This is a genomic window from Streptomyces sp. NPDC090994, from assembly GCF_044768905.1.
GTDB lineage: Bacteria > Actinomycetota > Actinomycetes > Streptomycetales > Streptomycetaceae > Streptomyces.
In genome coordinates, this window is the sequence record NZ_JBIVWS010000005.1 from 398,361 (window position 1) to 456,031 (window position 57,671).

General features: G+C 72.8%; 40 protein-coding genes, 1 other RNA gene and 2 pseudogenes (1 of these 43 only partly in view). 24 read left to right on the forward strand and 19 right to left on the reverse strand.

The features are described 5' to 3' along the window. The 6 genes from ACIQR3_RS14705 to ACIQR3_RS14730 all read right to left on the reverse strand — a co-directional run. Positions 1 to 1,562: S8 family peptidase (locus ACIQR3_RS14705; RefSeq protein ID WP_403538335.1), on the reverse strand; the 1,562-nt coding region annotated here is incomplete at its 3' end. Positions 1,563 to 1,698: 136 nt separating this feature from the next. Beyond that, positions 1,699 to 3,315, reverse strand: coding sequence for a phospholipase A2 (locus ACIQR3_RS14710; RefSeq protein WP_403538337.1), 1,617 nt, complete (start codon positions 3,313 to 3,315; stop codon positions 1,699 to 1,701). Between the two features lie 480 nt (positions 3,316 to 3,795). Beyond that, complete coding sequence (locus ACIQR3_RS14715) at positions 3,796 to 5,037, reverse strand: acyltransferase (protein ID WP_403538338.1); 1,242 nt, start codon at positions 5,035 to 5,037, stop codon at positions 3,796 to 3,798. Continuing rightward, on the reverse strand, positions 5,034 to 7,232 hold the full coding sequence (locus ACIQR3_RS14720) for a glycosyltransferase (RefSeq protein WP_403538340.1): 2,199 nt from the start codon (positions 7,230 to 7,232) through the stop codon (positions 5,034 to 5,036). Before ACIQR3_RS14720 ends, ACIQR3_RS14715 begins: the two co-directional genes overlap by 4 nt. Next, positions 7,232 to 8,809, reverse strand: coding sequence for a hypothetical protein (locus tag ACIQR3_RS14725; RefSeq protein WP_403538342.1), 1,578 nt, complete (start codon positions 8,807 to 8,809; stop codon positions 7,232 to 7,234). Before ACIQR3_RS14725 ends, ACIQR3_RS14720 begins: the two co-directional genes overlap by 1 nt. A 187-nt stretch (positions 8,810 to 8,996) precedes the next feature. After that, entirely contained in the window at positions 8,997 to 9,962 is a 966-nt protein-coding gene (locus tag ACIQR3_RS14730) for a LysR family transcriptional regulator (protein WP_403538344.1), read from the reverse strand. Positions 9,963 to 10,046: 84 nt separating this feature from the next. On the opposite strand from ACIQR3_RS14730, the gene ACIQR3_RS14735 reads away from it, so the two are divergent. Both ACIQR3_RS14735 and ACIQR3_RS14740 read left to right on the forward strand, forming a co-directional pair. Next, the gene (locus tag ACIQR3_RS14735) at positions 10,047 to 11,408 is read left to right on the forward strand and encodes an MFS transporter (RefSeq protein ID WP_403538346.1); all 1,362 of its coding nucleotides are present in this window, start codon (positions 10,047 to 10,049) and stop codon (positions 11,406 to 11,408) included. A 197-nt stretch (positions 11,409 to 11,605) separates the two neighbouring features. Beyond that, a complete protein-coding gene (locus tag ACIQR3_RS14740) occupies positions 11,606 to 12,571 on the forward strand; it encodes a LacI family DNA-binding transcriptional regulator (RefSeq protein WP_403538348.1) in 966 nt (321 codons plus the stop codon). Positions 12,572 to 12,642: 71 nt separating this feature from the next. Here ACIQR3_RS14740 and ssrA read toward each other — a convergent pair. From ssrA to ftsE, 5 genes are all read right to left on the reverse strand, one after another. Then, positions 12,643 to 13,043: a transfer-messenger RNA gene (gene ssrA, locus ACIQR3_RS14745) on the reverse strand. Between the two features lie 100 nt (positions 13,044 to 13,143). Then, positions 13,144 to 13,686, reverse strand: a complete 543-nt coding sequence (gene smpB, locus ACIQR3_RS14750; RefSeq protein WP_251074993.1) for an SsrA-binding protein SmpB — start codon at positions 13,684 to 13,686, stop codon at positions 13,144 to 13,146. An 85-nt stretch (positions 13,687 to 13,771) separates the two neighbouring features. Further along, positions 13,772 to 14,983, reverse strand: a complete 1,212-nt coding sequence (locus ACIQR3_RS14755) for a S41 family peptidase (protein WP_403538349.1) — start codon at positions 14,981 to 14,983, stop codon at positions 13,772 to 13,774. A 68-nt stretch (positions 14,984 to 15,051) separates the two neighbouring features. Next, positions 15,052 to 15,969, reverse strand: coding sequence for a permease-like cell division protein FtsX (gene ftsX / locus ACIQR3_RS14760; protein WP_215166899.1), 918 nt, complete (start codon positions 15,967 to 15,969; stop codon positions 15,052 to 15,054). 52 nt (positions 15,970 to 16,021) lie between these two features. Beyond that, positions 16,022 to 16,711 carry a cell division ATP-binding protein FtsE gene (gene ftsE, locus ACIQR3_RS14765; RefSeq protein ID WP_215166898.1) on the reverse strand — a complete coding sequence of 230 codons (690 nt, stop codon included), beginning with the start codon at positions 16,709 to 16,711 and terminating at the stop codon, positions 16,022 to 16,024. 280 nt (positions 16,712 to 16,991) lie between these two features. On the opposite strand from ftsE, the gene ACIQR3_RS14770 reads away from it, so the two are divergent. Continuing rightward, positions 16,992 to 17,183: a hypothetical protein gene (locus ACIQR3_RS14770; RefSeq protein ID WP_403538352.1), complete on the forward strand. Its 192-nt coding sequence runs from the start codon at positions 16,992 to 16,994 to the stop codon at positions 17,181 to 17,183. 107 nt (positions 17,184 to 17,290) lie between these two features. On the opposite strand, the gene ACIQR3_RS14775 is transcribed toward ACIQR3_RS14770, so the two are convergent. From ACIQR3_RS14775 to ACIQR3_RS14790, 4 genes are all read right to left on the reverse strand, one after another. Beyond that, positions 17,291 to 17,932, reverse strand: a complete 642-nt coding sequence (locus ACIQR3_RS14775) for a hypothetical protein (protein WP_403538354.1) — start codon at positions 17,930 to 17,932, stop codon at positions 17,291 to 17,293. Between the two features lie 311 nt (positions 17,933 to 18,243). Continuing rightward, positions 18,244 to 19,350, reverse strand: coding sequence for a peptide chain release factor 2 (prfB, locus tag ACIQR3_RS14780; RefSeq protein ID WP_403538355.1), 1,107 nt, complete (start codon positions 19,348 to 19,350; stop codon positions 18,244 to 18,246). Between the two features lie 57 nt (positions 19,351 to 19,407). After that, complete coding sequence (locus ACIQR3_RS14785; protein ID WP_403538357.1) at positions 19,408 to 20,667, reverse strand: serine/threonine-protein kinase; 1,260 nt, start codon at positions 20,665 to 20,667, stop codon at positions 19,408 to 19,410. A gap of 131 nt (positions 20,668 to 20,798) precedes the next feature. Then, positions 20,799 to 22,508 (reverse strand): protein kinase, encoded by a 1,710-nt coding sequence (locus tag ACIQR3_RS14790; RefSeq protein ID WP_403538359.1) that lies wholly within the window; start codon positions 22,506 to 22,508, stop codon positions 20,799 to 20,801. Positions 22,509 to 22,960: 452 nt separating this feature from the next. Between ACIQR3_RS14790 and ACIQR3_RS14795 the strand changes: the two genes are divergently transcribed. After that, positions 22,961 to 26,710: an FHA domain-containing protein gene (locus ACIQR3_RS14795; RefSeq protein ID WP_403538463.1), complete on the forward strand. Its 3,750-nt coding sequence runs from the start codon at positions 22,961 to 22,963 to the stop codon at positions 26,708 to 26,710. A 302-nt stretch (positions 26,711 to 27,012) separates the two neighbouring features. On the opposite strand, the gene ACIQR3_RS14800 is transcribed toward ACIQR3_RS14795, so the two are convergent. Continuing rightward, positions 27,013 to 27,150: a hypothetical protein gene (locus ACIQR3_RS14800; RefSeq protein ID WP_403538360.1), complete on the reverse strand. Its 138-nt coding sequence runs from the start codon at positions 27,148 to 27,150 to the stop codon at positions 27,013 to 27,015. A 22-nt stretch (positions 27,151 to 27,172) separates the two neighbouring features. Between ACIQR3_RS14800 and ACIQR3_RS14805 the strand changes: the two genes are divergently transcribed. The 4 genes from ACIQR3_RS14805 (at position 27,173) to ACIQR3_RS14820 (ending at position 32,277) form a co-directional block, all read left to right on the forward strand. Then, positions 27,173 to 27,583 (forward strand): hypothetical protein, encoded by a 411-nt coding sequence (locus tag ACIQR3_RS14805; protein ID WP_403538361.1) that lies wholly within the window; start codon positions 27,173 to 27,175, stop codon positions 27,581 to 27,583. Then, complete coding sequence (locus ACIQR3_RS14810; protein ID WP_403538363.1) at positions 27,573 to 31,571, forward strand: RICIN domain-containing protein; 3,999 nt, start codon at positions 27,573 to 27,575, stop codon at positions 31,569 to 31,571. The genes ACIQR3_RS14805 and ACIQR3_RS14810 overlap by 11 nt, the downstream gene beginning before the upstream one ends. 15 nt (positions 31,572 to 31,586) lie before the next feature. Beyond that, positions 31,587 to 31,874, forward strand: a complete 288-nt coding sequence (locus ACIQR3_RS14815) for a hypothetical protein (protein WP_403538364.1) — start codon at positions 31,587 to 31,589, stop codon at positions 31,872 to 31,874. 82 nt (positions 31,875 to 31,956) lie between these two features. Then, the gene (locus ACIQR3_RS14820; RefSeq protein ID WP_403538365.1) at positions 31,957 to 32,277 is read left to right on the forward strand and encodes a hypothetical protein; all 321 of its coding nucleotides are present in this window, start codon (positions 31,957 to 31,959) and stop codon (positions 32,275 to 32,277) included. Positions 32,278 to 32,367: 90 nt separating this feature from the next. On the opposite strand, the gene ACIQR3_RS14825 is transcribed toward ACIQR3_RS14820, so the two are convergent. Further along, complete coding sequence (locus ACIQR3_RS14825; RefSeq protein ID WP_403538367.1) at positions 32,368 to 32,520, reverse strand: hypothetical protein; 153 nt, start codon at positions 32,518 to 32,520, stop codon at positions 32,368 to 32,370. A gap of 21 nt (positions 32,521 to 32,541) precedes the next feature. Between ACIQR3_RS14825 and ACIQR3_RS14830 the strand changes: the two are divergent. From ACIQR3_RS14830 to ACIQR3_RS14870, 9 genes and pseudogenes are all read left to right on the forward strand, one after another. After that, a pseudogene (locus ACIQR3_RS14830) lies at positions 32,542 to 33,240 on the forward strand (IS5 family transposase); the annotation flags it as partial. Between the two features lie 635 nt (positions 33,241 to 33,875). Next, complete coding sequence (locus ACIQR3_RS14835) at positions 33,876 to 35,273, forward strand: ABC transporter substrate-binding protein (protein WP_403538369.1); 1,398 nt, start codon at positions 33,876 to 33,878, stop codon at positions 35,271 to 35,273. Between the two features lie 4 nt (positions 35,274 to 35,277). Then, complete coding sequence (locus ACIQR3_RS14840; protein ID WP_403538370.1) at positions 35,278 to 36,624, forward strand: carbohydrate ABC transporter permease; 1,347 nt, start codon at positions 35,278 to 35,280, stop codon at positions 36,622 to 36,624. Further along, the gene (locus tag ACIQR3_RS14845; RefSeq protein WP_403538372.1) at positions 36,621 to 37,499 is read left to right on the forward strand and encodes a carbohydrate ABC transporter permease; all 879 of its coding nucleotides are present in this window, start codon (positions 36,621 to 36,623) and stop codon (positions 37,497 to 37,499) included. Before ACIQR3_RS14840 ends, ACIQR3_RS14845 begins: the two co-directional genes overlap by 4 nt. A gap of 152 nt (positions 37,500 to 37,651) precedes the next feature. Beyond that, complete coding sequence (locus tag ACIQR3_RS14850) at positions 37,652 to 40,063, forward strand: CDP-glycerol glycerophosphotransferase family protein (protein ID WP_403538374.1); 2,412 nt, start codon at positions 37,652 to 37,654, stop codon at positions 40,061 to 40,063. A gap of 303 nt (positions 40,064 to 40,366) precedes the next feature. Further along, entirely contained in the window at positions 40,367 to 42,589 is a 2,223-nt protein-coding gene (locus ACIQR3_RS14855) for a CDP-glycerol glycerophosphotransferase family protein (protein ID WP_403538375.1), read from the forward strand. A gap of 9 nt (positions 42,590 to 42,598) precedes the next feature. Further along, a complete protein-coding gene (locus ACIQR3_RS14860) occupies positions 42,599 to 44,824 on the forward strand; it encodes a CDP-glycerol glycerophosphotransferase family protein (RefSeq protein WP_403538377.1) in 2,226 nt (741 codons plus the stop codon). Positions 44,825 to 44,850: 26 nt separating this feature from the next. Further along, on the forward strand, positions 44,851 to 46,110 hold the full coding sequence (locus ACIQR3_RS14865; protein WP_403538379.1) for a hypothetical protein: 1,260 nt from the start codon (positions 44,851 to 44,853) through the stop codon (positions 46,108 to 46,110). Positions 46,111 to 46,202: 92 nt separating this feature from the next. Continuing rightward, positions 46,203 to 47,771 (forward strand): hypothetical protein, encoded by a 1,569-nt coding sequence (locus ACIQR3_RS14870; protein ID WP_403538380.1) that lies wholly within the window; start codon positions 46,203 to 46,205, stop codon positions 47,769 to 47,771. Positions 47,772 to 47,774: 3 nt separating this feature from the next. On the opposite strand, the gene ACIQR3_RS14875 is transcribed toward ACIQR3_RS14870, so the two are convergent. Further along, entirely contained in the window at positions 47,775 to 48,188 is a 414-nt protein-coding gene (locus ACIQR3_RS14875) for an organic hydroperoxide resistance protein (RefSeq protein ID WP_403538381.1), read from the reverse strand. A 121-nt stretch (positions 48,189 to 48,309) separates the two neighbouring features. Between ACIQR3_RS14875 and ACIQR3_RS14880 the strand changes: the two genes are divergently transcribed. Genes ACIQR3_RS14880 through galE form a run of 3 tightly spaced genes read left to right on the forward strand, consistent with a single transcriptional unit; the run spans position 48,310 to position 51,555 of the window. Then, positions 48,310 to 48,774 (forward strand): MarR family winged helix-turn-helix transcriptional regulator, encoded by a 465-nt coding sequence (locus tag ACIQR3_RS14880; RefSeq protein WP_403538383.1) that lies wholly within the window; start codon positions 48,310 to 48,312, stop codon positions 48,772 to 48,774. 45 nt (positions 48,775 to 48,819) lie between these two features. Next, the gene (locus tag ACIQR3_RS14885; protein WP_403538384.1) at positions 48,820 to 50,451 is read left to right on the forward strand and encodes a glycosyltransferase family 2 protein; all 1,632 of its coding nucleotides are present in this window, start codon (positions 48,820 to 48,822) and stop codon (positions 50,449 to 50,451) included. A gap of 60 nt (positions 50,452 to 50,511) precedes the next feature. Beyond that, on the forward strand, positions 50,512 to 51,555 hold the full coding sequence (gene galE / locus ACIQR3_RS14890) for a UDP-glucose 4-epimerase GalE (RefSeq protein ID WP_403538386.1): 1,044 nt from the start codon (positions 50,512 to 50,514) through the stop codon (positions 51,553 to 51,555). Positions 51,556 to 51,690: 135 nt separating this feature from the next. Here galE and ACIQR3_RS14895 read toward each other — a convergent pair whose 3' ends face one another. Next, positions 51,691 to 52,317, reverse strand: coding sequence for a TetR/AcrR family transcriptional regulator (locus ACIQR3_RS14895; protein ID WP_403538388.1), 627 nt, complete (start codon positions 52,315 to 52,317; stop codon positions 51,691 to 51,693). 141 nt (positions 52,318 to 52,458) lie between these two features. On the opposite strand from ACIQR3_RS14895, the gene ACIQR3_RS14900 reads away from it, so the two are divergent. The 4 genes and pseudogenes from ACIQR3_RS14900 to ACIQR3_RS14915 all read left to right on the forward strand — a co-directional run. Beyond that, positions 52,459 to 53,385: an ABC transporter permease gene (locus ACIQR3_RS14900; protein ID WP_403538389.1), complete on the forward strand. Its 927-nt coding sequence runs from the start codon at positions 52,459 to 52,461 to the stop codon at positions 53,383 to 53,385. Further along, positions 53,378 to 54,226, forward strand: a pseudogene (locus tag ACIQR3_RS14905) (ABC transporter ATP-binding protein); the annotation flags it as partial. The gene ACIQR3_RS14900 and the pseudogene ACIQR3_RS14905, both read left to right, overlap by 8 nt. A gap of 281 nt (positions 54,227 to 54,507) precedes the next feature. Then, complete coding sequence (locus ACIQR3_RS14910; RefSeq protein WP_403538391.1) at positions 54,508 to 56,721, forward strand: CDP-glycerol glycerophosphotransferase family protein; 2,214 nt, start codon at positions 54,508 to 54,510, stop codon at positions 56,719 to 56,721. After that, on the forward strand, positions 56,718 to 57,671 hold the 5' portion of the coding sequence (locus ACIQR3_RS14915; RefSeq protein WP_403538392.1) for a glycosyltransferase family 2 protein. Its footprint extends 663 nt past the window's final position; only the first 954 of its 1,617 coding nucleotides appear in the window; it begins with the start codon at positions 56,718 to 56,720; its stop codon lies beyond the right edge, outside the window. The genes ACIQR3_RS14910 and ACIQR3_RS14915 overlap by 4 nt, the downstream gene beginning before the upstream one ends.

Genomic DNA, 57,671 nt, shown 5'->3' on the forward strand with positions numbered 1-57,671 from the left:
TCCGTCCCGTTCGTCGCCTTCAACGCGTACACCGTGCCCGCCGGATCCACCAGATCGACCTTCACCTCACCCAGCCACTCATGCGTGAGATCCACACCTACCCGCAACGCCTTCGGCGCCTTGCCGGAAACACCCTCGACCGTGATCGACGACTGGGCCGTTCCCGGGTCGGGTATGGCGTGGGCTCCGTCGTTGATGAGAGTCGAGCGGCGGGGCTTCGCGACCGGATCGGGCTCCGTTTCGCCGAGTGCCTCACCGATGTCGATACGCGGGGTGGTGGCACCTGTGTAGGCGACTGGCTTCCCGGTGGCTGTCAGCAGTGATTCGAGAGACGCGATGCTCTTGCCCGGATATGCCTGCCGGAGCACCGCCAAGGCACCCGTCACATGCGGAGCCGCCATCGACGTCCCGTTCTTCGAGGCGTAACCGTCACCGGGCACGGACGAGACGATGCCTGTGCCGGGGGCGAAGACGTCCAGCAGCGCACCCCGGTTGGTGAACGAGGACAGTTGGTCGTCGTCGGTCGTGGAGCCGACCGTGATGGCGGAGCCCACACAGCCCGGGGCGTTCACCGCGTCGCTGTAGCCGTTGTTGCCGGCCGCGACCACGGTGGCGACACCGTCGGCGAGCAGCGCGTCGATGGCCAGGGCACGGGGATCGCCGTCGCAGGCGGCGGTATACCGGCCGCTGCCGAGACTGAGGTTCGCGGCGACGACCGGCACTCCTGACTGCTCGATCTCCAGCACCTTCTCCAGCGCCGCGATCTGCGCACTGGTGAAGCTGAGCACGCAGGGCGCGGCGCCGGTGCCGCAGTAGGTCTCGGAGCTGAACTCGCTGAAGACCTGGATGGCGATGATGTCGGCGCCGGGGGCCACACCGGACGCGGGTGCTCCGGTGATGCCGTCGCCGTTGCCTGCGGCGATACCCGCCACATGGGTTCCGTGCTGGCATGCGGTGATGGCCGCGCACGCCCCGGTCTCGGAGTCGGCGGTGCCCGGCCCTTCCTCCTCGTCCTCGCCACCTGGGCAGAGGCTGGAGGCGGAGTAGTCGGAGTCGGCCGGGGAGAAGCACGCCTCGGTGACGACCCGGTCCCCGAGGAACGGGTGGCCGGTGGCGACGCCGGTGTCCAGGATGGCGATCGCGCTGCCGTCCCCGGTCATACCGGCCTGTGCGGCCCGGTCTCCGCCGATGAGCGGAACACTCTGGTCCAGGCTCGGCGGAACGGGCGTGTCCTCGGTGACACTCACCACGCCGGGCTGGGCCGTGAGAGCGTCCAGGCCCTCGCCGTCCACCTTGAGGGTGACGATCGGCAAGCTGTGGAACGTCTGCAGGATTTCACCGGCGGATGCCGCGCTGGACAGGTCTGTGCGGCTCCCGGTGACGACATTGACGCGGACCGTGCCGCCGTCCGCGGTGGCGTCGTACAGCGGCGGGTCGACGGGGTCGGCCGTCGCTCCGGCCGCCGCTAGGGGGGTGAGGGGCGTGGCGGCGTGAGCCGGCAACGCGCCGAGGGACACGGCGATCACCGTTGTGGCGACCGTCGCCCATATCGGTCTTTTCAATTTCTCTCCATCGAGAAGCAGAGGGCGGGCACATCGAGGCCCGAAGAAATCGCGCGTGCCGGAAGGCCGGATGGACGAGGATCACAATCCGACCTTCCTGCCTATTACGCGTGGTCTTCAGCGGTGCCGCAGACGGTCAGGTCGCATTCGCACCGTTCTTCGCCCGGCCGAACACCGTCACCGCCGCGTAGTACAGGTTCGCGGCGGAACGGCAGGGGCTCTTGATCCAGTAGCCGTTGCAGGTCTTGGTGTAGAGGGACGTCCAGAAGACGCCGTCCACGGCGAATCCCTTGTTGCGGGACAAGTACTTGTAGTAGCCCTTGTAAGAGTTGCCGATGGTGCCGTACCCGTAGTCGTGCTGGTCACAGGCGGGGCGGAAGTCGTAGCCCAAGGGCCGGTCCGGAGCGCTGGTGCAGTGATCGTGGTTGATGCCACGCACCTTGGTGCCGTTCGGCAGCTTCTTCCACGCGGGTGAGTGCCAACCGTAGTGCGCCACCTTCGTGGTGCAGCCGGACTTCGTGTAGTACATCCAGCTCGTCGCGGTGTTGCACTTCGACGGGTACGACTGCGGCCCCGACAGGTCCTCGTCCACGAACTCCGAAGCGGGCGGCGCGTCGGTAAGGGTGGCGTCGGGGTCCGAGGCGTCGCCGTCGACCGTGTCGCCCGGCGTCGGAACCGCCTCCCCGACCGGGGTGACACCCGGAAGCGCGGATCCCGCCGAGAAGTCCAGGTGCCAGTCGCCGCTGATCGGCGAGGTGATGTCGGAGAGCCGATCGATGGCGTCGTAGGAGTAGGTGGCCTGCGGCTCGCTCGACTCGGCCGGATTGGTCACGGTGCGCAGCAACCCGGACGAGTCATAGGCGTACCGGGCGAGGGTCTGCGTGGTGGCCCCTTCGGTGACGGTGATCTCCTTCACCTGTCCCACGTAGTCGCCGGCCGAGGAGGCCGTGGCCGTGGTGGCGGTGGCATAGGCGATGGTGCTGGTCGTCGCCGGCTTCTCACCGAAGGCCGGGTCCGTGATCTCGGCGACGCGCCCCTGGGCGTCGTACTCGACGTCGGTGGCGTAGATGTTGCTGCCGACGCTGGTGACCCGCCACGCGTCGGCGTCCGTGCCGGCCTGCTCCCACTCGTAGGTGGGTTTGAGGTCCGCCGCCGGGATCGGCTCACCCGACTCGTCGGTGAAGGTGTCGTCTCCTTCCTCCGTCGCGGCGAGGTCCACCCCGATGACCTCGACGATCGACGTCTCCAGAGTGCCCGTGGCGTCGTTCCACCTGGAGGTCTCGGTGATCTGGGACCCGTCGGCGGTCGCGTAGTTCTTGACGCCGCCGCCGTTCGGGAAGTCGACGCTGGAGGTGAGTCCGTACCGGAGCGTTTCCTCGGCACCCAGGTCGGTCACCAGGATGGTGTCGCCCTGCTGTTCCAGTGTCCTGTTGAGCTGGCCACCGACGAACTCCGCTTCCCAACTGGGGCCGAAGACGCCCATGTCGGTACGCGTGTCCGGAGCGTCCTCGGGCGAAGCGACACCGTCGGCCTGAGCACTCACCGAGTGTCGACGGTTGGCCACGATGCCGGCCACATCGCTCTCGGTCACCTCGAAGGTCTGGGTCTCCGAGTAGTACTGGCCGGGGCCGACATCCAGAATCGTCCCCTCCGCCAGCGGTTGGTCGATGGCCTCCGCCGCCATCGCTTGCTGCTGTGGAAGGAGCAGTGAAAGGCCGAGCACGGCGACGACGGGCAGCGCGGTTCTGCGCACAGGTCCCCCCTCATGGGATTCAGGTCGCTTGATCGCCTCGGACCTTAAAGGGCTGGTGATCTCGTCCACCAGATCATCTGAAAAGGGCGCCCGCACTCCCTCTTCGTTGCAGCAGTGAAAAGCGTCTCCCTCACTCACCGAGGTACAGCGAGTGAGGGAGAAAGTACTTTTACGCCACGCATGGCTCGAATGGCGAGGTATGAATCCGGCGAGATACCGGCAATGCCGTTTGCGACACCATCTCGCCCACTCGACAACGCGGCGATTTCGCACTGCCCGGCAGGCCGCGCGCCGACACCGAGGAGCGCGAACGGACCACACTTTGAGTAGTCGGGCATTCACGCTCGGGAAGCGGAACGTAAGACTCGACATTCCTGTGATCCGGATCACTCACACGGGGGACCGCATCCCGAGAACCATGATTTCAATCGCGATGCGCGTCACACAGCCACCGGATGCGAATCGTCAGCGGGTGACACGTCAGGCCCGGTGCGCTCCCGGCTTCCCCCGTGGCGCGGCCTGGCTCCCGTCGGGCCACATCTGCGGCCTGCGCTTGGCCGCCACGTCCTCCATCCAGCCGAAGCAGATGACGCAGGTGCAGATGAACATCCACACCAGCACCAGGACCGGCCACGGGCTCTCCAGCAGCCAGGAGAAGTGCTGCCACATCACGTCGATGTTCCACAGCTGGTCCCAGAGGGTCGCGGCGGTGAGGATGCAGATGTTGTGCCACAGGTAGATCGTGACCGCGCGTGAGTTGAGCAGGGTGATGATCCTGTCGAAGCGCCGCAGGAACCGCGGCCACTCCGTCCACGAAGGGCTGACGTGCAGGAGCAGCATCACCGTGGCGAAGGACCACAGGGACTGGGCGAACGGGATGTCGTCCAGGTCGTGACCGGCCTTGAAGCCGTGCGTCAGCGCGTACCAGAGGCCGTAGCCGGCGACGAACGGCACCAGGGAGGGGACGACGTACCGGGGCAGCTTCTTCAGGACACCCTGCTGGTGGGCCATGCCCAGGATCCAGCAGGCACCGAACGTGCTGAAGTCCGTGACGGCCGAGTCGATCCGGGTGAACGGGATGTGCACCCAGCCGAACTCCAGGGCGGCGGCCAGCGCGATGGGCGACAGGATCGTCGGCCAGGGCAGCGCCTTCAGGGCCTTGAGGATGACGGGGGACAGCAGGACGTACCAGAGGTAGGCGCGGATGTACCAGAGGGGACCGGCGAGCTCGGCGGCCCAGTCCTCGCCGATGATGTTGTGGACACCGGGCAGCCCCTCCGCGTACGGCGGGTCGCTGAGCGGCACGATCCAGTACAGCAGGTGGAACCACCACCAGCCGGGGTGGCCCTCCGCGTCCGGCCCCCAGCCCTGGAGCACCATGCCCGTGACGCCGACGGCGCCGAGCAGCCACAGCGGGGGCAACAGGCGGCGCATGCGGCTGCGGACGACCTGGACCGCAGGGCGCTTGAGCGAGCGCGCCATCAGGTTGCCCGCGAGCGCGAACATCACGCCCATGGAGGGGAACACCACCGGGAGCCAGGCCCAGCCCATCAGGTGGTAGAAGACGACCCGGAACAGGGCGACCGCGCGCAGCAGGTCGAAGTAGCGGTCACGGACGGGCTTGCGCCGCTCGGCCGTGGCCGGGGGCGCGGGCGGAGCCACGTCCCCCGTGGTGGGAGGCGGAAAGGCCGGTGCGCCCAGCGGGGGAGGCACTGTGCTCATCGGACGGGCTCCTGCTTCTCGTTCATGACGCGCTGCCGCTGCGCCGGTATCCCGCCGGGCGCCTCGACGACGCCCGTCCGCCGCAGTTTCTGCCAGCGCAGGCGGCCGCCGGTGAGGGCGGTGATCCAGGACTGGAGCAGCACGACGTACATGAGCTGTCGGTAGAGGATCTGCTGGAGGGGCAGCGAGATCAGGTGGGTCATGCGTTCGCGGTCCAGGCGGAAGGCGTACGCCGCGCAGACCGCCTGGAGCGCCAGGACGCCCAGCCAGGCGCCGATCGTCTTCTCGGTCGGGCCGAAGATGATGCCGTAGAGGAGGAAGATGTCGATCAAGGGGGCCAGCAGGGGGGCCACGACCATGAACAGGGACACGAAGGGGAGGCCCACGCGGCCGAAGCGGCCCGAGGGGCCCTTGTCGATGACGGCGCGGCGGTGCTTCCAGATGGCCTGCATCGTGCCGTAGGACCAGCGGTAGCGCTGGGACCAGAGCTGCTGGACGGTCTCGGGGGCCTCGGTCCAGGCGCGGGCGTTCTCCGCGTAGACGACCTTCCAGCCGTCGCGGTGCAGGGCCATCGTGACGTCGGTGTCCTCGGCGAGGGTGTCGTCGCTCATGCCGCCGACGCGCTCCAGGGCGGAGCGGCGGAACGCGCCCACCGCGCCGGGGATGGTCGGCATGCAGCCCAGGACGTCGTACATACGGCGGTCCAGGTTGAAGCCCATCACGTACTCGATGTGCTGCCAGGCGCCGATGAGGCTGTCCTTGTTGCCGACCTTGGCGTTGCCGGCCACCGCGCCGACCTTCGGGTCGCCGAAGGGCTGGACGAGTTCGCGGACGGTGGAGGGTTCGAAGACCGTGTCGCCGTCCATCATCACGACGATGTCGTGGGAGGCGTTGGCCAGGCCCCGGTTGAGGGCCGCCGGCTTGCCCGCGTTGAGCTGGCGGACGACGCGTACGTTCGGCAGGCCCATCGCCTCGACGATGCGGGCGGTGCCGTCCGTGGAGCCGTCGTCGACGACGACGATCTCGATGGGGTGGTCGCTCGACATCAGGGAACGGACGGTGTTCTCGATGCACTTGGCCTCGTTGTACGCCGGGACCAGCACCGACACCGGTTCGGTGACCGGCGGCCCCCAGGCGAAGTTCCGGCGGCGCACCTTGCGGGCGTGCGCGGCGGAGAGCAGGAGCATCATGCCGAACCGGCCGATGACCAGCGTGCCGATGACCGCGAGGCCGACGACCAGGGCGTCCGTGACCTTCTCCGACGCCTGGACGAGGAAGACCCATGCCTTGGCCTTCCAGAGGTCCGCGCCGGTGACCTCGGAGTGCGCGCTGGGCAGGTCCAGAGCCTCGGAGAGGTTGTCGAACTCGTACCCCTTCTCCTGGAGGCCGGGCAGGAACCTGTCCAGCGCCCGCACGGTCTGGTGGCGGTCGCCGCCGGAGTCGTGCATCAGGACGATGGCGCCCTCGCCGCCGTGCGGGGTGGCGCGGCGGATGATCTCGTCGACGCCGGGCTTCTTCCAGTCCTCGCTGTCGGTGTTGTTGACGACGGTGAGGTAGCCGCGGGAGCCGATGTACTCCGTCACCGGCCAGGACTTGTTGTCCATCGCGTCGGCGAAGGAGGAGTACGGCGGGCGGAAGAGGGAGGTGCGGATGCCGGCGGCGCCGGTGAGGGCGAGCTGGTTCTGCGACAGCTCCCAGTCGATGCGGGACTGCGACTGGTAGGAGAGGTCGGGGTGGTTGAAGGTGTGCAGGCCCACCTCGTGGCCCTCGTCGACCATCCGCTGGACCAGGTCCGGGTAGCGGGAGGCCATGGTGCCGGTGACGAAGAAGACGGCGTGCGCGTGGTGCTTCTTCAGCACGTCCAGGACCTTCGGGGTCCAGGTCGGGTCGGGTCCGTCGTCGAAGGTGAGGACCAGTTTGTGGTCCGGCACGCTCATCGACTCGGTGCGGCCGGCCCGGGTGTCGATGACCGGGCCGCCCTCCAGGATCTTCTCCGGCACCTTGTCGGTGGCGGCGGGCGGCTGGACGCGGTGGTCGGCGAGGATCTCGCTGTGCACGTAGCCGCGCAGCATGAGCATCGCCATCAGGGCGACGAGGACGAGCACCGGCAGCAGCAGGCGCAGCGGCAGACGGCGCCGCCGGGAGCCGCCACGGGCTCGGGGTGCGGCGCCGTGACGACGGGTGGGGGCGGCCATCAGTAGGTGTACTCCACGAGCGGTGAGCGGGGGGACGAGGTGCCCGGGGCCTGGGCGAGGGTGCCGGAGCCGAGACCGGTGCCCGCGCTGTCGCCGCCGGTGGTCGCGGTCGGGTCGGGCGTGGTGCCGCCGGTGTCCGTCGGGGTCGGGTCGGGCGAGCCGGCGGCCGGTTCCGTGGCCGTGTCGGTCGGGTCGGGCTCGGTCTCGTCACCGTCCTGGGCGGGCGCGGTGTCGGTGACGGTCGGCCCGGGGTCGGTCTCGGTCTCCGTCGGTCCGGTCGCGGGCGCGGTGTCGGTCGCGGAGGCGTCGGCGGACGGCGACTGCTCCTCCGCGCCGGTGGCGGAGGGCGTGGGCTGCGGGGAGGGGCTGCCCGTCAGGGAGGGGTCCACCGATCCGGTGGGCAGCGGGGTGGTGTCGACCTTGCCGGCCGGTGCGCCGTCCTCCTGGCCCGGTACGGGAAGCCAGGGCGCGTCGGAGTTGCCCGACAGGAGGGTGACGACCATGACGACGGCGTAGACGGCGCAGGCGAGGCCGACGGCTATGCCTATCCGGCGGTAGAGGCGGCTGCGGCGGCCCGACTCGTCGACGAAGACCGGCCGGTCGGCCGCGTCGGCGGACACCGGCCCGCCCGCCGCCCTGCGCAGCACCCCGTCCCCGAGCTGCACGGCGTCGAGCTGGACGGTCACCTCGTGCGGGTCGTGCTGCTCCGGCTCGTCCGCGGCGAGGGCGCCGCCGACCGGTCCGACCGCACCGCGGCCCGCGCCGGGAGCGGTGGCGGCCGTACCGAAGGCGCCGTCGCCCTCCTGCCAGGGGTCGCGTACGGAGGCGGGGGCGGGGGCGCTGGGCAGTACGTCCGTGACGGCGGTGGGAGCGGGGACGGCGGCGGTGGCGGTGGCCGGCCTGGGGAGCTTGGGCCAGCCGCTCGTCGTGGCGGCGGGGGCGGCGGGCCGGCCGGTCTCGACGCCGGTCCCGACGCTGGTCCCGGACGGGGACGGGGACGGGGGCGCGGGCGCGGGCGCGGGTGCCGTGGACGGCGGTACGGCCCCGGGGGCGCCGGCGGCCGGTCCGGAGCCCTTGCGCGGCACGTCCGCCGGACCACCGGAATCGGACAGCGCGGGCAGCACGGCGGTCGGGTCGGCCGGTGCGGGCACGGACGGCAGCACAGCGGTCGGGTCGGCCGGTGCGGGCACGGACGGCAGCACGGCGGTCGGGTCGGCCGGTGCGGGCACGGACGGCAGCACGGCGGTCGGGTCGGCCGGTGCGGGCACGGACGGCAGGACCGCGGTGGGGTCGGCGGGGCCGCCGACGGCCGGCAGCAGGTCCGTGGCGTCGGCCGGTCCGCTCACCGTCGGCAGCACGTCCGTGGCGTCGCCCTCGGGCACACGTACCGGAGGCGGTACGTCCGTGACGTCGGCGGAATCGGCGGAATCACCCCGGGCGTCACCGTCGGCGGCGCCCCTGCCGAACCAGGAGATCTCGCTCCCCGCGTGCGCCCCCGGCTCCGTCTTCGGGAACTCCCGGGTCCCCGACGCGGCCTCGGGCCACTCCGGTTGGGCGTCTTTCTGCCAGTTTTCCACGCGCCGCACTTCCCCCCAACGAGCAGGTACAGGGCGCGCTTCGACTCCGAGCACCCGTCGAGCGAACCCGGCCCCCACCAGGTTCGAGCGCCCCCATTACCACACAGTGCTCGGGGAACGAATGTAGCGCACCGACAGACGGTGTGTCGGCCAGGTGCCCATCTGTTAAGACGGGATCACACGCCCGTCAAGGCGTCATCACGTCCGCGTCATCGGCTGGAATCCATCCCTCGCGGGGCCGCCGCAGCCACCCCTCCTCCGCCGCGACCCGGCCCGCGGCCCGGCGCAGCGCCTCCAGCGCCGGGTGGACCAGCCCCTTTCGCCACACCAGGGAGACCGGCGACAGCGGCACCGGATCGACCAGGGGCCGCACCACCGTCGCGGGCATGGCCGGAAACCCCGTCACGGCGAGGACCGGATGCCGCGTCTTCGCCATCAGCCGCTCGAACTCCTCCTCCCCCACCGCCAGCGGAGCCGGCGGCGCCACCGCGATGCCGCGCCCCTCGAAGAGCCGGCGCGCGAGGTCGGTCCACTCCGGCGTACGGTCGTTGCCGGCGCCGGCGTACACGGTCTCCCCCGCCAGCGCGGCCAGCGGCACCTCGGGCAGCGGGGCCAGCGGGTGGTCCTCAGGGAGGATCACCGCCATCGGCTCGTACCGCACCGGCTGTTGCTCCAGGCCCGCCCGCAGCGCCGGTGCCAGACCGGCGAACCGTCCGAAGGAGGCGTCCAGGCGCCCGGCCGCCATCTCGGCGGCGGCCCAGGTCAGCCCGCTCTCGTAGCGGGCCATCAGCTCCAGTTCGGGGACGAGCGTCCGGGCCCGGTGCAGCACCCGGCGTCCGGTGCCGAGCCCCGGCGAGTTGAGGTCCACCAGCAGCGGGCGGACCTGTCCGAAGGCGGTCAGCAACTCGTCCTGCGCCTGGAGCACCCGGCGCGCGTACGGCAGCAGCCGCGCGCCGTCGGCCGTCAGCGTCACCTGCCGGGTGGAGCGGACGAACAGCTCGGCGCCCAGCTCCCGTTCGAGGCGCCGCACATCGCGGCTGAGCGCCTGCTGGGCGACGTACAGCCGGTGCGCGGCACGCGTGAAGTGCAGTTCCTCGGCGACGGCGACGAAGGCGCGCAGGAGGCGGGGGTCGAGGTGGCTCGGCACGGGCATCCGGAGAATTTACAACGGGAGTGCGTGAATCGGGACCCGGCAGGTGTTGGACCCCGCGTCCGGCCACGGGCGACGGTAAGGCCCATGCCGCACCACGCCTCTCCCCGCCCCCGCCCCCGCGCCTGCGACCGTCCCGCGGTGACCATGGCGGTCACCGCCGACAGCCTGGTCACCGCCGACTTCCGCCCCCGCGAACGGCGCCGCGCCTCCCGGGGCCGCCCGCCCGGCCCCTACCGCCGGCTCCTCTCCGTACCCGGCGCGCGGGCGTTCACGGCCGGCAATCTCGTCGCCCGCCTGCCGCAGGGCATGTTCAGCGTGAGCGCGGTCGTCATGATCTCCGGGACCCGTGGTTCGTACGCCCTGGCCGGCGCGGTCGTCGCGTCCGGGCTGGCCGTGACCACGGTGGTCGCCCCGCTGCTCGCCCGCCTCGTCGACCGGCACGGCCAGGCCCGGGTGGCCGTGCCCGCCACCCTGATCACCGTCCTGGGCGCCCTCGCCCTGGTGCTCTGCGTCCGTCAGGGCGCCCCGGACTGGACCCTGTTCGCCGCGCAGATCGCCACCGCCGCCACCCCCAACACGGGCGGCATGGCCCGCGCCCGCTGGAACCACCTGCTGCGCGGCGACCCCGCCGCCCTGCACACCGCCAACTCCTTCGAGCAGGCCGCCGACGAGCTGTGCTACATGCTCGGCCCGGTGGTGGCGGCCTTCCTGTGCACGGCGTTCTTCCCGGAGGCGGGCACGCTGGTCGCCGCGGCGCTGCTGATGACCGGCATCCTGCTGTTCACCGCCCAGCGCGCCACCGAGCCGCCCGCCCGTCCCGGCGCGTCCGCCGGGAAGGCCCCGCTGCGCGCCCCCGGCATCCCCCCGCTGCTGGCGGTGTGCCTGGCGACGGGCGCGGTGTTCGGCGCGCTGGAGGTGGTCACGATCGCGTTCGCGGACGCGCGGGGGCACCGTGCGGCGGCCGGGGCGGTGCTGGCGCTGCAGGCGGGCGGGTCGTGCGTGGCCGGGCTGCTGTTCGGGGCGCTGAAGCCGGCCGGCCCCGCCGCGTCCCGGCTGGCCTGGTGCGTCGCGGCGATGACCGCCCTGATGGCGCTGCCCCTGCTCGCGGCGGCCGGCACGGGTTCGCTGCCGCTGCTGGCCGGTGCCCTGCTGCTGGCCGGCATGGCGACCGCCCCGACGATGGTCACCACGATGACGCTGGTCCAGCAGCGCACCCCCGAGGGCCGCCTCAACGAGGGCATGACCCTGGCGGTGACCGGCCTGCTCGGCGGCATCGCCTGCGGCAGCGCGGCCGGCGGCTGGACGGTGGAGCACGTCTCACCCACGGCCGGGTACGGCATCCCGGTCACCGCGGCGGCGGTGGCCCTGCTGCTGGCACTGGCGGCAGCCGCCCGGTCCCGTACACCCAGGCCCAGCGCGCCCGGGTCCAGCGCACCAGCCCCGTGAGCCCCGCCCCACTCCCGAACACCCCCCGCGTCGCGCCCGCCCCACCCCCGAACACCCCCCGCGTCGCGTCCGGCCCATTGACGCCTTCGCCCACCGCGCCTACCTTCCTCCGTCCAAGCCGCTCCGACGGCGCTCCGACCGGCTCCCCGGAGGAACCCGACCATGCCGATCACGCCGCCCGCGCCGGGCACCGGCTGATGGCCAGGATCACCGACGTGGCGCGCCGCGCCGGCGTCTCCCCCAGCACCGTCTCCTACGCCCTCAGCGGCAAGCGCCCGATCTCCGCGGAGACCCGGCGGCGCGTCGAGGCGGCCGTCCGCGAGCTGGGCTACCGTCCGCACGCCGGTTCCCCGACCGGCGTGCTGGGGCTGCTGCTCCCGCTGCGCGGCGGGACGTGGGAGCCGGCGACGGCGGGCTGCGCGATGTCGGTGGTCACCGCCGCCCGCGCGCACGGTCACGACGTCCTGCTGATGACCGGGGAGGAGGGCGAGCGCTCCCCGCACCGCGCGGTGGACGCGCTGATCGTGACGGAGGTGGGCCTGCGCGATCCCCGGCTGCCGTCGTTGCGCGGCCGGTCCGCCGTGCTGATCGGGGTGCCCGCCGAGCCCGAGGGGCTGACCTGCGTCGACCTCGACTTCCGGGCAGCCGGTGAACGGTGCGTCGCCCGGCTGGCGGAGCTGGGGCACCGGGTGGTGGCGCTGGTCGGCGGGCCGCCTCAGGTGTACGCCCGGCACACCGCGTCCGCCCACCGGGTGGTGCGGGGCTTCACGGCCGCCGCCCGCCGTGCCGGGCTGGTCGCGTCCGTGCACCCGAGCGCAGCCGCGCCGGACACCGCCCGGGACACGGCCGAACGGCTGCTGCGCCTGCGCCCGGCGCCCACCGCCGTCGTCGTCCACAACGATCCGCTGCTGGCACCCCTGCTCGACGCCTTCGAAGGCCTCGGCCGACGGGTCCCCGGTGACCTGTCCGTCGTGGCGGTCTGTCCGGACGACGTGGCCCTCGCGGCCCGGCCCCCGGTCACCTCGGTCACCGTCCCGTCCGCCGTACTGGGCACCCGGGCCGTGGAGCTGGCGGTACGGGCCCTCACCGGTCCCGCCGCTCCCGGCGTGCACCTGCTGCCGCCCCGCCTGACCGACCGCGCGAGCACGGCTCCCCCGGCATGACGGTCGCCGGCGTGGCCGCATGACAAAGGCCCCGCCGCTCGGGAGCGACGGGGCCTCGGCCCACATGGGAACTGTGGAGATGGCGGGAATCGAACCCGCGTCCAACGGTGCGGAACCAGGGCTTCTCCGTGTGCAGTCCGCTTCGATTTTCTCGGCCCCGGAGATCACGCGGACAAGTCTCCGACGGGCCCAGTCACTGTTTGGTTTCCCTCTTCACCCCGTGACCGGGATCAAGGTTTAGTCCCCTAGCTGATGCCAGGATCCGGGTCGGGAACAGCCCCGGGCTGACACTCCCTTTAGTAGGAGGCTCGCTTCGCTACCTGAGATCAGGCAGCGAGGGCGAAGGCCTGCTGGGAGGAATCGCGCTTGGTGTTGGCGATTATTTTTTTCGGCCTGTGGTTTACGAGATCATGGCCGCTTCCTCGACACGCTTCCCCTGCTTCGACAGCCGCTGTCGAAACCGATCATCCCCATGTTGATTTTTCAAACCACTGCACCGGCGAGCGATGCGAGTGCCATCGTACGTGACCAACGCACGACCGTGCCAGCTTATTCCTGACGTCCCGGAGGGCTCAGCCCCGCTCCCGGCGCTTGATCGCCGAGATCGTCCGCTCCGCCTCCCGCCGGTCCTGCTTCTCCCGCAGCGTCTGGCGCTTGTCGTACTCCTTCTTGCCGCGCGCGAGCGCGATCTCGGCCTTGGCCCGGCCGTCCTTGAAGTACAGGGCGAGGGGGACGATCGTGTGCCCGGTCTCCTGGGACTTGGCCTCCAGCTTGTCGATCTCCTCCCGGTGCAGCAGCAGCTTGCGCTTGCGGCGCGCGGAGTGGTTGGTCCAGCTGCCCTGGTGGTACTCGGGGATGTGGGCGTTGTGCAGCCACGCCTCGCCCCCGTCGATCTGGACGAACCCGTCGGCCAGCGAGGTCCGTCCCTCGCGCAGCGACTTGACCTCGGTGCCGGTGAGCACCATTCCGGCCTCGTAGGTGTCGATGATCGCGTAGTCGTGCCGGGCCTTCTTGTTCTGGGCGACGATCTTGCGCTTGCCGCCCTTCTCGCCGTCCCGGGCCTTGCCGCCGCCCCCGCCGCCCTGCTTGGGCTGGGACTCCTTCGGTACGTACATTCCCTTGCTCATAGTGCGCCCATTTTCGCACTACGGAGGGGGTCCGCGGGAAGCCGATTACGTGACCGGGCAGCCTGCGGACGCGCTACCGCCCCAGTCCGCCCAGCAGCGTCGCCGCCCGGTCCACGGCGGTGGGCCGGGCCGGGTCGATGTCCAGGTCGGGGGTGATGCCGGTGCCGTCGACGCCGCGGCCGGAGGGGGTGCGGTAGTGGCCGACGGTCAGTTCGGCCACCGAGCCGTCGGGGAGCCGGCTCGGCATCTGGACCGAGCCCTTGCCGAAGGTGCGGGAGCCCACGACGACCGCCCGGCCGCGGTCCTGGAGGGCCCCGGCGAGGAGTTCGGCCGCGCTCATCGTGCCACCGTCGACGAGCGCGACCAGGGGTCTGGAGGTGTCGCCGCCGTCCTCGGCGTGCAGGGCGCGCTGGTCGCCGTCGACGTCGTACGTGGCGACCAGGCCGCCGTCGAGGAAGGCGGAGGCCGCGGTGACCGCCTCGGCGACCAGCCCGCCGGAGTTGCCGCGCAGGTCGAGGACGACGCCGGTGCCGGCCGGGGTGTCGCGGACGGCGGCGCGGACCTGGTCGCCGGCGCCCTTGGTGAAGGAGGTGATCCGCACGACGCTCGCGCCGCTCGCGAGCCGGCGCACGGTCACCGGCTGGGTGCTCAGCCTGGCCCGGCGTACCGTCTCGGTCCACGCGCGCGTGCCGCGCTCCAGGCCGAGCCGCACGGTGGTGCCGGCGGGCGCGTCGGTGGCGTCGCCGCGCAGCAGGGAGACGACCTCGGTGACGGGACGCCCGTCGACCTCCTCGCCGTCGACGCTGCGCAGCCGGTCGCCCACGCGGACGCCGGCGCGGGCCGCGGGCGACCCGGACCGCACCTTCGTCACCTCGACGGCACCGTCGCGCCCGCGCCGCGCGGAGATCCCGACGCCGGTGTACCGGCCGTCCAGGGCCTCCGCCAACTCCTCGTACTCGCCCCGGGAGTAGACCGCGCCCCAGCGGTCGCCGCTGCGGCTGACCGCGCGCTCGGCGGCCTCCACCGGGGACTTGCCGTCGGCCATCGCCTCGGCCGCCGCCCGCGCCACCTCCCGGCGCGAAACGGCGGAAGCGGCGGAAGCGGCCGAAGCGGCGGACCCGCCGGACCCCGCGGACGTACGGGCCGCCTCGGCCGCCGCGTTCGGGTCGGCCTCGGGCAGCGAGCCGGTGGCCGCACCGGCCGCCAGGACACCGGCGAACACCAACGTCAGGGTGGCCCCGCGGCGGAGGCGGCGGGGCGGGCAGAACCGGTCACGACCTGACATGCCGGTGAGTGTAGGACACGGCAAGAGGGCCGCACGGGAGCTTGCCCGTACGGCCCTCTTGGCATGTGTCACACCTTCAGATACTTGCGCAGCGCGAAGAACGCGGCCAACGCCGGCATCAGCACACTGGCCGCGATGATGAGCGGCAGCTTGGTCAGTACGGCGTCCCAGCCCACGAAGTTGATGAGGGTCAGCTTGTTGGACAGGGCCATGCCGTGGTCGATCGTGAAGTACCGGCCCACGACGAGGAACACGCACGCCAGGGCGCCGCCGATGGCGCCGGCGACGGCGGCCTCCATGATGAACGGGGCCTGGATGTAGAAGCCGGAGGCGCCGACCAGCCGCATGATGCCGGTCTCGCGGCGGCGGCTGAAGGCGGAGACGCGCACCGTGTTGACGATCAGCAGCAGGGCCACGACCAGCATGAGCACCATGACGCCGAGCGCCGCCCGGTTCATCAGGTTCAGCAGTTCGAAGAGGTTGTCCAGGATGCCCTTCTGGTCCTGCACGGACTGCACGCCGTCCCGCCCGTCGAAGGCGGTGGCGATCACCTGGTACTTCTCCGGGTCCTTCAGCTTGATGCGGTACGACTCCTGCATCTGGTCCGGCGTCAGGGAGCTGGCCAGCGGGGAGTCGCCGAACTGCTCCTTGTAGTGCTTGTACGCCTCGTCCTGCGACTCGTACGTCACGTCCTGGACGACCGACATCTCGTCGAGGTCGGCGAGGATCTGCTTCTTCTGGTCTTCGGTCACCGCGCCCTTGGCGCAGTTGGGGTCGGACTCGGCGTCGCTCTTGTTGCAGAGGAAGACGGAGACGTTGACCTTGTCGTACCAGTAGCCCTTCATGGTGTTGACCTGGTCGCTCATCAGCAGCGAACCGCCGAACAGGGCCAGTGAGAGGGCGACGGAGACGATGACCGCGAAGGTCATCGTCAGGTTGCGGCGGAGACCTACACCGATCTCCGAGAGGACGAACTGGGCGCGCATGGCGTCTGGTTAAGCCTTTCCGTGGATGCCGGGCGTGCTGCGTGTCTGCGTGCTAGTGCTGGTAGCCGTAGACACCGCGCGCCTGGTCGCGGACGAGGCGCCCCTTCTCCAGCTCGATGACGCGCTTGCGCATCTGGTCCACGATGTTCTGGTCGTGCGTCGCCATGATCACGGTGGTGCCCGTCCGGTTGATGCGGTCGAGCAGCTTCATGATGCCGACGGAGGTCTGCGGGTCGAGGTTGCCGGTCGGCTCGTCGGCGATGAGCAGCTTGGGCCGGTTGACGAACGCCCGCGCGATGGCCACGCGCTGCTGCTCACCACCGGACAGCTCGCCCGGCATGCGGTCCTCCTTGCCGCCGAGCCCGACGAGGTCGAGCACCTGGGGCACGGACTTGCGGATCTCGCCGCGGGACTTGCCGATGACCTCCTGCGCGAAGGCCACGTTCTCGCCGACCGTCTTGTTGGGGAGCAGGCGGAAGTCCTGGAAGACCGTCCCCAGCTGGCGGCGCATGTGCGGCACCTTCCAGTTGGACAGGCGGGCCAGGTCCTTGCCCAGGACGTGTACCTGGCCGTGGCTCGCCCGCTCCTCGCGCAGGACCAGCCGCAGGAAGGTGGACTTACCGGAGCCGGAGGACCCCACCAGGAAGACGAACTCGCCCTTCTCCACTTCCAGGGAGACGTCCCTGAGGGCGGGGCGGTTCTGTTTGGGGTAGGCCTTGGAGACGTTGTCGAATCGGATCACGGATGCACCACGGGTCGCCGGGGGTAGATGAGCGTGACCATACGCGAAGTGGGTATGGGACCGCAGTCACCGGTCGGGGTTGCGTCATGCTTGCGCGTTATGTCCGCGTTACCCGCGCGCGCCGCGGGCGTGATCCGGGCGGGCGTCCGCGCCGGGTCCGTACACCGTCCCCGGCGGGACCGCGCGCAGCGACGCGCGGAACCTGGCACAGTGGAAGGGAACGTCCGCGGTGGCGCGAGCGTTGTGTACAGGTGGACACCGGTGCGAGGAGGGCGAGCGCATGACGTACGACCGGTTGGTGTGCGCGAACTGCGCGGCGCCCGTGAGCGAGGGCCGCTGCCCGGTGTGCCGGGCGAACCGTGAGCGGCTGCAGCAGGAGAGCTTCTTCGGGAACCTGACCCCGATGACGCTGATCGCGCTGGCCGTGGTGCTGGTGGCGGCGGTGGCCCTGCTGGCCCACCAGACCGCCTGACAGAGGCTTCGGCAACGGCCGAGGGGCCCGGAGCGCCGTACGTACGCTCCGGGCCCCTCGGCCGTTGTGCTGCGCGCGTACGGCGTCCCGTACGCAGGCGGTCACCGTCAGGCAGCGGCGCCCCGGCCGGCCGCCAGGCGCGGCAGGAAGCGGAAGCCGATGCCTCCGGCGATCATCGTGGCGGCACCGATGATCAGGAAGGTGGTCTCGGCGGCACCGGTCTCGGCGAGCTCCTCGCCGTTGCCCTGGGCCGAGGTCTGGGCGGTGGTGTCCGTGCCGGTGTCGGTCAGGGACGAGGTACCGGCGCCCTGGGCGGCGTTGTCGTTGCTGCCGCCGTCGGTGTCGGTGTTGTCGGTACCGGTGTTGCCGTTGCCGGCGTTGCCGTTCCCGTTCCCGTTCCCGTTGCCGCCGCCGTTGCCCGTGCCCTCGCTCGGGTCGTCACTGGGCTCGACCGGGTCGGTGGTGCCCGGGTCGGTCGGGTCCTCGGTGGGGTCCTCGGTGGGCGGCTCCTCGGTCGGAGGCTCCGACGTGGGCGGCTGCTCCGTCGTGGGGTCCTCGCTGGGGATCTCGGTCGGAGGCGTGTCGCTCGGGGTCGGAGTCGGATCCGGCGTCTCTTCCGTGACGCCCAGGCCGATCTCGACACCGATACCGGTCGCCGAGGCGGCACCCGCCGCGGTCAGCGAGGCGCCGGCGGCGATGATGGCGCCGGCCGCGAGCCGCGCGACACGAATCCGTGTCTTCTTCGTCATATGGTTGCTACCCCCAGTAGCTGAATCGTCAGTGTGGCGGCGTCTCGGGGCCGTGATCGACGGGAGTAGCTGCTCTGTGAAGCCCCCCGGTTCACATGCGCCCCAGAAACACGCATGCCGCGCATCACCTTTCCCATTTTTAAAGGCAACGTCAAGGCCGTTGCGTACACGATGTCCCTGTACGGGGCCTATGCCGGATACAAAGACTGTGAGTGTGATGTAAAACCCGGACATCGGCCACGAAGAAAAGGCAACTGCCACCACGAGGGCGGCAGTTGCCTTGTCGACAAAGCGGCGTACGTGCGACGCCGTTACTTCTCCTGCTGCTTGCGCCAGCGAATTCCGGCCTCCAGGAAGCCCTGGATCTCCCCGTTGAACACGGCCTCGGGGTTGCCCACCTCGTACTCGGTGCGCAGGTCCTTGACCATCTGGTAGGGGTGCAGCACGTACGAACGCATCTGGTTGCCCCAGGAGTTGCCGCCGTCGCCCTTGAGGGCGTCCATCTTGGCCTGCTCCTCCTGGCGGCGCCGCTCCAGGAGCTTGGCCTGGAGGACGTTCATCGCGGTCGCCTTGTTCTGGATCTGCGACCGCTCGTTCTGGCAGGAGACCACGATGCCGGTGGGGAGGTGGGTGAGGCGCACCGCCGAGTCGGTGGTGTTGACGCCCTGGCCGCCGGGGCCGGAGGAACGGTAGACGTCCACCCGCAGTTCGGACTCGTCGATCTCGATGTGGTCGGTCTGCTCGACCACCGGCAGGATCTCGACGCCCGCGAACGAGGTCTGGCGGCGGCCCTGGTTGTCGAAGGGCGAGATCCGCACCAGCCGGTGCGTGCCCTGCTCCACGGAGAGCGTCCCGTAGGCGTACGGCACCTGCACGGCGAAGGTGGTCGACTTGATGCCGGCCTCCTCCGCGTACGACGTCTCGTAGATCTCGGTCTTGTAGCCGTGCTGCTCGGCCCAGCGCAGGTACATGCGCTGGAGCTTCTCGGCGAAGTCCGCGGCGTCCACGCCGCCCGCCTCGGCGCGGATGTTGACCAGCGCCTCACGGGAGTCGTACTCGCCGGAGAGCAGCGTGCGGACCTCCATCTCGTCGAGGGCCTTGCGGACGGAGGCCAGCTCCGTCTCGGCCTCGGCGCGGGTGTCCGGGTCGTCCTCCTCCTCGGCCATCTCGAAGAGGACCGCGAGGTCGTCGATCCGGCCGCGCAGCGCCTCCGCCTTCCTGACCTCGGCCTGGAGGTGGGAGAGCTTGCTGGTGATCTTCTGCGCCGCCTCCGGGTCGTCCCACAGGGAGGGCGCTGCCGCCTGCTCCTCGAGCACGGCGATGTCTGCCCTCAGCTTGTCGAGGTCCAGGACGGCCTCGATCGACTCCATGGTCGAGGAGAGGGACTTCAGCTCTTCGGATACATCGACGACTGCCACGCCTCCAGCGTAACGGCTCCGCCGGGCGGCCCACGCCGGGCCGTACGGACGCCGCCGCTACGGGGTCTCCGGGGCAGAGTTCCGCGTGTCCTGGGGGCCCGCGTCGGAATCGTCACCGCTGGTGGCCAGCCAGGTGCCGACGCCGATGGCCGCCAGCAGCGCCACGGCGCCCGCGCCGACCGCGGCCCGGCGGCGGCGGGCGGCGGCCCGGTTGCGCGCCGAGCCGGGCCGGCGGGCGCCCGGCGTGCGCGGGGCGCGGGCGGTGCCGTGGGCCGGGCCGGCCAGCTCGTCGGGGGCGGGGACGCGCATGGACGTGTGGGTGTCCCGGTTGGAGTCGGCGGGCTTGGCGCCGGGCACCAGCGAGACCGCGCCGCGCCGCCGGACCTCGTCGCCGTCCCGTCCCGCCCCGGTCCCGGCGGACGGCTCCCGGTCGGCGTCGGCGGCGTCCTCCGGCTGCTCCCCGCCGGAGTCGTCCACGTCGAGCGGGGGCATGCCGGCCAGCATCGGCAGCAGCTCGCGCAGCCGGGCGCCCAGTTCGGAGGCGCGCAGCCGGGAGGCCGGTGCCTTGGCCAGGCACTGCACCAGCAGCTGCCACAGCTCGTCGGGGATGCCGGGCAGCGGGACGACGGTCTCGGTGACGTGGCGGCGCAGTACGGCGCCGGGGTGGCCGCCGCCGAACGGCGTGAACCCGGCCAGCAACTCGTACAGGACCGTGGCCAGGGCGTAGATGTCGACCGAGGCGCGCGGCGGGAGGCCCTCGACGATCTCCGGGGCGAGGTAGTCGGGGGTGCCGATGATCTTCGTGGCGCGGGTGCGGCGCGGGGTGTCGATGAGCTTGGCCACACCGAAGTCGGTGAGCAGCGCGCGGTGCGAGCCGCCGGGGCCGAGCGGGCCCTGCATGTCGAGGAGGACGTTCTCCGGTTTCACGTCGCGGTGCACGACCCCGGCGGCGTGCGCGGCGGCCAGCCCGTCGGCGACGTCTGCGGTGATCGCCACCGCGGCCTCGGGGGGCAGCCGCCGCTCGCGGTCGAGCCGGGTGCGCAGGTCGGTGCCGCGGACCAGGTCCATGACGAGGGCGAGGTCGTTGCCGTCGACGACCAGGTCGCGCACGGAGACGACGTGCGGGTGCTCCAGGCCGAGCAGGGCGGTGCGCTCCTGCACGAAGCGGCCGACCAGCTCCTGGTCGGACGCGAGGTCCTCGCGCAGCAGCTTGATCGCGACGGGTCCCTCGGGGCCCTCGCCCAGCCACACCGTGCCGGCGCTGCCCCGACCGAGGATCTGGTGGGCGGTGTACCGGCTGCCGATCTTCCGTGCCAAGACTGCTCCTACCGACGCGTGTTGCCGACAAAGCTACGCGTCCGTGGAGCCGGCCTTCACCTCCGAGGCGGAAAACACCCGTGGGATGTCGACAAATCGCCGAACCCGCCGTACAGCGGGCGGAACGGCGGTCAGCCGGTGCCGCCGGAGTCGCCGGAGCCGCTGCCCAGGTCCCCGATCCAGTCGGTGGCGGTGCCGACCCAGTCGGTGAGCTGCTCCCAGTAGCCCTTGCCCGTGCCGATCCAGTCCTGGAGCGGGCTCAGCTCCCAGATCAGCCAGCCGGCCACGAACAGCACGACGATCGTGACCAGGCAGCCCTTGAGGCAGCCGAGGCCGGGGATGCGCATCGGGTTGGCGCTGCGCTGCCGGGGCTCGCGCCGGGGGCGCTGCGGCTCGGGCGCGGGCGGCGGGGCGTACCGCTGCGGCGCGGGCTGCGGGGGCGGCGCGGGCTGCTGCGGCTGGGGGGTGGCGTACCGCCGCTGCGGCTGCTGCGGCTGCTGCTGGCGGCCGTAACCCTGCGGGGGCTGCGGGGGCTGGCGCCGGGGTTCTTGCGGGGGGCGGGCGACCTGGCGCTGGGGGCGGCGGCGCAGCGGGTCCTCGTTCGGGTCGAGGTACTGCACCTGCGTCTGCTCGTTGCGGTCGCGGGCGGCGCGCAGCTGGTTCTGCCAGGGGTGCGGGTCGTCCGGGTTCTGTCCCTGGGGGGACTGGCCGGGCGGGCCCGGCGGTACGGGCGGCATGACGGCCGTCGGATCCGCCGCGCCGGCGGGGCCGCCGGTGTGCGGGAGCACGGCGGTGGGGTCGGCGGCGCCGGCCGGGCCGGTGTGCGGCAGGACGCTGGTGGCGCCGTTGGGGTCGTACACGCCGCCCGGGTTCTGCGGGAGCACCTGCGTCGGGTCGGCGGCGCCGGGGGTGTCCGGGACGGACGCGGGCGCCGGGTCGGGGACGAGGAGCGCGCCGACGTTCTCGGCGGCGCCGATCTGCGCGGAGTTGGCGTGCACGCCGATGCCCTCGGCGACGACGCGCAGGCCGCGCGCCAGGTTCTCGGCGCTGGGGCGTTCGTCGGGGTTCTTGCGCAGGCAGCGCTCGATGACCGTCCACAGGGGGTCGGGGACGGTGGACGGGCGGCGGGGCTCGGCGCTCAGGTGCTGGTGCAGTACTTCGAGCGCGGAGCCGCCGGAGAACGGCGGGCGGCCGGTGACCAGCTCGTACAGCAGGATGCCGGCGCCGTAGATGTCGACGGCGGAGGTCTGCGGGCGGCCCTCGGCGGACTCCGGCGCGATGTACGCGGGCGTGCCGACGAACTCGTGGGTACGGGTGAGGCCGGGCGAGTCCGCGAGGCGGGCGATGCCGAAGTCGGTCAGCATCGGGTGCAGCCGGCCGTCGTCCTGCTTGAGCAGCACGTTGGCCGGTTTCAGGTCGCGGTGGACCACGCCGTCGGCGTGGCTGGCGGCGAGCGCGTCGGCGATCTGGGCGGTGAGCAGGGCCGCGGCGACGGGGCTGAAGGGGCCGTTCTCCCGCAGGTAGCGGTGCAGGTCGGGGCCGTCGACGAGGTCCATGACCAGGGCGAGGAGATCGCCCTCGACGACCAGGTCGCGGACCCGGACGATGTTGGGGTGGGTGAGCCGGAGCAGGACGGAGCGCTCCCGCAGGAAGCGCATCACGACGTCGGCGTCGTTCGCGAGCTCCTCCTTGAGGACCTTGATCGCGACGGTCTCGCCGGGCTGTCCGGGCACGGCCGCCTCGGCGCCCGCGGTCTCCCGCTGGCGGGCTCGCCAGACGGTGCCGGTGGCACCGCGTCCGAGCGGCTCCTCCAGGAGGTACTTGCTGCCTACCGGCCGCACGTCATGCGCTCCCTGTTGCTTGCTGGCTGTTCCGACCCACTGTCCGGACCACTGTAGTGCCGAGGAGTACAGCACCGGGCTGTCGTTCGGCTGTGCTGCTTCCGGAAGCCGCGGCCGTCCCGGAACGTGCCGGAAGATGTTCGAAGGAAAGACGCGGGATCCGCTCCCCCGGTTGCCGGACGCGAACGTGACCGATCTCAAGCGGTATTCAAACGATCATCTTGAGATCACTGGTCAGGCATTTTTAAGGGCAGAGCCGACCAATCAAGATCATTTGACAGCCGGGGCCGGGCGCGTTGTCAGTGGCAGGTGCGAGGATGCGTGCAGTACTGGCCGACGTGCGCGTGCGGCGGGTGGGGGAAGTCCGTGGTGACATCCGTGGTGGGGGACCGCGGGGCGGCTTCGTCCCCCCGGCTGCGCGGGCGCCCGCGCAGAAGGGACCGCTGACGGCGATGCAGATCCGGCTGACCGTCGTAGACCCGCTGGGCCCGTCCTCCCCCACGGCGCCCGGCCTCCCCGCGCGCTGCGACGTGCTGGTCACGGCACCCGCCGGCACCGCCCTCGCCACGGTGGCGCCGGCGCTGGCCTCGGCGGTCCCGGGCGGGGACGGCACCGGTGCGTCCGGTGCGGGCTCAGGTTCCGGTTCCGGGCCCGTGGTGCTGTACGCCGGTGAGCGCCGCCTGGACGCCCAGCGCTGCACCCTGGGCGAGCCGCCGCTGGTCGACGGCGCGGTGCTGTTCCTCGGCGCCCCCGGCGACCCCGAGCCGCATCCCGAGTCGGCCGACGCCCCGGCCCAGCTCCACGTGGTCGCGGGCCCCGACGCGGGCGGCGTCCACCTGCTGCACGGCGGACAGATCCGCATCGGACGCTCCGCCGACGCCGACGTGGCGCTCGACGACCCGGACGTCTCCCGGACCCACTGCGCGGTGACCGTCGCGGCCGACGGCCGGGTCGCGGTCGCCGACCTCGGCTCCACCAACGGCACCACCCTGGACGGCACGCGCGTGGGCGACCGCGCGGTGCGCTTCCCGGCGGGGGCGCTGCTGCGGATCGGCGAGTCGGCCCTGCGGCTGGCGCCCGCGCCGGTGGCGGCGGCACGGGTGGAGACGGCACCCGACGGGGAGGGGTGCGTGCGGGTTCGGGTACGGGCCGGACGGGCCGGCGGGGGCGGTGAGGCGGGCGGGGGTGCTGGTACTCCTGGGGCTCCTGGGGCTTCCGGCGGTGTTCGGCCGGCTCCTGGCGGTACGTACGCGACGGGCGGCGGCACGGGCGCGGGCGGTGGGGACACGGCGGCGGGCGGCGGTGCGGCGGGCGGTGGTGCGGCGGGCGGCAGGCGCGCGACCGGAGGCGGCGCGACCGGAGGCGGCGTGGCTGGTAGTGGCGTGGCCGGCGGTGGCTCGGCAGGTGGTGCCGCGACCGGAGGCGGCGCGGCCGGCGGTGACGTGACCGGGAGCGGGGTGGCCGGCAGCGGCGTGACCGGCAGCGGGGTGGCCGACGAGCACCTCGCGGCGCACGCGCGCGTGGCCGACGCGGCGGACGCGGTGGACACGCGCGGGAGCGACGGTACGGCGGGCGGGCCGGCCGGGCCGGGCCGGGCCACCGGGTACACCCACGGCACGCACGGCACGATGAGCGTCGACGGACCCGGACGCCGGGGACCGGGACGAGGACAGGGACCGAACCACCGTGCCGCCGAACCCCTGGTCCCGGAGCAGGGCGGCGCCCCGCGCGCCGAGAGCCACGGCGGCGACGCCCCGGCCCCCGCGGCGGTACGGGCCGACACCTCCGGCGCCGCCCACGGGGGACGGCCGGGCACCGGCCCCCATGACGCCGCCGCCTTCGGGGGCGAGGCCGGCAGCGGCCGCAAGGGAACGCCGCTGCGCGGCACCGACGTACCGCCGGGCATGCGGCGGCGCGGCGGGCTCACGGCCTGGGCCCGGCGGCTGGCCGGCGGACGCGGCGAGCCGCCGGCGGCCGGGACCGAACCGTACGACGCACCGCCGGCCGGCCTGCCCGCCGTACCGTCCCCCGCTCCCGCCCCCGCGCCGGAGACGTGGCCGGACCCCGCCGCCCTGCTGCTGACGGCGCTGGGGCCGGGCCCCCGGCTGTGGGAGCGCGGGCCGGGGCACCCGGAGGCGCTCACCGTGCGGCTCGGCACGGCCGACCGGGTGGCCCCGGGCGGCGCGGCCCCGCTGCCCGCGGTGCCGGTGACCGCCGGGCTGCGCGAGGCCGGGGCGCTCGGGCTGGCCGGACCGCGCGAGCGGCTGGCCGGACTCGCCCGCGCGGTGCTGGCCCAGCTCGCCGCGCTGCACTCCCCCGACACGCTGGAAATCGTGCTGATCAGCGCGGACCGCGGGCGTCCGCTGCCGCGGCGCACCGCGGAGTGGGCCTGGCTGGGCTGGCTGCCGCATCTGCGTCCGGGGCACGGACAGGACTGCCGCCTGCTGCTCGCCCTCGACCACGACCAGGCCGCGGCCCGCGCCCAGGAGCTGGTGCGCCGCCTGGAGGACCACCTGACGGACACCCGGACGGCCACCGGCCCCGTACGGGCGGCGGCGGCCCCGGACCGGCGCCCCGCCTGGGCCCACCCGGACGACACGGGCGAGGCCCCGGCCGCCCCCGGCCCGTTCACCGTGGTCGTCGTGGACGGCGGCCTGCCGAGCGCGGACGTGCACGAGGCGGTGGAGCGGCTCGCCCTGGAGGGACCGCGGGCCGGCATCCATGTGGTGTGCCTGGCGGAGACACCCGCCGCGTCCCCCGCCTCCCCGGTGACGCGGACGTACGAGGCGGCCTGCGCGGTGGCGCCGGTGTTCCGGCGCTGCGGGGCCGTCGCGCTGCTCAGCGGGGACGTGGCGACGACCCTGCGGCTGCTGCGCGTCGCCCCCGAGGGCGCGGCCCCGGCCGGCCCGGTCGGCCACGGCACCCTCGCCACGGTGGACGCGGTCTCCCTGCCGTGGGCGGAGCGGTTCGCGCGGGCCCTGGCCCCGCTCCGCCCCGAGGGCGGCTCGGGCGAGCGGCACGCGCGCGTGTCGGCACCGCTCCCCCAGGCCGCCCGCCTCCTCGACGAACTGGGCCTGGCCCGCGCCACCCCGGCGTCCCTGATGGCCCGCTGGGCGGACGCGGCCGACGACCCCCAGTCCCTCGGCGGCCGGGCGCACGGCGTGCTGGGCGCCGGACCGCGCGGCCCGGTCGGCGTGGACCTCGCGGCCGACGGACCGCACCTGCTGATCGAGGGCCCGCCCGGCAGCGGCCGTACGGAGCTGCTGCGGGCGCTGGTCGCCTCGCTGGCCTCCGCCGAGCGCCCCGACCGCCTCGGCGTCGTGCTGATGGACGGCCGGGACGGTACCAGCGCGGAGCAGGGCCCCGGCGAGGGCCTGCGGGTCTGCACGGACGTGCCCCACGTGACCACCCACCTCACGGCCAACGACCCCATACGGATGCGGGAGTTCGCCCAGTCGTTGAGCGCGGAGCTGAAGCGGCGCGCCGAGCTGCTCGGCCGGTCCCACTTCACGGAGTGGCACACCGGCCGTGAGGTGTCCGGCCGGATGGTCGCCCAGCGGACGGCGGGAACGGCGGTGTCCCGGAGCACGGGTACGTCCGGCGCGGGCGCCGCCGACCTGGACACCCCGCCCAGCACGACGATCCGGCTCCGCCCGGCCGCGTCCCGCCGGCAGGCGGAACCGGCGCCGCCGCTGCCCCGCCTGGTCGTGGTCGTCGACGACCTGGACGCGCTGGTCACGCCCCCGCTGGGGTCGCCCGGCCGGCCCGCGGCGGGGTCGGTGATGCGGGCACTGGAGGCGGTCGCACGGGACGGCGAGCGGCTCGGCGTCCACCTGGTGGCCGCGACCGGCCCCGGCGGCCGTACGGCCCAGACGGAACCGGCCCTGCGGGCCACGCTCCGCGTGACCCTCGACGCCCCCGTCCCCGGCCCGGACGAACCGGCGCCCGGACGCGGCCACTTGACGGGCCCGGACGGCCGTACCGTCGCCTTCCAGGGCGGCCGGGTCACCGGCCGCATCCCCCGCACGGCGACCCTGCGCCCCACGGTCGTCCCCCTGGACTGGCACCGCATGGGCGACCCCCCGGCCCGCCGCCCCGTCCGCGAACTGGGCAACGGCCCCACCGACCTGGCCCTGCTCGCCAGCGCGCTGGAACGGGCGGCCCGGGAGGTGTCGGCGGCGGAGGTGCCGTCGTTGCTGTAGACGGGACGTCACCACAGGTGACTCACGGGTTACTCACATCTTCCGCGTTGTTGGCCGGCGGCTTCGTTTTCAGTCAAGCCGCGTCGCGGATCTTGTGGGCCGATCTTGGGCCGTGCGTGAATGGGCCGCCGCGCCCGGCCGGGCCGACCACCGGGCCGGTGCGCGACTGAAGGGCGGCAGGGGGGGCGCCGACACGAAAGTGGGGGCTTCGTCGCGCCGGGGGACACGCCGTCAGGGCGCGCCTCGACGGGCACCGACGGACGGCTTTCCGTATCCGAGCGGGGCCTTCCCGGCCGCTTCCATCAGCGACGGAAGGACTCATCCGTGCGTTTCAGACGCTCCACCAGATCGCCCGACAGATCGCCCGACAGATCGCCCGGCGGTCCGTCCGGCAGAGGCAGGTCCACCCGTTCCCGGCGGTTCCTGTCGGGTTCGCTCATCCCCCTGCTGGCCGTCGGCGCGGTGCTCGCGGGACTGCTCGGCCCCGAGTCCCCGGCCGCGGGCCGACTGCCCGACAGCGGCCTGGTCGCCGACAGTTACGACGGTTTCGACGCCGAGGCCGCCGAGCAGTTGCGGCAGGACCAGTGCTTGATGGCCGACGCGCTGCGGGTCGGCGGTTCCGAGATGAGCGCTCTCGCGCAGGCCGGCCTGAACCAGAGCCCCGAGCAGCTCCGTGTCACGGCGAACCGCGAGTACTGGACCGACACGCCGCTGGCTGCCGCGTACGTCAAGGACCGGGAGCTGATCGACCAGGAGATGGCGACGCTGGATCCGCGGCTGGAGGCCTGGGAGGACGTGCTGTCCCCCCCTGTCCTTCCCCGGCGGATTCAAGAGCTACGTCGACTTCTACTGGCCGCCCGGTGTGTCCGATGACGGCCCGACGTACTTCGGGCAGGTCGGATACTCGAAGTGGCTGGGCGAGCAGTGGTGGAGGTCGGAATCCGACCTCTATGAAGATCCTTCCGCCCAGGCTGACGAGGCCACCATCAAGGCGGTCACGGACCTGGGCACCCCGCTGTACGGGGACGCCGTGTACGACCCGTCGATGTCGAACGACGAGTGGGAACTGGCCATCGAGCAGGAGCATGCCTTCGACGCCCTGATCGCCGGCGTCTTCGGAGGAGACATGCGCGCGGACGACGCCCGCATGTTCCTGTCCGCCGGCGGCTTCCCGAGCACCGCTCCGGACCCGGACAGCCCCGAGTTCCGCATCGCGGTCGAGGATCTGAAGACCCGGTTCGCGGCCTGCACCTGGACCAATCCCATCGATCCGGCCAAGGTGCTGGGCCAGGAGGTGGCAACCGCCTCCGCGGAGTGGCAGCAGGAGATCACCGCGCAGGCCGGTCAGCGCAACGAGATCATCGACGCCAACCGGGACGCCACCAAGGCGCTGGCCGCGGGCGCGAAAGCGCTGGGGGAGATGCTGGGCCAGTCCTGGGTCGCCGACCACCTCACCCGCTGGCAGGACTACTGGTCGGCCGGTGGGCCCGGCTGGATCGGTGACAGTCCGCTGATCGTGCACATCCACGCGGCGTCCGACAAGTGCCTGGAAGTGGGCGGCAACTCCAAGGCCGACGGCGCGGTCGTGCAGATGTACACCTGCAACGGCGGTGCCAACCAGGACTGGCGGATCGACGGCAACGCCCTGGTCAACGTCAACTCCGACAAGTGCCTGGACGTCAAGAGCTCCGGCACCGCCAACGGCACCGTCGTCCAGCAGTGGACGTGCAACCAGAGTGGCGCCCAGCAGTGGGAGTACACCGCCCACGCCACGACCACGCTGAAGAACAAGGGCACCGGCAAGTGCCTGGACATGCACACGTACGCCAACAGCCAGGACGCCTGGATGTGGACGTGCAACGACACCGATCCTCAGAAGTTCGACCTGGTGCCCGACGGTCACAACGGCACGGACGACTTGGACTATCCGACGTCGGACCAGTTCAGCAAGGCGGCCACGGGCATGGCGCAGGCCAGGGCCATGGCGGCGGTTCAGCTCTCCGTGATTCAGAGGCAGGCGCAGGCGGCGAGTGTCGCGGCCACCGAGACCGACCAGTCCTTGCAGGCGGCGTACGACATCGCCGACCGTGACGGTGTCCCGCGGGGCCGGGCGCTGCTCGTCGGGCAGCAGAAAGCGCAGGTGACCAAAGCCTCGGCCGCCGCGCTGAACGCGATGGTCAAGGCCGGTGAGACCGCGTTGGCGGCCACCAAGGCCGCCGCCGCGGACAGCGCGACCATCACGGCCCGCGCGGTGACCCAGGCCGCCGAGTCGCAGGCGGCGTTCCGCACCGCCGCCGCCGAGGCCGCCAAGGAACAGGCCAAGGCCGCCGCCGAGGGAGCCGCCGCGCAGGCGGAGACCGCCCGCAAGGCCCGGGACACGGCCAAGGCCAAGCTGGCCGAGACCCAGGAAGCCGAGGCCGACGCGAAGGCCGCCGCGGCCGATGCGCACGCCAAGCGGCTGGACGCGGAGAAGGAGGAGGCCACCGCCAAGGCGGAGAAGGAGACAGCCGCGCAGAAGCAGGCCGAGGCCGCCGAACACCGGGCCAACGCCGAGGAGTACAACTCACAGGCACAGGACGCCAAGCAGCGGGCCGAGGCCGCCGACGCCACCGCGTCGGAGAAACGCAAGGGCGCCGAGACCGCGCGCGACAGGGCCAAGGAACTGCGCGACGACGCCTGGGACGCCGAGCAGAAGGCCGACGCGGCCCGCGCCAAGGCCGACGCCAAGGAGGCCTACGCGCAGGCCTCGGAATCGGAGGACAACGCCCAGGAGGCGCGGCAGGCGGCCGACACCGCCGACGCCGCGGCCGACGACGCGGAAGCGGCGGCCGCCTCCGCCCGCTCCGAGGCGGACAAGGCGACCCAGGCGGCGGCCGACGCCGACGCCGCGGCCACCCGCGCCGAAGCCGCCGCCACCCGGGCCCGCGCCGACGCCGACGCGGCTCAGGCCGCGAAACTGAGGGCCGACGCGGCGGTGCGTACCGCGACCAGCGCCGCGGCGGACGCCATTGCGGCGTCCAAGGTGGCGGCCACGGCCGCCCGCACGGCGGTCGAGCTCGCCGACGAGGCCGAGCGGCACGCCGCCGACGCCAAGGCGCAGGCGGACGCCGCCAAGGCCGAGGCGGCCACGGCGATCAAGGGGTCCAACGAGGCCGCCGGACACGCCTACACCACCGCGCAGGCAGCCGCCGACGCCGGCAACGCGGCGGCCCAGGTCGCAGACCCGGCCAATGACGCCATCCAGCTCGGTTCGCCGTACATCACCACCGACTCGGCCGCCGGACTGGCCGTCCTGACCGGACAGTCCTCCAAGACGATCGCCGAACAGCAACTGGCCGTCGCCGAGGCCCACGCCAAGAACGCCGCGGAGGAAGCGGCCCAGGCGCAGAGCGTGGCCAACGCGGCCACCGGCGACGCGAAGGCGGCCTACACCCTGGCCGCCGAGGCCGCCGGTTACGCGGCCGACGCCCGCAAGTCTGCTCAGCAGGCGCTCGGTTACGCCGCCGAGGCGGCCTCGTACGCCTCCCAGGCGGCACAATCCCTCGCCCGCACCATCGAGTACGACCGACAGGCCACCGAGGACGCGACGGCGGCCGACGCGGCGGCCGGACGCGCCGAGGGATACGCGGCCGACGCCCGGGACTCCGCCGACGCGGCTGCCCTCGACGCGGAGGCCGCCCGTGCCGCGGCGGCCGAGGCGGAAGAAGCCGCCGAGGACGCCCGGGAGGCAGCCGACCACGCCGCCGCCGAAGCCGCGGCGGCCGAGGAAGCGGCCAAGGACGCCCAGGCGTACGCCGACTCCGCCCAGCAGGCGGCCGACGCGGCCGAAAAGGCTGAGAAGGCCCAGCAGATCGACACCGGCACAGTCGTTGACGGGTCCGGTGCACCCATCGGCGGCATGTTCTACGTCGTCGACCACATCGAGAAGACCGGCGATCCGCAGGTCATCAAGAAGACGGAAGGCTGCGACGGCTGGATCGACCAGCTCTTCTACACCGGTAACTGCACCATCACAGCGAAGATCACGTTCAAGGCAGCCATCGATCTGTACATGTGCACCACTCAGATCCTGGATGCCTCACTGTCCACATGTCCCTCCAGCGCAACGACATACCTGGGGGAATACCCGACCGAGGAACTCTCCACCGAGGTCGAGCACACCATCACGATCGCCGAGTACCAGGAGGGCGTCGATCCGATCGACATCCTCTTCGGCAGCTGGATCAAGTGCGCTCAGAAAGTCACTCCGGGGGGTGCGAGCGGTAGCTGGAGCGGATGCGCCTGGGCAGCCGTGGACGTCGCGACTCTGTTCGCGGGCAAGATCCTCCGACCCATCGCGGATGCCATCACAGCGGTGGACGCCTCCGCACGAACCGGTATCGGCTTCGTCGATGCGTGGAAGGGGCTGAAGGCTCTGCCGCTCGGCGAAGGCGTCGTCTCCGGCATCGCGAGCAAGATCAGGGAAGGGCTGCGGAAGAGCTGCACAGTTTCCACCAAGGCAGCGTCTGCACGGAGCGCGGTGAGCGCCGACGACGCGGACATGTGCATGCCTCCGCTGCTTGACGATGTCGGGGAGGACTACGTCCGCAGCAAGCATGTGGAAGGCGGCTCACTGGTCACATGGCAGAAAGGCGTGTTCGACGCGGACGTGGATCTCGACGAACTGGTCTACATGTCCGAGAGCGTCAAACCCGTCGGTCCCAACGCCGACGGTCACTACGAGCGGGTCGTCGATGCCGGACGGCTGATCGGCCTCACCTCTGAGCAGACTGGCAAGAAACCCACCTCATGGTTCCTGCTGTCGCAAGACAAGTGGGGAAGTGTCCGCACCATGTACCCGGTCGAAAAGCCGATTGGATGACTGAAAGGGAGTTCTTTGGAGATCCACCTGCAGAACAGTCAACACGAACGCGTGTCAGAAAAGGTGGGAGACGACCCCACGGGGAGTTTCCTCCTGCTATGCCGCGAGGCACCCGAGAACAGTGTCCTGCACGGAGTGCAGGCGATCGGTGACACGATGTTCAACGAACTGCAGTGCCAACGCCTCGTGGCCGAGCTGAGCGCCCTTCCTGAGACGCGTCTGACACAGGTGGTCCGCCGCGTCATGGAGATGGCGCGGCAGGCGGCTTCATGCCACGGATACCTGTACTTCACAGGAGACTGACACACCTCCTCGGGCAGGGGCAGGGCAGCGCACCGCCCCGCTCTTGCCCGACACTGGACAGTGCTAGAAAGGTGAGAGCCGTATGCCCCTTGTCATTTACGTGGAGGACCAGGTCCACGCGCGCATGGCCAAAACCCATGAGGACAGGAAGGAGACCTTCCTGTCCCTGTGCGAAGCGTCGCCCGAAGACAGCATGATGCGTTCGGTGAGCCGGTACGGCGACACGATGTTCAATGAGGCCCAGCTCGTGCGGTTCGTGGCCGAACTGAACGAGCTGCCCCCTGAGAAGCAGAACAGCACAGTGCGGAAGCTGGCAGCGGCGGCCGGGTTCGCGATCGCCTCACACGGCTACCTCTTCTTCGAAGGAACGGAACGCCAAAAAATGACGAGCCCAGCGAACTGACACTGCCATCAGGACGATCGGTTTCGCGATGCCGGACAGCGGGCCCAACTGCCCCAGATCCTTTGAGAAGTGATCCCGCGTCCGGGTTCGTCAGGTCAGTCCGAGGACGGTGAGGGGCCGCTGGTGGTCGCGGACGGTGCGGCGGGGGGCTGCGGCGATGTCGGTGTGGCCGTCCCGACGGTGGATATCGATGGCGAGGTCGCGCAGGCCGGCCATGACGCGGGGCAGGTTGCGGGTGCCCACCACGGCACTTCTCAGTGGTCGTTGATCGAGCCGGTGATCACCGCGTGGAAGGACCGGCACCGCTCGGTCAGCGGCCACCAGGGCGCCTACGACATGCGGGAGATCGTGAACGCGATCCTCTACCAGGGGCGGACCGGCCGCCGGTGGGCCTATCTCCCGCACGACCTGCCCCAGAAGAGCGCGACCTACTGCTGCTTCGCCGCCTGGCGGGACGACGGCACTGATCAGGTCATCCATGAACTCCTGCGTTGTCAGGTCCGTGAACGCGCCGCCGATGAGAGAACCCGACCCTGGTGGTCCTGGACACCCAGAGTGTCCACGTGGCCGCCGGGGTCCCCGCCACCACGAGTGGCCATGATCCGGTCAAGCGGGTGCCCGGCCGCAACGCGGCCTGGCCGTGGACGTCCTCGGCCAGGTCATCGCGGTCGTCGTCCTCGCCGCGAACACCCACGACAACGCCGTGGGCGTCGCCCTGCTGGACCAGGTCGCCGAGCACGCCGGCGGAAGCGTCCGCAAAGCCCTGGTCGACCAGGGCTTCAAGAACCAGGTCGTCACGCACGGCGCCGGCCTGGGCATCGACGTCGAGATCGTCCAACGCAACCCACAGGTCAAGGGTTCGTGCCGCAGCCGAAGCGGTGGAGGGTCGAGCAGACCTACGGGATCCTGATACTCCACCGGCGCCTGGTCCGCGACCACGAGCACCGCCCCTCCATGCCCGCTCTCGAAGCGATCTGTTCAGTCTTCGACGTGCGTGGTTATCCGTGAGGGCGCGCTCCGTAAGTTCTGGAATCCGTTCCGCCCGGGCCGGCAGATCCATGTGCCACAGATGTTTGCCGTGCATGTCCGGATCGTCGGAGAAGCACTCGGCATGGGCGCTTACCAGTGTGATCGCCATGTCCCGTTGTTGAAGCCGTTCCGCCGCACGAGCTTGCTCCACCCAGTCCACAGGACGAGTATCGCCTGTCGCCCCACAGGACAGCGCATTCGAAGTAACCGCTGATGGGCGCCTTACAAGGCATGTCACGGCCAAAAGCTTGCGAACCACCCACTCGAAAACCCTGCCAGCCGCCCCGCCTCGGACGCGAGTCGCGCGGCCCAGCAGCCGTCCCGGCCCCCAATCGGAGCACCAGAATGTCCTCCATCCGCCGCCAGCGGGTCGAGGGCACCTCAGAAAACCTCACCGACGGCCGTCCGTCCACTCCGGGCACTTCGGGTGCTCCAGACAGTCACGACGCGGTCACGATCCCCCGCCCCGCGCGGGACGCGCTCTTGCCGCCCTCACCCCCCTGGCGTACACCAGAGCGCACGGGACAGCGCACGACGTTCGACGAACGAGGTCGAAGGACGGGGCAGGGATGCGCACGAGCAGCACCACCGGCACCAACCGGGCACGGACACGGACCCGCAGAACCGCACGAGCCGCACGAGCCGCCGCGGCCGTCGTCGCGGGAGCCCTCGCCTTCTCGCTCACCGCGTGCGGGGGCGACGACGACAACGACGAGGGCGGCGCGGACAAGAACCCCGAGGAGACGGCGGCCACCGTCACCCTCCCGAAGCTGGACGGCGAGACCCTGGAGGTCGCCGCGGTCTGGACCGGGGACGAGCAGAAGAACTTCAAGCAGGTCCTGGCGGAGTTCGAGAAGCGCACCGGCGCCAAGGTGACCTTCGTGCCCGCCCAGGACCCGATCATCAACTTCCTCGGGTCGAAGATCGCGGGCGGCGCTCCGCCGGACATCGCGATGCTCCCGCAGCCCGGCGCCATCAAGCAGGCCGTCGACAAGGGCTGGGCCAAGCCGCTGGGCGCCGAGGCGCTCAAGGAGCTGGCGGAGAACTACTCCCAGGGCTGGCAGGACATCGGCAAGGTCGGCGACAAGCAGTACGGCGTCTACTACAAGGCCGCCAACAAGTCGCTGATCTGGTACAACGCGCAGGTCTTCGAGAACGCGGGCGCGGCCGAGCCCAAGACCTGGGACGAACTCCTCGACACCGCGCAGATGGTCTACGACTCCGGGGTCACCCCGTTCTCCGTCGGCGGCGCCGAAGGCTGGACCCTCACCGACTGGTTCGAGAACGTCTACCTCTCGCAGGCGGGTCCGGAGAAGTACGACCAGCTGGCGCAGCACGAGATCAAGTGGACGGACCCGTCGGTGAAGGAGGCGCTGACCACCCTCGCCGAGATCTGGGGGAAGAAGGACTACGTCGCGAGCGGCGCCCTCCAGACGGACTTCCCCGCCTCCGTGACGCAGACCTTCACCGGCGGCGACCAGCCCAAGGCCGGCATGGTCTACGAGGGCGACTTCGCGCAGGTCAACATCACGCAGACCAAGGCGGAGGTCGGCACCGACGCCAAGGTGTTCCCGTTCCCGGCCGTGGGCGACAGCGCGCCCGTGGTCTCCGGCGGCGACGCGGCCGTGATCCTGGAGGACTCGGAGGCGGCGCAGGCCCTGGCCACCTTCCTGGCCTCGCCGGACGCGGCGACGGTGCAGGCGAAACTGGGCGGGTACCTCTCGCCGAACAAGAACGTGGACGCGTCGGCGTACCCCAACGACGTGCAGCGCAAGATGGCCGAGGCGCTGATCGCGGCCGGTGACGACTTCCGCTTCGACATGTCCGACCAGGCGCCGCAGGCGTTCGGCGGCACGCCCGGCAAGGGCGAGTGGAAGGCGCTCCAGGACTTCCTGAGCGATCCGAAGGACGTCGCCGGCACCCAGCGGAAGCTGGAGGCGGACGCGGCGGCCGCCTACGGGGACTGACGCGATGGCGTCGACCGCGGCGGCGGGGGCCCCACCGGGCCCCTCCGCTCCCACCTCGCGCAAGAGCGTGACCGGTACGCGCAGGGCCGTGGCGGTGCTGTTCCTGCTGCCCGCCCTGGTGCTGCTCGGCGCGCTCGTGGTCTACCCGATCGGGTACTCGGTCATCCGCTCCTTCTACGACCAGTCCGGCGACGGCTTCGCCGGATTCGACAACTACCAGGCCCTGTTCACCGACGACGGCATCCGCACGGCGCTGAAGAACAACATCATCTGGGTCGTGTTCGCGCCCACGGTCGCCACCGCGCTCGGGCTGGTCTTCGCCGTACTGACCGAACGGGTGCGCTGGGGCACGGCATTCAAGCTGGTCGTCTTCATGCCGATGGCCATCTCGATGCTCGCCGCGGGCATCATCTTCCGCCTGGTGTACGACCAGGACCCGGAGAAGGGCGTCGCCAACGCGGTGTGGGTCGGGGTGCACGACACCTTCGCGCAGGCGTCGGCGTTCCCGAAGGCGCACCCGGGCCGCGAGTCGCCGCTGGAGGCGGCGGGCGGCGGCGCGTTCGTCACCAAGGAGGCCGTCGAGGCCGGTACGCCGGTCGCGCTGCCGCTCGTCGGGGTCGCGCCCGACCAGATGCCGGACGGCGCCGGGACGGCCGCGGCGCCGAGGACCGACCCGGCGAAGGTCACCGGCACCACCTGGCAGGACTTCACCCGCGGCAAGGGCGTCGGCACCCTCAACGAGGTCGACGGCGGCGAACTCGGGTACGCCGGGATGAAGATCGAGGCCGTGAAGGACGGGAAGGTCGTGGCGTCCACGACCGCCGCCGACGACGGCACCTTCACGCTGCCCGCCGCCGCCGACGGGGCTCAACTGCGGCTGCCCGCCGACAACTTCAAGGAGCCGTACAACGGCCTGGACTGGCTCGGCCCGTCCCTGGTCACCCCGGCCATCATCGGCTCGTACGTGTGGATGTGGGCCGGGTTCGCGATGGTGCTGATCGCGGCGGGGCTCGCGGGGGTGCCGCGGGAGCTGCTGGAGGCGGCGCGGGTGGACGGCGCCAACGAGTGGCAGGTGTTCCGCCGGATCACCGTGCCGATGCTGGCGCCGGTCCTCGCCGTCGTCACCGTCACCCTGATGATCAACGTGCTGAAGATCTTCGACCTGGTCTTCATCATCGCGCCCGGGTCCTCGCAGGACGACGCCAACGTCCTCGCACTGGAGCTGTACCGCAAGGGCTTCTCCGAGGACCAGCCGGGCATCGCGAGCGCGATCTCGGTGTTCCTGCTGCTGCTCGTCATCCCGGTGATGTGGTTCAACGTACGGCGGCTGCGGCGGGAGGTGCGGCGATGAGCGCGGAGTCGTTCACGAAACCCCGGCGGTCGCTGGGCTCCCGGCTCGCCGGAGGCGTCAGCGGCGGTCTGGTGCGGGTGGCCCTGATCGTCGTAGGACTGTTCTGGCTGGTCCCGACCATCGGGCTGCTGCTGTCCTCGCTGCGCAGTCCGGAGGACATGGCGGCCGAGGGCTGGTGGAAGGTGTTCAGCGAGCCGTCGCGGCTCACCTTCTCCGCCTACTCCGACCTGCTGGCCAACGGCGACATCACCGACTCGCTCGTCAACACCGTGCTGATCACGGTGCCGGCGACGGTCCTGGTGGTCGTCATCGGCTCGCTGGCGGGCTACGCGTTCGCGTGGATGGAGTTCCCGGGGCGCGACTGGTGGTTCCTCGGGGTGGTCGGGCTGCTGGTGGTGCCGGTGCAGGTGGCGCTGATCCCGATCGCCGAACTCTTCGGCTCCATCGGCCTGTTCGGGTCGCTGCTCGGTGTGATCCTGTTCCACGTCGGGTTCGGGCTGCCGTTCGCGGTGTTCCTGCTGCGGAACTTCTTCGCCGAGATCCCCCGGGAGCTGCTGGAGGCGGCCCGGCTCGACGGGGCCGGTGAACTGCGGCTGTTCACCCGGGTGGTGATGCCGCTGGGCGGGCCGGCCATCGCGAGCCTGGGCATCTTCCAGTTCCTGTGGGTGTGGAACGACATGCTGGTCGCGCTGATCTTCACCGACTCGGGGAACCAGCCGATCACGGTCGCGTTGCAGACGCAGGTACGGCAGTTCGGCAACAACGTCGACGTGCTGGCGCCCGGCGCGTTCATCTCGATGGTGGTCCCGCTGGTCGTGTTCTTCGCGTTCCAGCGGCAGTTCGTGTCCGGGGTGATGGCGGGCGCGGTCAAGTAGTCGACGTGTGTGCGGTGTTGGGGGCGGGCCGGGTGCGGTCCGCCCCCGGTCGTGGGTGCGGCCGTGGTCCCCCGAATGCCGCAGGCGGCGTAACCAAGTCACTCCATCGGCCGTTCCCGGGCCGAACGCCCGCGCCGACCCATGGATGTCCCGTGCCCAGGTTCAGTGTCATCGTCCCCGCCCACCAGGTCCAGGCGTACCTGCACGCGTGCCTGGAGTCGGTGCTCTCCCAGTCGTTCCCGGACCTCGAACTGATCGCGGTCGACGACGCCTCGCCGGACGCCTGCGGCGACATCATCGACGAGTTCGCCGCCCGCGACCCGCGCGTCAGACCCGTCCACCTGCCCGCCAACCAGGGCCTGGGCCCGGCCCGCAACGCCGGGATGTCCCAGGCCACCGGCGACTACCTGGTCTTCCTCGACGGCGACGACACCCTCACCCCGGGCGCGCTGCGGGCGATCGCCGACCGGCTGAAGGAGACCGGCGACCCGGACGTCCTCGTCTACGACTACGCGCGCACGTACTGGACCGGCGAGACCGTCCGCAACCAGGCCGCCGCCCGCCTCACCGAGGACGGCCCGGCCCCGTTCCGGCTGACCGACCGCCCCGGCCTGCTGAACCTGCTGATGGTGGCCTGGAACAAGACCTGCCGCCGGGAGTTCGTGGAACGCGCCGGCCTCTCCTTCCCGCCGGGCCTGTACGAGGACACCCCGTGGACGTACCCGGTGCTGATGCGGGCGGAGACGATCGCGACCCTGGACCTGGTCTGCGTGCACTACCGGCAGCGCCGCCGGGGCTCCATCCTGGGCACGCCCAGCGAACGCCACCTCGACGTCTTCGCCCAGTACGACCGGGTCTTCGCGTTCCTGGAGAGCGATCCGGAGCTGGCGCGCTGGCGGCCGGTGCTGTTCCGCCGGATGGCCGACCATCTGGCGGTGGTGTTCTCCCGGCGCGACCGCCTGCCGCGCGGCGTGCGCGCCGAGTTCCTGCGCCGGGCCCGCGCCCAGCTGCGCCGCTACCGCGTCCCCGGCGCCCCCGCCCCGTTGCCCGTCCGGCTGCGGCACGGCCTGCTCCGGCTGGGCCTGCACCGCACCTACCGGGCGCTGCGGCAGGCCTCGGCCGGATGCCGGCGGGTCCTCCGGATCGGCGCCAAGGCGTTGCGCGCCGTGCGCTCCGGAGTACTGCGCCTGCACTACCGGACGCAGCGGCTGCTCCCGCTGCGCGCCGACCGCGCGCTCTTCGCCGCGCACGCCGGGTACGTCGCGCAGGCCGGGTACGCCGGGCAGGCGAATGGCGGTCACGGCGGTCACGGCGACTACAGCGGTTGCGACGGCTACGGCGGGTACGGCGGCTACGGCTGCAACCCGGGCGCGCTGGAGGAGGCGTTCCGGTCCGTCGTGCCGCGGATCCGCACCGCCTGGGTGGCCGCCCCCGCGCTCCACCACACGGTGCCGCCCGGCCCGCGCCGCGTCTCCCCCGGCTCCGCCCGCCACCTCACCGAGCTGGCCCGCGCCAAGTACCTGGTGGACAACGCCCCCTTCGACCCGCGACTGGTCAAACGCCGGGGCCAGGTGCTGGTCCAGACGCAGGCCGGCACGCCGCTGGGCCACGAGGGACTGGACCGCCAGGAGCGCCCGGCCGCCGCCCGCTCCACCGACTTCGCGGCACTGCTGCGCGACGTCGACCGCTGGGACCACGTGCTCTCCGCCAACCGCCACTCCACCCTGACCTGGCAGCGCGTCCACCCCGGCGGCTACACGGTCGTGGAGTGCGGCCAGCCCCGTACCGACGTCTTCCACCGGGCGACGGCGGCGGACGTGGCCCGGCTGCGGGACGGGCTCGGCATCCCCGAGGACACGGTCGCCATCCTGTACGCGCCGGCCCGCCGCGACCACCGGCGCACCCAGCGCTTCCCCCTCGACCTGGAGCGCGTCGTGCGCCGCCTCGGCCCGCGCTTCGTGGTGCTGGCCCGGGGCGAGGCCGGACCGGGCCCCGGGGACGCCCCGCCCCCGGTCCCGCGCGCCGCCCGGGTCATCGACGTCACCGCTCATCCCCGGTTGCCGTCGCTCTGCCTGGCCTCGGACGTCCTGGTCACCGACTACGCGCCGCTGATGGTCGACTACGCGGTCCTGGACCGGCCGATCGTGCTGCACACCGAGGACCACCAGGCGTACGAGGCGGCCCGCGGCCTCTACATCGACCTGCGCGCCGTCCCGCCGGGCGTCAGCGCCCGCGACGAGGACGAGCTGATCGACGTCTTCGCCACCGGGCACTGGTGCGGATCGCGCGCCGCCCAGCTGCGGTCGGCGTTCCGCGAGCGGTTCTGCCCCTGGGACGACGGCCGGGCCGCCGAACGCGCCGTGCGCCGGATCGTGCTGGGGGAGCGCGCGCCGCTGCCGGTGGTACCCCTCGGCGCCCGCCGCCCCGTGCCCGCCCCGCCCCCGCGCACGCCCCTGGTCACCCTGCCGGGGCCGGCCGGTCCCGGCGACGCCGCCTCCACCTCCGCCCCCACCCCCACCTCCGGCGTCTTCCGGCCACGCCCGCCCCTCTCCGACCACCGCTGACCACTTCCGACCACCGCTGGCCCCCAGCACGACAGGCCACCCCCGAGCACCACTGGCCACCCCGAGCACCGCTGGCCACCCCCGACCACCGCCGACCGTCCCCGACCGTCCCCGATCGCTTTCCCCGGGAGTCCGTATGCCCCCCAGCCCGTCCCGGCCCGCTCCGACCCGCCCGCCCGGGCGGCGGCCGACGGGACGGCCCGGCCGCCGCGGCAGGGGCGGCGGCGCCTGAGACCGGGCGGCGGCGACCGCGTGACCGACGAAGCCAGAACAGCAGCACAGCACGACGACGGAGAGAGCAGCATGCCGCGCTTCAGCATCATCGTCCCGTCCCACGGGGTCGCGGGACGGTTGTCCCAGGCCCTGGACTCGGTGCTCGCCCAGTCCTTCGGCGACTTCGAGCTGATCCCGGTGTGCCGCACACCGGACTGCTCCGCGGCCGACGTGGCCGCCGCCCTCGCCGGGCGGGACTCCCGGGTGGCGCCCGTGCACTCCCCGCCGGCCGACGGCCTGGCCGGGGCGCGCAACACCGGCGCGCGGGCGGCGACCGGCGCGTACCTGCTGTTCCTCGACGGCGACGACGTCCTCGTCCCCGGCGCGCTCGCGGCGCTCGACGCCCGGCTGGCCCGGACCGGCGACGTCGACGTCCTCTACTTCGAGCACGAGCGCACCCCCTGGTGGGAGGGCGAACCGGCCAACCCGGCCGCCCCGCTCCTGACCGGCACGCCCGACGGTGCCTTCGCCCCCGACGCCGCGCCCCGGCTGACCGGCGTCCAGCTCCCGGCGTGGAGCGCCGCCTACCGCCGCGCCTTCCTCACCGAGCATCGGATCACCTTCCCCGACGGGCACTTCACGGACGTCGGCTTCGGCGGCCTGGTCGCCGCGGAGGCCGAGCGGATGGCGGTGCTGCGCTCCGTCGTCGTACGGCATCTGGTGCGGCGCCAGGGCAGCCGGCTCAACCGGCCCGGCGACCACCACGCCGAGCTGCTCGACCAGGTGGAACGGGTGCTGACCCGGGCCGCCGGGCCGGCCCTGTCCGACGTACGGCGCGCGGCGCTGTTCGAGCAGCTGTTCGCGGCGGTCCTGAAGACGGCCGCCCATCCGCGCCGGCTGCCGACCGGCCGGGCCGCGTTCTTCCGCCGGGCGAGCACGCTGTACGCCGCCCACCGCCCGGCCGGTTTCCAGGTGCCCGGCGGTAGCCTCGGGGTGCAGCACCGGCTGCTGGCCCGGGGGGCGTACGCGGCGTTCCGCGCGCTGCGGGGCGCCAACCGGACGCTGACGGCGGCGCGGGGCGCGCTGCCGTACCCGCGCGGCCTGCGCACCCGCCTGCTGTACCGCGCGCACCTGCTCCGCCCGCTCGACCCGAACCTCGCCGTCTACTGCGCGTACTGGGGCCGCGGCTACGCCTGCAATCCGGCCGCGATCCACGCCAAGGCCCGCGAACTCGCCCCGCACATCCGCTCGGTGTTCCTGGTGGAGGCCGGCCAGGAGCACACGCTGCCGCCGGACGTCGACCACGCGGTGATCGGCAGCCGCCGGTACTGGGAGGTGCTGGCCCGGGCGACGTACCTGGTCAACAACGCCAACTTCGCGGAGGGCGTGGTCAAGCGCCCCGGCAGCGTCCACCTCCAGACCCAGCACGGCACCCCGCTGAAGAAGATGGGCGTCGACCAGTCGACGTACCCGGTGGTGGCCGCGGCCACCGGCAGCTTCGGCAAGCTGCTGGGCCGGGTGGACCGCTGGGACTTCAATCTCTCCTCGAACCGGCACTCCACCCAGATGTGGGAGCGCGCCTTCCCCGGCTCCTACGAGCACCTGGAGTACGGCTATCCGCGCAACGACGCCTACTACACGGCGACCGCCGACGACGTGGCGCGCGTCCGCGCGGAGCTGGGCGTCCCCGAGGGGGCGACGGCCGTGCTGTACGCGCCCACCCACCGCGACTGGGAGACCGGGTTCGGCGCCGGCGGCCTGGACCTGGCGGCGTTCTGCGAGGCGGCCGGCGAGAACGTGGTGGTGCTGCTGCGCGCCCACTACTTCTACGACCGGGGGGAGGCGCTGAGCAGCGGCGGCCGGATCATCGACGTGACCGCGCACCGCAGCGCCGAGGACGTCTGCCTGGCCGCCGACGCGCTGGTCACCGACTACTCGTCGATCATGTTCGACTACGCCAACCTGGACCGGCCCATCGTCATCCACGCCGACGACTGGGAGGTCTACCGGGAGACCCGCGGCGTCTACTTCGACCTGCTGGCCGAGCCGCCGGGGCCGGTCGCCCGCACCCCGGAGGAACTGGCCCGGATCTTCCGCGACGGCACCTGGGCGGACGCCGGGTCGGCCGCGCTGCGGGCCGCCTTCCGGGAGCGGTTCTGCGAGTTCGACGACGGGCGGGCCGCCGAGCGCGTGGTGCGCCGGGTGTTCCTGGGTGAGCCGCCGGAGGCGATCCCGCCGGTCGTCCCGCTCGCGGAGCGTACGCCGGCGCCCGCCGCCCCCGCCCCTTCGGTCTCCCTCACGCCCCTCTCGTAAGGAGCTGACGTGCCCCGCTTCAGCGTCATCATCCCCTGCTTCAAGGTGCAGGGCTTCCTGCGCGAGTGCCTCGACTCGGTCCTGGAGCAGTCGTACCGGGACATCGAGGTCATCGCCGTGGACGACTGCTCACCGGACGGCTCCGGCGCGATCCTGGACGCGTACGCGGCCCGCGACGACCGGGTGCGGGTGCTGCACCTGCCGGAGAACGTGGGGCTCGGCCCGGCCCGCAACGCCGGGCTGCCGCACGCCGCCGGCGACTACCTCCTCTTCCTCGACAGCGACGACACCCTCACGCCGGGCGCGCTGCGGGCGCTGGCCGACCGGCTGGCCGAGACCGACGACCCGGACGTGCTGGTCTTCGACTACGCCCGCACGTACTGGTGGGGCGGCACGCGCCGCAACGTCCTCGCCCACGTCCTCGCGGAGTCCGCCGACGGCACCTTCACCGCCGCCGAACGCCCGGAGATCCTCGACCTGCTGATGGTGGTGTGGAACAAGGTCTACCGGCGTTCCTTCGTCGAACACGAGGGCTTCGCCTTCCCGCCCGGCTACTACGAGGACACGCCCTGGACCTTCCCGGTGCTGCTGAGCGCCGGGCGGATCGCGACGCTGGACCGGATCTGCCTGAACTACCGGCAGCGCCGCCAGGGCAGCATCCTGTCCACCACCAGCCGCAAGCACTTCGACGTCCACGCCCAGTACGAGCGGGTGTTCGCGTTCGTCGACGCCCGCCCGGAGCTGGCCCGGTGGCGGCCGTTCCTGCACACCAAGATGGGCGAGCACTGTCTGGACATCCTGGCCAAGCCGGACCGGCTGCCCCCGGCCGACCGCGCCGAGTTCTTCCACCGCACGGCCGAACTGTTCCGCGCCCACCGGCCCGAGGGGGCGCGCACCCCGGCGGACCTGCGCGTACTGGAGGGCGGCTACCCGGCGTACGTGGCGCGCAGCCAGGGCGCGCGGGCCGGGCGGGCGCTGGCGCGACGCGCCGTGCGGGTCCGTACGGCGGCGGCCGGGCGCCTGCACCGCGCCGGGTCGGCGCTCCGCACCCGCCGCCCCCTCGACCCGGACCTCGCCGTGTACTCGGCCTTCTCGCACCGGGGCGTCCTCGGCGACCCCGCGGCGGTCTACCACGAGGCCCGCCGCATCGCCCCGCACCTGCGCGGGGTGTGGGTGCTGCGCGACGAGGAGCTGGTGCCGTCGCTGCCGCCCGGCACCGAGCACGTGATCCTCGGCAGCGCGGCCTGGCGCCGGGTGACCGAGCGGGCCACGTTCTTCGTCAACAACGTCAACTGGCCGGGCACCGTGCCCAAGCGCCCCGGCGCCGTCCACATCCACACCCACCAGGGCACCCCGCTGAAGTACATGGGCGCCGACCTGCTCGGCAAGCCCGGCGCCCGGCACGGGACCGACGTGCCGCAGATGCTGCGCCGCGCCGACCGCTGGGACCACAGCCTGGTCGCCAACCTGCACTCGGAGCTGGTCTGGGAGCGGGCCTACCCCTGCCACTTCGCCTCGGCCCGCACCGGCAGCCCCCGCAACGACGTGCTGGTCCGGGCACGGAACGACAAGGCGGCCGGCGCCGGGTTCCGGCTGCGGCACGGCATTCCCGCCGGGCACACGGTCGTGCTGTACGCGCCGACCCGCCGCGACTACCGGCGCGGCGGGCACGTCGACCGGATCGACCTGGCCCGGTTCGCCGCGGACCTCGGCGCGGGGCACACCCTCGTGGTCCGGCTGCACCCGTCCCTCGCCACCGGCCCCGCGCGCGGCCTGGGCCTGGCCGACCTGCACCGGCGGGGCGTGCTGGTCGACGCCACCGACGAACCGCACGTCGAGGACGTCCTGCTCGCCGCCGACCTCCTGGTCACCGACTACTCCGCCCTGATGTTCGACTACGCCGTCCTGGACCGGCCGGTCGTCGTCCACGCCGACGACCTGGAGGCGTACGCGGCCAGTCGCGGCCTGTACTTCGACATCACCGCCGAGCCGCCGGGCCACGTCTCCCGCTCCTACCGGGAGCTGGCGTGGCTGCTGGCGTCGGGGACCTGGCGGGACGGGGAGGCGGCGCGGCTGAGGGCGGCGTTCCGGGCGCGGTTCTGCGCGTTCGACGACGGGCGGGCCGCCGAGCGGGTGGTGCGCACGCTGATGCTGGGCGAGACGATGCCGGGGCCGGTCACCGTGCCCGGGGCCCGCGCGGTGCCGTCCGGCCGCGACCTGCTGACCCCGTCGTGAGGCCGCGTGGCGGGGTACGTACGCGAGTGCTGCTGCTGGCGCTGCTCTTCGCCCTCCTCCAGCTGGCCGACGTCACCGGCCGGGACACCCCCGACACCAAGAACTACCTCTCCTACGCCCTGAGCCTGTCCGGCGAGGACAAGCGGGGCGCGGCGGCGGGCGCCATCGAGCATTACTGCGCCAGCCGGGCGTCGAGCGCGAAACGGGCGCAGAGCGTGCACGTGGTCCGCTTCCACCGGGCCGACCCCACCGCCCGGGTGACGGCCGAGTGCCGGGCGCGGGAGTGGCGGAACGTGGAGCGGCGGCTGCGGGCCGGGCAGACCGGCGGGCACACGGTGCCGTTCATGCCGGAGCGGTTCATGCGGATCTTCGAGGCGCGGCCCGGCTATCCGGCGTTCCTGGTGCCGTTCGTGACCGTGCTCGGCGTGACCTGGGGCGTGTGGACGGCGAGCGTGCTGGTCGCGGCGGCCGGCGGGGTGCTGGTCTTCCTGATCCTGCGCACCCTCACCCTCCCGGTACCGCTCGCGCTGACCGGTCAGGCGCTGTACTACGTGCTGCCGTGCGGGGCGGTGGCGATGCGGCCGATGACCGAGGGGCTGCTGATGGCGCTGACGCTGGCGGCGGTGTGGGGCTGCGCGCTGGTGTCGCGTGCGGTGCCGGAGCGGCGGGGGTACTGGCTGGTCGGCGGGTCCCTGGCGCTGCTGTTCACCGTGAAGCACTCGCAGGCGCTGTTCCTCGGCGGGTGCCTGGCGGTGGCGGGCGCGGCGGTCGCGCTCCGGCGGGTGCGCCGGGGCGAGGCGCCCGGCCGGGGCGTACTGCGGCTGGCGGGCGTGGGGCTGTGCGCCGCCCTCGCCACCGTCGTCCTGGCCCGCCTCCTGCACTACCCCTCCGAGTCGGAGAGCCTCCAGGACCTGCTGGCCGACCACTTCGCCCGGCCCGACCGGGAGCGTCCGTGGCCGGAGTTCTTCCAGTTGCAGGGCAACTTCTGGACCGAGTGGTCGCGCCGGCAGCTGCGGGAGCCGTTGTTCGTCGCCGCCCTGGCGGCGGGTGCGTGGGGCGCGCTGCGGCGGCCCGCGTCCGGCGCGTTCCTGATCGCGGCGGCGGCCACCGGCATCCTCACCCAGGCCGGGCACCCGGACATCAACATCTGGGGCGGCCGGCTGATCGTGCTGGCCTGGCTGCTGCCGGTGGTGGGGCTGCCGCTGCTGTTGGAGCCGGTGGTGCGGGGCCGGGCAGCGGTCCCCGCGCAGGGCCAGGTCGGCCGGGCGGCCCCGGCGGCCAACTGACCGTCACTCGATGCGGTGACGACGGGTCATGCCGTTGACCCGACCGGGAACATACGGCAAATGCCCCAGACGCTCCCCACCCCGTTCCTCCGGTGAGCGCCGGAGTCCTCGTCCGGCGGGCCGCGCACGGTGCCTCGGCGCTGCGCGGCGGCCGCGTCTGGCGCCCCACCCCCTACCAGGCGGCCGGTTTCCTGTTCTGGCTGGTGGTGTCGCTGGCGTACTGGCGGGTGCCGCTGTGCTGCGACGCCGGCCAGCACGCGGCGGTGGTCGAACGCCTCAAGGCCGACCTGCTCCACCCCCGCCACCCGATGGCCGACCTGCCCGGCGCGGGCAGCGCGTACTACTCGCCGTACGCCCTGGCGCAGGGCGTGTCCGCCCGGCTGACCGGGCTGGGCGGCTGGGAGGTGGTGCGGCTGGCCGGCCCGCTGAACCTGCTGGTGCTGCTGACCGGCGTCAACCGCTTCGTCCGGACGCTGACCCCCCGCCCCTGGGCGCCGGTGCTGGCCCTGGTGGCGATGACCCTGCTGTGGGGCACCGAGCGGGCCTGGTGGAGCGGCTACCTCGGGCTGATGTCCATGACGGGCAACCTCGGCTACCCCTCCACGTTCGCCATCGGGCTCACCTTCTGGGCCTGGGCCCTGACCGGGGCGCGGGCCCGGGACACCCGCCGGGTGCGCTGGGTGGGCCCCGGCGGCCTGCGCGGCCTGCCCGGGTACGCGGCCCTCGGCGTGCTGTACGGGCTGGTCCTGCTGATCCACCCGATCACGTCGGTCGCGGCGGTGCTGGGCGCGGTCGCCCTGGTCGCGGGGTGGCAGCGGCGCTGGTCGGGGCCGGTGCTGGGCCGCTGGGCGCTGACCGGCGCGACGGCCGCGCTGACCGGCGCGGCGTGGCCGTACTTCGACGTGTTCGCACTGGCCGGGAACGACAGCGTGGACGCGGTGCACCGCACGCTGTACGCGCACCTCGCCGGGGAGTTCTGGCTGGCCGTGGTGGTGGGGCTGCCCGCACTGTGGCGGCGCGGGCGCCGTTCGCCCCGGGACCCGCTGGTCCTGATGTTCGCCCTGGACTGCCTGGTGGTGGCGTACGGCCGGCTCAGCGGCCACTACACCTACGGCCGCGTCCTGGGCCTGACCCTCGTGCCGCTCCAGTTCGCGCTCGCGGTGGAGCTGGCGGCGCCCCGGCCGTGGAGCGCGGCGCGGCGCGTCCTGGGGTGGGCGGCGGCGGCCGGTACCGCCCTCGGCTTCCTCACCGTCCACGCGGGGGCGCTGATCCCGGCCGGCTTCCCGCAGCCGCCGAGCTGGCCGGCGTACGGCTGGGCGGCCCGGCACATCGGCCCCGGCGAGGTGGTGATCACCGACGGGTACTACGCCGGCCACGCCATCGCCGGGTACGGGCCGAACCTCGCCGCGCCCGCCTGGCCTGACCCCTCCCTGGACGAACGGGAGCGCGAGCGGCGCGAGGCGGACGTGGCGAGGTATCTGGACCGGGACGCGACCCGCGCCGAGCGCGCCGCCGTCGTCCGCCGCTACCGCGTGCGCTGGCTGCTGCTGACCCGCTGGCGGCCGGTGCCCGAGGAGGCGGTGGTGGTGGCGTGGAGCGAGCGGACGGGGGAGGTGCTGGCGCGGGTCGGGTCCCCGGGGCCGGGGCCGGGGGCCCGGTAGGCGTTACTCGATGACCAGCTCGACCGGGATGTTGCCGCGGGTGGCGTTGGAGTAGGGGCAGACCTGGTGGGCCTGCTCGACCAGCTTGCGGCCGGTCTCCTGGTCGACGGTGTCGGGCAGCTCCACGCGCAGGGTGACGGCCAGCGCGAAGCCCTCGCCCTCCTTGCCGATGCCGACCTCGGCGGTCACCGCGGCGTCGGTGACGTCGACCTTGGCGGCGCGGCCCACGGCACCGAGAGCGCTGCCGAAACAGGCGGCGTATCCGGCGGCGAAGAGCTGCTCCGGGTTGGTGCCCGTGCCGTCGCCGCCCATCTCGACCGGGAAGCCGAGCGCCAGGTCCAGCTTGCCGTCGGAGCTGACGGCGCGGCCGTCACGACCGTGGGTGGCGGTGGCCACGGCGGTGTAGAGCGGGTTCATGGAGAACATCCCTCCAGAGAGTCCGGGTCGGGTCCGGGTCTTGTGATCTCGTACGACGAACAGTGAAGCACACAATTAAGTTGGGCACAACCAAATCACGCCTCATGGTTACCCTGGAGACATGACCACGCCCGCACCCCCGGCCGACTGGCTCCGCCTCGACCAGCAGATCTGCTTCTCCCTGAACGCCGCCTCGCGCGCCTTCGGCGGCGTCTACCGGGTGATCCTCAAGGACCTCGGGCTCACCTATCCGCAGTACCTGGTGATGCTGGTGCTGTGGGAGCACGGCGAGCTGCCGGTGAAGCGGCTGGGCGAGCACCTGAGGCTCGACTCGGGCACCCTGTCGCCGCTGCTCAAGCGGCTGGAGGCGGCCGGTCTGGTCCGGCGCGAACGCAGCGCCCACGACGAACGGTCGGTCCAGGTGCGGCCCACCGGGGAGGGCCTGGCGCTGCGCGAGCGGGCGCTGGAGGTGCCCCGCCGGATCGCCGCGGCCACCGGCTTCGACCTGGCCGAGATCCAGGACCTGCGGTCCCGTCTGGACCGCCTGACGACCGCCCTGGACCGGGCGACGGCCGACGGCGCGTGATCCGGAGCGGCGAGCGGAAAGGCACAGCGGGCGTTTTACTGTGCTATGCCCGCATGCTCCCCTCCTCCGTCCCGGCAGGTCGGCGTCGTCGTCATCGGGTACCAGGACGCGGCCCATGTGACCGACGCCGTGCGCTCCGCGCTGGCGCAGGGCGCCGCGGTCCGCGAGGTCGTCGCGGTGGACGACTGCTCGGCCGACGGCAGCGCGGAACTGCTCGGCCGGCTGGCCGCGACGGAGCCCCGGCTCCGGGTGCTGCGCCGGCCGGCCAACAGCGGCGGCTGCGGCACCCCGCGCAACACCGGGCTGGCCGCGGTGACCGCGCCGTACGTGATGTTCCTGGACAGCGACGACGTACTGCCGCCGGGCGCGGTGGACGCGCTGCTCGCGGCGGCCGTCGAGGAGCGCGCGGAGGTGGTGAGCGGACTGTGCGTGCGCCGGGAGCTGCCCTCGGGGCGCGAGGTGCCATGGCAGGCGCCGCTGTACGCGACGCGCACCGTGGTCGCGCACCCCGCCCGGCACCCCCGCCTGGTCCACGACACCCTCTGCGTCAACAAGCTCTACCGCACCGCCTTCCTCCACCGGCACGGCATCCGCTTCCCCGACGGCCGCTTCCCCTACGAGGACTTCGTCTTCACCGCGCGCGTCCTCGCCGCCGGCCCCCGCGTCGCGCTCGTCCCCGACCCGGTCTACGTCTGGCACGTACGCCGGTCCGCCGAGCGCCTGTCGATCTCCCTGGACCGCGCCGACGTGAGCAACTGGCGGGCCCGCACGCACGCCTGCCGGACGGCGTACGACATCCTGCTCGCCGCCGGGCAGAAGCGGCTGGCACGGGCGGCCCGCGCCAAGTTCCTCGACCACGAGCTGCGGATGTACGTCCGCGAGCTGGAGGTACGGGACGTGCGCTACCGGCGTGCGTGGTGGGCGCACACGCGGGCGTACCTCGCGGAGTACGACGCGGCCGACTGGACCCGCTCCCCCACCGCGCCGGGCCGCCTGATCGGCCGGGTGATCCTGGCCTCCCCCGAGCCGCGCGACCTGCCCCGCCTGCGGGAACTGGCGGCCCGCCCGGCCCGGCTGCTCCCGCCGTACCCGACGGGGTCCGACGGCCTCCCCGTCTGGTCGCAGGACCTCCCCCAGGTCACGCTGGAGCCCTTCCTCACCCGCCCGGTCCGGCTGCTGCCCCTGGCGGTGGACGCGGAACTGCGCCCGTCCGCGCGGGGCACGCGGCTGTCGCTGCGGCTGCACGAGCTGTACGGCCGGGTGGAGCGGGCCGGCGGTCCGGTGGCCGTCGAGGCGGAGTGGCGGCGACGGGAGGACGGGCGGTGCGGGGGACGGCGTACGGCGGTCTCCGGACCACCGGAACGGTCCGCACCACGGGCCGGCGGTGCGGTCTGGCCGGTCCGCGTCACGGTCGACCCCGCCGCCCTCGGCGCCGGCACCTGGGAGCTGCGGCTGCGCCTGCGCTTCCGGGACGGCACGGCGCGCGAGGTGACGGCGCACGCCCGCACGGACCTGCCCGGCCGCCTGCGCCGCCGCGCCCTGCCCAGCACCCGGCACGGCATCGTGCTCGTCCAGCCGTACGCCACGCACTCCGGCGCACTGGCGCTGCGGGTGGCGCCCGGGGCGCGGGGTGTGGCGACGGTGGTACGCGGCAGGCTCCGGCGCCTGCTTCACTGAGAGGCGACCACTGGAGAGGCGACCACTGCCACTCAGGCAACGGACGAGGGGACGGCCACCATGACCTGGCTGATCACCGGCGGCGCCGGCTACATCGGGGCGCACGTCGTACGGGCGATGACCGAGGCGGGCGAGCGGACCGTGGTGTACGACGACCTGTCCTCCGGCGTCGCCGCCCGGCTGCCCGCCGGCGTGCCCCTCGTCGAGGGCTCGGTCCTGGACGCCGGCCGGGTCCGCCGCACCCTGGCCGACCACGGCGTCACCGGCGTGGTCCATCTGGCGGCGAAGAAGCAGGTCGGCGAGTCGGTGGAGCGTCCGCTGCACTACTACCGGGAGAACGTCGAAGGCCTGCGCGTCCTGCTGGAGGCGGTGACGGAGGCGGGCGTGTCCTCGTTCGTCTTCTCGTCCTCGGCGGCGGTGTACGGGATGCCGGACGTGGACCTGGTCACCGAGCAGACCCCCTGCGTGCCCATGTCGCCGTACGGCGAGACCAAACTCGCGGGCGAGTGGCTGGTCCGGGCGACCGGGCGGGCGACGGGGCTGTCGACGGCGTCACTGCGCTACTTCAACGTCGCGGGCGCCGGCGCCCCCGAGCTGGCGGACACCGGCGTGCACAACCTCGTCCCCATGGTCTTCGAGAAGCTGACGGAGAACGCGCCCCCGCGCATCTTCGGCGACGACTACGCCACCCCGGACGGCACCTGCGTCCGGGACTACATCCACGTGGTGGACGTCGCCGAGGCCCACGTGGCGGCGGCCCGCGCGCTCCAGGCGTCCTCCGGCCGCGACCTCACCCTGAACATCGGCCGGGGCGAGGGCGTCTCCGTCCGCGAGATGATCGACCGGATCAACACCGTCACCGGCTACGGCCTCTCCCCCACGGTCGACCCGCGCCGCCCCGGCGACCCGGCCAGCGTCGTCGCCTCCGCCGACCGCGCCGCCGCCGAACTGGGCTGGAAGGCCAAGTACGACGTGCAGGACATGATCACCTCGGCGTGGGCGGGCTGGGTGGCCCTGCGCCCGGAGGCGGCTCGGGGGGACGGGGCGAGCGGAGCGAGCGGGACGAGCGGGACGAGCGGGACGAGCGGGACGACCGGAGCCTGAGAGTCCCCGCCCACGGCACGTCCGCACGACGATCCGCGCCCGCTCCAGCCGGGGCGTTCACCCGCCCCGCCCGCTCCAGCCGGGGCGCGCACGCCCCTTCACCCCGCCCCCGCCCCGCCCCCGCCCCCGCCCCGCTCACAACGCCTTCAGCGCCGCCGCCGTAGCCCGGGTCAGCGCCCCCAGATACCCCTTCGGCGGCTTCGGCCCCCTGATCACCACCGACCGCCAGTACAGCGGCCCGGAGATCAGGTCCAGCGCCAGGTCGTGGTCGAAGCCCGCGCGGATCTCGCCGCGCCGCCGCGCCGCCGCCAGAATCGAGCTGGCGACCCCGTCCTGGCCTTCCCGCAGCGCCTTCTGCATGGCCTCGGCGATGTCCGGGTTGCGGGCCGCCTCCGCCTGGAGGTCCGGGATGACCTGCGAGGCGACCGGGTGCCGCAGCGCCCTGGACGTCACCTCGTAGAGCAGCCGCAGATCGCCCTCCAGCGTGCCCGTGTCCGGCGCGGGCAGCCCCTGCACGGCCAGCGCCGAGACGATGTCGAGCACCAGGTGCAGCTTGGAGCGCCAGCGCCGGTACACCGCCGTCTTGCCCACCCCCGCGCGGCGCGCGATCCCCTCGATGGACATCCGCGCGTACCCGACGGCCGCGAGTTCCTCGAAGACGGCCGCCCGGATGGCCTCCGTCACGTCCGCCCGCAGTACGGCGGCCCCGGCGGGGGCCCTGCGGCGCGGACGTGGCTGAGGCTCGTCGGCGTTGGTCGTCATACGCCCCAAGCATAGGGGCGTGAGGACGAAACGGTTGCGTTCCGACGTCAATTCGGCCTAGTCTCCCGTTGCGACGATACGGTCCCGTCCCGACGTAGCACCGCGACTACTCACCCCTCCCCCCGAGTGAAAGCAGCGGATGTGAGCCAGGTCCTCCACACACCGCCCCCGCCGACCGCCCCGGCACCGGCCGGCACCGAAGACCTCGCGGCCCTCGCCGCCCGGCACGGCCTCGCGGTCAGCGGCGCCCGTCCTTCCCTGCCCGACTACGTGCGCCAGCTGTGGGCCCGCCGGCACTTCATCGGCGCCTTCTCCACCGCCAAGCTCACCGCCCAGTACAGCCAGGCCAAACTGGGCCAGGTCTGGCAGGTCATGACGCCGCTGCTGAACGCGGCGGTGTACTTCCTGATCTTCGGCGTGCTGCTGCAGACCAAAAAGGGCGTGCCGGACTACGTCCCGTTCCTGGTCACGGGCGTGTTCATCTGGACCTTCACGCAGAGTTCGATCATGTCGGGCACCAAGGCGATCTCCGGCAACCTGGGCCTGGTGCGGGCCCTGCACTTCCCGCGCGCCGCGCTGCCGGTCTCGTTCTGCCTCCAGCAGCTCAAGCAGCTGATGTACTCGATGGCCGCCCTGGTCGTCATCCTGCTGGCCTTCGGCGTGCCGCCGGCCCCCTCCTGGGTGCTGGCGGTCCCGGCCCTGGTGCTCCAGTTCACCTTCAACGCCGGCGTGGCGATGATCATGGCCCGGCTGGGCTCCAAGATCCCCGACATCGCCCAGCTGATGCCGTTCGCGCTGCGCACCTGGATGTACGTCTCCGGCGTGATGTGGAGCATCGACCAGCTCATCGACAAGCACGGCGACCTGCCGTCCTGGGTCGGCCCGGTCCTCCAGGCCAACCCCGCCGCCGTCTACATCGACCTGATGCGCTTCGCCCTGATCGACACCTTCCACGCGAGCCAGCTCCCCTCCCACGTGTGGGCGCTCGCCCTGGGCTGGGCCCTGCTCGCCGGGATCGGCGGCTTCATCTACTTCTGGAAGGCTGAGGAGACCTACGGCCGTGGCTGAGCACACTGACGAACGCGTCCCCACCGTCGTCGCCGACGGCGTCGACATCGTCTACCGGGTCAACGGCACCGGCGCGGGACGGGGCAGCGCCACCGCCGCCCTCAACCGGATCGTCCGCCGCAAGCAGACCGAGAAGGCGTCCGGCGTCCGCAAGGTGCACGCCGTGCGGAACGTGTCCTTCGCCGCGTACCGGGGCGAGGCCATCGGCCTGATCGGCACCAACGGCTCCGGCAAGTCGACGCTGCTCAAGGCCGTAGCCGGCCTGCTGCCGGTGGAGAACGGCAAGATCTACACCGACGGCCAGCCGTCCCTCCTCGGCGTCAACGCCGCCCTGATGAACGACCTCACCGGCGAGCGCAACGTGTACCTCGGCGGCCTCGCGATGGGCATGTCCCGCGAGCAGATCAGGGAGCGCTACCAGGAGATCGTCGACTTCTCCGGCATCAACGAGAAGGGCGACTTCATCACCCTCCCCATGCGCACGTACTCCTCCGGCATGGCCGCCCGCCTGCGCTTCTCCATCGCCGCCGCCAAGGACCACGACGTCCTTCTCATCGACGAGGCCCTCGCCACCGGCGACCGCTCCTTCCAGAAGCGCTCCGAGGCCCGCATCCGCGAGCTGCGCAAGCACGCGGGCACGGTGTTCCTGGTGAGCCACAGCAACAAGTCCATCCGCGACACCTGCGACCGGGTGCTGTGGCTGGAGCGCGGCGAGCTGCGCATGGACGGCCCGACGGACGAGGTGCTCAAGGAGTACGAGGCGTTCACCGGCGGCCCGGACAAGGCGCGGCCCAAGCCGAAGCCCAAGCCGAAGCCGAAGGCCGCCCCGAAGCCGGCCCCCGAGACCGACACGACCGCCCCGGAGCGGGCCCCCGAGACCGGCACGACCGCCCCGGAGCGGGCCCCCGAGACCGGCACGACCGCCCAGAAGCCGGCCCCCGCCTCCGCCCCGAAGCCGGACCCCACCCCCGACCCCACCGACCCCACCGACCCCACCGACCCCAAGGCGGCCCCCTAGGTTCCCTCGTGAGGCGCAGCCCGGCTTAACCCTTCCGTCCGTTCGATGCCACTATGTCCGGACAGGTGTGCCGGGGAGCGTCGCTGACGAAGGAGACCACCGAGATGCCCGAACTCAGTGTCGTCGTCCACGGGCCCGACACCCGGGACCACCTGACCGGGCTCCTCGCCTCCCTGGCCGCCCACCCGCACCCGGACACCGAGGTCGTCGTCGCCGCCGTCGGCGACTGGGCGCGGGAGGCGGCCGAGCGGCACATCCCCGCCGTCGAGGTGGTGCCGCTGCCGGACGGGACGGACCCGGCCGCGGCCCGGGCTGCGGGGGCGGCCCGGGCGACGGGCCGCTGGCTGCACTTCGTCCGCGCCGAGGACGGACTCCCCGCCGGCGCCCCGCGCACCGTCGCCGAGCGCGCCGCCGCCCTGCCCGGCCAGGTCGACGTCCTCCTCCTCGACCACGTCCGCTCCACCTGGCGGACCTCCGGCCTCCCCTCCGCCGACGGCCCCCTGCTGGCCCGCGCGGGCCGCACGGACCGCACGGACCGCGCCCCACTCGCCCTCGACGACCACGCCCCCCTGCTCAGGACGGCCCCGCTGCTCGGCACCCGGGTGGTCCGGGCGGCGTTCTGGCGGGCGCACGAGCGGTTCCTGACGTCGGGCCGCGACGAACCGTTCACCGCCCGCGCCGCGCTGCTCCTCGCCGACCGGGTCGCCGCCCTGCCGCACCCCGCGTACGAGCACCGCCCGCCGCGCCCCGAGAGCCTCCCGCCGGTCACCGCCGAGCAGCACCACGCCCTGGTCGACCGCTACGAGGCGCTGCTCGATCTCGCCCGCGGCCGCCCGGCCCCGTACGCCGTCCTCTACGACCTGATGGTCCGCGACTGCCTGCGCGCCTTCGTCCGCGCCGGGATGCCGGAGCCCGTCGCCCGCGAGTTCTTCCGCCGCGCCTCGCTGGCCGCCCTGCGCCGCCGCCCCGAGGGCTACTCGCGCCCGCCCGGCCCGGAGGGGCTGCGCCGCTCACTGCTCGAAGAGGGCGCGTACACCAAGTACCGCGCCTTCCAGACCGCCAACAAGGCCCGCCGCGCCGTCCGCGGAACCGTCCGCACCCGCCGCCGCCAGGCCGCCGCCCTGCTCCGCGACCACCAGTACCGCCGCGCGCTCACCGCCCCGGCCGACCCCCGCCTCGCGGTCTTCTCCGCCTACTGGAACCGCGGCGTGGCCTGCAACCCGGCCGCGATCGCCGCCAAGCTCGGCGAACTCGCCCCGTGGATCCGCCCGGTGTGGGTGGTGAACGCCGCCGACGCCGCCCTGCTGCCGCCCGGCACCGACCACGTCGTCCCCGGCACCCGCCGCTGCGCAGAGGCGCTGGCGAGCGCCACGTACCTGGTCAACAACGTCAACTTCCCCAATTCCGTGGTCAAACGCCCGGACGCGGTCCACCTCCAGACCCACCACGGCACACCGCTCAAGCGCATGGGCCTGGACCAGCTCCCCTACCCGGCCGCCGCCCGGGGCCTCGACTTCCAGGCCCTCCTGGAACGCGTCGACAAATGGGACTTCAGCGTCAGCGCCAACAGCCACTCCACCCGCATGTGGCGGCGGGCGTACCCGTCCCGCTGGGTCTCCCTGGACCACGGCTATCCGCGCAACGACGTCTACTACACCGCCCGCGCCGCCGACATCCGCGCGATCCGCGCCCGCCTGGGCATCGCCCCCGGCCGCCGCGCCGTCCTGTACGCCCCCACCCACCGCGACTACGAGGCCGGCTGGACCCCGCGCCTGGACCTCGCCGCCCTCGCCGCTCACCTCGGCGAGGAAACGGTTCTCCTGGTCCGCGCCCACTACTTCTACGGCTCCGCCCCCTCCCCCCTCACCGGTCTGCGCCGCACCGGCCGCGTCATCGACGTCTCCCCCTACGAGCCCGTCGAGGACCTCTGCCTGGCCGCCGACGCGCTGGTCACCGACTACTCGTCGATCATGTTCGACTACGCCAACCTGGACCGGCCCATCGTCATCCACGCCGACGACTGGGAGATCTACCGGGAGACCCGCGGCGTCTACTTCGACCTGCTGGCCGAGCCGCCAGGACCGGTCGCCCGCACCCAGGCCGAGCTGACGGAGATCCTCACCACCGACGCCTGGCGCGACGCGGACGCGACGAAGGCGCGGGCCGCCTTCCGCCGCCGCTTCTGCGAGTACGACGACGGACGCGCCGCCGAACGCGTCGTACGCCGCGTCTTCCTCGGCCAGGACGAGAACGCGCTGCCCCCGGTGCCGCCCCTGGCCGAGCGCACCCCGGCGCCGACCCCCGAGGAGGCCGCGTGACCCGCCCCGACGTCACCGTCACCGTCATCGTCCACAACGACGCCGAACGCCTCCCCAGGGCCGTCGCCTCCGTCCGCCGCCAGACCCACGCCGGCCTGGAGATCGTCATCAGCGACGACCACTCCACGGACGGCACCCCGGCCGTCGCCCGCGCCCTGGCCGCCGAGGACCCCCGGATCCGCTACGTCCGCCTGCCCGAGAACAGCGGCGGCTGCAGCGCCCCGCGCAACCGCGGCATCGAACTCTCCCGCGCCCCGTACCTGATGTTCCTGGACAGCGACGACGAACTCCCCGAACGCGCCGTCGAGACCCTGCTCGCCGCCCACCGCGCCCGCGACCTCGACTTCGCGATGGGCGCGGTACGCCGGATCCGCGCCGACAACGGCCGCCGCTCCACCTGGATGCCGCACCTGGTCGCCGAAGACCGCACCCTCGACGGCATCGAGGCCGACCCCCGCCTCTTCTTCGAACACCTCGCCACCAGCAAGATGTACGCCCGCGCCTTCCTCGACCGGCACCGCCTCCGCTTCCCCGAGGGCATCCACTACGAGGACCAGCTCTTCACGGCCCAGGCGTACTGCCTGGCCAAGACGTTCACGATCGTCCCGGAGCCGGTCTACCTCTGGTACATCGCCCCGTACGCCGCCGCCTCCGCCGCCTCCATCTCCAACCAGCGCGACCGGCTGACCAACGTCGCCGACCGGATCCACGTACAACGCCTGATCGACGCGTTCCTCGCCGAGAGCGGGCACGAGTCGCTGCGGGAGGACAAGGACCACAAGTTCCTCAAGCACGACTTCCGGATGTACGCCGGTGACCTGCCCTACCGCGACGAGGCGTGGCTCGCCTCCTTCGCGGACCTCGTCGTCCCGTACCTGGACACGCTCACGCCGGGGGCGTACGCCCGGCTGCCGCGCGCCGAACGGGTCGTCGTCCAGCTCGTCCGCGAC

Coding starts and splice junctions, on each gene's coding strand:
- ftsX (WP_215166899.1), bottom strand. CDS start 15,969: ATGCGCGCCCAGTTCGTCCTCTCGGAGATCGGTGTAGGTCTCCGCCGC.
- ACIQR3_RS14895 (WP_403538388.1), bottom strand. CDS start 52,317: ATGACGACCAACGCCGACGAGCCTCAGCCACGTCCGCGCCGCAGGGCC.
- ACIQR3_RS14835 (WP_403538369.1), top strand. CDS start 33,876: ATGCGCACGAGCAGCACCACCGGCACCAACCGGGCACGGACACGGACC.
- ACIQR3_RS14885 (WP_403538384.1), top strand. CDS start 48,820: ATGCCCGCATGCTCCCCTCCTCCGTCCCGGCAGGTCGGCGTCGTCGTC.
- ACIQR3_RS14755 (WP_403538349.1), bottom strand. CDS start 14,983: ATGTCAGGTCGTGACCGGTTCTGCCCGCCCCGCCGCCTCCGCCGCGGG.
- ACIQR3_RS14875 (WP_403538381.1), bottom strand. CDS start 48,188: ATGAACCCGCTCTACACCGCCGTGGCCACCGCCACCCACGGTCGTGAC.
- ACIQR3_RS14800 (WP_403538360.1), bottom strand. CDS start 27,150: ATGAGCGAACCCGACAGGAACCGCCGGGAACGGGTGGACCTGCCTCTG.
- ACIQR3_RS14880 (WP_403538383.1), top strand. CDS start 48,310: ATGACCACGCCCGCACCCCCGGCCGACTGGCTCCGCCTCGACCAGCAG.
- smpB (WP_251074993.1), bottom strand. CDS start 13,686: ATGTACGTACCGAAGGAGTCCCAGCCCAAGCAGGGCGGCGGGGGCGGC.
- ACIQR3_RS14910 (WP_403538391.1), top strand. CDS start 54,508: ATGCCCGAACTCAGTGTCGTCGTCCACGGGCCCGACACCCGGGACCAC.
- ACIQR3_RS14840 (WP_403538370.1), top strand. CDS start 35,278: ATGGCGTCGACCGCGGCGGCGGGGGCCCCACCGGGCCCCTCCGCTCCC.
- ACIQR3_RS14735 (WP_403538346.1), top strand. CDS start 10,047: ATGCCGCACCACGCCTCTCCCCGCCCCCGCCCCCGCGCCTGCGACCGT.
- ACIQR3_RS14795 (WP_403538463.1), top strand. CDS start 22,961: ATGCAGATCCGGCTGACCGTCGTAGACCCGCTGGGCCCGTCCTCCCCC.
- ACIQR3_RS14775 (WP_403538354.1), bottom strand. CDS start 17,932: ATGACGAAGAAGACACGGATTCGTGTCGCGCGGCTCGCGGCCGGCGCC.
- ACIQR3_RS14770 (WP_403538352.1), top strand. CDS start 16,992: ATGACGTACGACCGGTTGGTGTGCGCGAACTGCGCGGCGCCCGTGAGC.
- galE (WP_403538386.1), top strand. CDS start 50,512: ATGACCTGGCTGATCACCGGCGGCGCCGGCTACATCGGGGCGCACGTC.
- ACIQR3_RS14820 (WP_403538365.1), top strand. CDS start 31,957: ATGCCCCTTGTCATTTACGTGGAGGACCAGGTCCACGCGCGCATGGCC.
- ACIQR3_RS14730 (WP_403538344.1), bottom strand. CDS start 9,962: ATGCCCGTGCCGAGCCACCTCGACCCCCGCCTCCTGCGCGCCTTCGTC.
- ACIQR3_RS14845 (WP_403538372.1), top strand. CDS start 36,621: ATGAGCGCGGAGTCGTTCACGAAACCCCGGCGGTCGCTGGGCTCCCGG.
- ACIQR3_RS14720 (WP_403538340.1), bottom strand. CDS start 7,232: ATGGCCGCCCCCACCCGTCGTCACGGCGCCGCACCCCGAGCCCGTGGC.
- ACIQR3_RS14855 (WP_403538375.1), top strand. CDS start 40,367: ATGCCGCGCTTCAGCATCATCGTCCCGTCCCACGGGGTCGCGGGACGG.
- ACIQR3_RS14740 (WP_403538348.1), top strand. CDS start 11,606: ATGGCCAGGATCACCGACGTGGCGCGCCGCGCCGGCGTCTCCCCCAGC.
- ACIQR3_RS14715 (WP_403538338.1), bottom strand. CDS start 5,037: ATGAGCACAGTGCCTCCCCCGCTGGGCGCACCGGCCTTTCCGCCTCCC.